Origin of the sequence: Mangrovactinospora gilvigrisea, assembly GCF_001879105.1 — a bacterium.
Classification (GTDB): domain Bacteria; phylum Actinomycetota; class Actinomycetes; order Streptomycetales; family Streptomycetaceae; genus Mangrovactinospora; species Mangrovactinospora gilvigrisea.
Map to the genome: position 1 here is coordinate 1 of NZ_MLCF01000043.1, position 57,671 is coordinate 57,671.

The 57,671-nt window shown below is 73.9% G+C and carries 46 protein-coding genes and 2 tRNA genes (1 of these 48 running past the window's edge); 30 read left to right on the plus strand and 18 right to left on the minus strand.

The genetic code is table 11. The features are described from left to right. Positions 1 to 56 precede the first annotated feature (56 nt). The 3 genes from gcl to BIV57_RS09145 are packed head-to-tail and all read right to left on the minus strand — an operon-like array spanning position 57 to position 3,521. Positions 57 to 1,775, minus strand: a complete 1,719-nt coding sequence (gcl, locus tag BIV57_RS09135) for a glyoxylate carboligase (protein ID WP_217651714.1) — start codon at positions 1,773 to 1,775, stop codon at positions 57 to 59. Further along, a complete protein-coding gene (locus BIV57_RS09140) occupies positions 1,775 to 2,680 on the minus strand; it encodes a 2-hydroxy-3-oxopropionate reductase (RefSeq protein ID WP_071656196.1) in 906 nt (301 codons plus the stop codon). The genes gcl and BIV57_RS09140 overlap by 1 nt, the downstream gene beginning before the upstream one ends. A 16-nt stretch (positions 2,681 to 2,696) precedes the next feature. Continuing rightward, complete coding sequence (locus BIV57_RS09145) at positions 2,697 to 3,521, minus strand: TIM barrel protein (RefSeq protein WP_071656197.1); 825 nt, start codon at positions 3,519 to 3,521, stop codon at positions 2,697 to 2,699. Positions 3,522 to 3,618: 97 nt separating this feature from the next. Here BIV57_RS09145 and BIV57_RS09150 point away from each other — a divergent pair, with 97 nt between their 5' ends. The 5 genes from BIV57_RS09150 to BIV57_RS09175 all read left to right on the plus strand — a co-directional run bounded on the left by BIV57_RS09150 (position 3,619) and on the right by BIV57_RS09175 (position 7,687). After that, on the plus strand, positions 3,619 to 3,885 hold the full coding sequence (locus tag BIV57_RS09150; protein ID WP_071656198.1) for a hypothetical protein: 267 nt from the start codon (positions 3,619 to 3,621) through the stop codon (positions 3,883 to 3,885). Continuing rightward, the gene (locus BIV57_RS09155; protein ID WP_071656199.1) at positions 3,882 to 4,259 is read left to right on the plus strand and encodes a helix-turn-helix domain-containing protein; all 378 of its coding nucleotides are present in this window, start codon (positions 3,882 to 3,884) and stop codon (positions 4,257 to 4,259) included. The genes BIV57_RS09150 and BIV57_RS09155 overlap by 4 nt, the downstream gene beginning before the upstream one ends. Before the next feature lie 94 nt (positions 4,260 to 4,353). Continuing rightward, entirely contained in the window at positions 4,354 to 5,214 is an 861-nt protein-coding gene (uraH, locus tag BIV57_RS23470; RefSeq protein WP_079170170.1) for a hydroxyisourate hydrolase, read from the plus strand. Positions 5,215 to 5,220: 6 nt separating this feature from the next. After that, positions 5,221 to 6,123: a factor-independent urate hydroxylase gene (gene pucL / locus BIV57_RS09170; RefSeq protein WP_071656200.1), complete on the plus strand. Its 903-nt coding sequence runs from the start codon at positions 5,221 to 5,223 to the stop codon at positions 6,121 to 6,123. A gap of 169 nt (positions 6,124 to 6,292) precedes the next feature. Further along, the gene (locus BIV57_RS09175) at positions 6,293 to 7,687 is read left to right on the plus strand and encodes a nucleobase:cation symporter-2 family protein (protein WP_071656201.1); all 1,395 of its coding nucleotides are present in this window, start codon (positions 6,293 to 6,295) and stop codon (positions 7,685 to 7,687) included. 105 nt (positions 7,688 to 7,792) lie between these two features. Here the strand turns inward: BIV57_RS09175 and BIV57_RS09180 are convergent, their stop codons facing one another. From BIV57_RS09180 to BIV57_RS09190, 3 genes are all read right to left on the minus strand, one after another. Then, complete coding sequence (locus BIV57_RS09180) at positions 7,793 to 9,427, minus strand: trypsin-like serine peptidase (RefSeq protein WP_175548708.1); 1,635 nt, start codon at positions 9,425 to 9,427, stop codon at positions 7,793 to 7,795. A 337-nt stretch (positions 9,428 to 9,764) separates the two neighbouring features. Then, on the minus strand, positions 9,765 to 11,144 hold the full coding sequence (locus tag BIV57_RS09185; protein WP_071656203.1) for an NAD-dependent malic enzyme: 1,380 nt from the start codon (positions 11,142 to 11,144) through the stop codon (positions 9,765 to 9,767). 299 nt (positions 11,145 to 11,443) lie between these two features. Next, positions 11,444 to 12,478, minus strand: coding sequence for a mechanosensitive ion channel family protein (locus BIV57_RS09190; protein WP_079170187.1), 1,035 nt, complete (start codon positions 12,476 to 12,478; stop codon positions 11,444 to 11,446). Between the two features lie 276 nt (positions 12,479 to 12,754). Between BIV57_RS09190 and BIV57_RS09195 the strand changes: the two genes are divergently transcribed. Further along, positions 12,755 to 13,330, plus strand: a complete 576-nt coding sequence (locus tag BIV57_RS09195; protein WP_071656205.1) for an HNH endonuclease — start codon at positions 12,755 to 12,757, stop codon at positions 13,328 to 13,330. Between the two features lie 103 nt (positions 13,331 to 13,433). On the opposite strand, the gene BIV57_RS26385 is transcribed toward BIV57_RS09195, so the two are convergent. Beyond that, entirely contained in the window at positions 13,434 to 17,003 is a 3,570-nt protein-coding gene (locus BIV57_RS26385) for a glycoside hydrolase family 84 protein (RefSeq protein ID WP_071656206.1), read from the minus strand. Positions 17,004 to 17,208: 205 nt separating this feature from the next. On the opposite strand from BIV57_RS26385, the gene BIV57_RS09205 reads away from it, so the two are divergent. The 3 genes from BIV57_RS09205 (at position 17,209) to BIV57_RS09215 (ending at position 21,161) form a co-directional block, all read left to right on the plus strand. After that, positions 17,209 to 18,639: an amidase gene (locus BIV57_RS09205; RefSeq protein ID WP_107409525.1), complete on the plus strand. Its 1,431-nt coding sequence runs from the start codon at positions 17,209 to 17,211 to the stop codon at positions 18,637 to 18,639. Positions 18,640 to 18,747: 108 nt separating this feature from the next. Beyond that, positions 18,748 to 20,826: a 4-alpha-glucanotransferase gene (gene malQ, locus BIV57_RS09210; protein ID WP_071656208.1), complete on the plus strand. Its 2,079-nt coding sequence runs from the start codon at positions 18,748 to 18,750 to the stop codon at positions 20,824 to 20,826. A 50-nt stretch (positions 20,827 to 20,876) separates the two neighbouring features. Next, positions 20,877 to 21,161, plus strand: a complete 285-nt coding sequence (locus tag BIV57_RS09215; protein ID WP_419185697.1) for a hypothetical protein — start codon at positions 20,877 to 20,879, stop codon at positions 21,159 to 21,161. 82 nt (positions 21,162 to 21,243) lie between these two features. Here the strand turns inward: BIV57_RS09215 and pepN (BIV57_RS09220) are convergent, their stop codons facing one another. Continuing rightward, a complete protein-coding gene (gene pepN, locus BIV57_RS09220; protein ID WP_071656209.1) occupies positions 21,244 to 23,841 on the minus strand; it encodes an aminopeptidase N in 2,598 nt (865 codons plus the stop codon). A 193-nt stretch (positions 23,842 to 24,034) separates the two neighbouring features. Here pepN (BIV57_RS09220) and BIV57_RS09225 point away from each other — a divergent pair, with 193 nt between their 5' ends. Together BIV57_RS09225 and BIV57_RS09230 are read left to right on the plus strand one after the other, a co-directional pair. Beyond that, positions 24,035 to 25,159 (plus strand): hypothetical protein, encoded by a 1,125-nt coding sequence (locus tag BIV57_RS09225; protein WP_071656210.1) that lies wholly within the window; start codon positions 24,035 to 24,037, stop codon positions 25,157 to 25,159. Positions 25,160 to 25,270: 111 nt separating this feature from the next. Continuing rightward, on the plus strand, positions 25,271 to 26,845 hold the full coding sequence (locus tag BIV57_RS09230) for a S53 family peptidase (RefSeq protein WP_071656211.1): 1,575 nt from the start codon (positions 25,271 to 25,273) through the stop codon (positions 26,843 to 26,845). Positions 26,846 to 26,927: 82 nt separating this feature from the next. Here BIV57_RS09230 and pepN (BIV57_RS09235) read toward each other — a convergent pair whose 3' ends face one another. Continuing rightward, complete coding sequence (gene pepN / locus BIV57_RS09235) at positions 26,928 to 29,519, minus strand: aminopeptidase N (protein WP_071656212.1); 2,592 nt, start codon at positions 29,517 to 29,519, stop codon at positions 26,928 to 26,930. A gap of 118 nt (positions 29,520 to 29,637) precedes the next feature. On the opposite strand from pepN (BIV57_RS09235), the gene BIV57_RS09240 reads away from it, so the two are divergent. The 4 genes from BIV57_RS09240 to BIV57_RS09255 all read left to right on the plus strand — a co-directional run bounded on the left by BIV57_RS09240 (position 29,638) and on the right by BIV57_RS09255 (position 32,490). Beyond that, a complete protein-coding gene (locus BIV57_RS09240; protein WP_071656213.1) occupies positions 29,638 to 30,297 on the plus strand; it encodes a mycothiol-dependent nitroreductase Rv2466c family protein in 660 nt (219 codons plus the stop codon). A gap of 167 nt (positions 30,298 to 30,464) precedes the next feature. Beyond that, complete coding sequence (locus BIV57_RS09245; protein ID WP_071656214.1) at positions 30,465 to 31,088, plus strand: biotin transporter BioY; 624 nt, start codon at positions 30,465 to 30,467, stop codon at positions 31,086 to 31,088. Between the two features lie 110 nt (positions 31,089 to 31,198). Then, entirely contained in the window at positions 31,199 to 31,672 is a 474-nt protein-coding gene (locus BIV57_RS09250; protein ID WP_071656215.1) for a ribose-5-phosphate isomerase, read from the plus strand. A 14-nt stretch (positions 31,673 to 31,686) separates the two neighbouring features. Beyond that, positions 31,687 to 32,490: an Fpg/Nei family DNA glycosylase gene (locus tag BIV57_RS09255; protein ID WP_071656216.1), complete on the plus strand. Its 804-nt coding sequence runs from the start codon at positions 31,687 to 31,689 to the stop codon at positions 32,488 to 32,490. Between the two features lie 43 nt (positions 32,491 to 32,533). Here BIV57_RS09255 and BIV57_RS09260 read toward each other — a convergent pair whose 3' ends face one another. After that, entirely contained in the window at positions 32,534 to 33,877 is a 1,344-nt protein-coding gene (locus tag BIV57_RS09260) for a GNAT family N-acetyltransferase (protein WP_079170171.1), read from the minus strand. Positions 33,878 to 34,097: 220 nt separating this feature from the next. Between BIV57_RS09260 and BIV57_RS09265 the strand changes: the two genes are divergently transcribed. Further along, positions 34,098 to 35,231, plus strand: coding sequence for a PP2C family protein-serine/threonine phosphatase (locus BIV57_RS09265; protein WP_071656217.1), 1,134 nt, complete (start codon positions 34,098 to 34,100; stop codon positions 35,229 to 35,231). 97 nt (positions 35,232 to 35,328) lie between these two features. Here BIV57_RS09265 and BIV57_RS09270 read toward each other — a convergent pair whose 3' ends face one another. Further along, on the minus strand, positions 35,329 to 36,414 hold the full coding sequence (locus BIV57_RS09270) for an acyltransferase family protein (RefSeq protein ID WP_245797496.1): 1,086 nt from the start codon (positions 36,412 to 36,414) through the stop codon (positions 35,329 to 35,331). A 270-nt stretch (positions 36,415 to 36,684) separates the two neighbouring features. On the opposite strand from BIV57_RS09270, the gene BIV57_RS09275 reads away from it, so the two are divergent. Both BIV57_RS09275 and BIV57_RS09280 read left to right on the plus strand, forming a co-directional pair. Then, complete coding sequence (locus BIV57_RS09275; protein WP_071656219.1) at positions 36,685 to 36,879, plus strand: hypothetical protein; 195 nt, start codon at positions 36,685 to 36,687, stop codon at positions 36,877 to 36,879. 127 nt (positions 36,880 to 37,006) lie between these two features. After that, positions 37,007 to 37,813, plus strand: coding sequence for an Fpg/Nei family DNA glycosylase (locus BIV57_RS09280; RefSeq protein WP_071656220.1), 807 nt, complete (start codon positions 37,007 to 37,009; stop codon positions 37,811 to 37,813). 16 nt (positions 37,814 to 37,829) lie between these two features. On the opposite strand, the gene BIV57_RS09285 is transcribed toward BIV57_RS09280, so the two are convergent. After that, the gene (locus tag BIV57_RS09285; protein WP_071656221.1) at positions 37,830 to 39,191 is read right to left on the minus strand and encodes an MFS transporter; all 1,362 of its coding nucleotides are present in this window, start codon (positions 39,189 to 39,191) and stop codon (positions 37,830 to 37,832) included. A 207-nt stretch (positions 39,192 to 39,398) separates the two neighbouring features. Between BIV57_RS09285 and BIV57_RS09290 the strand changes: the two genes are divergently transcribed. Continuing rightward, complete coding sequence (locus tag BIV57_RS09290) at positions 39,399 to 40,355, plus strand: helix-turn-helix transcriptional regulator (protein WP_071656222.1); 957 nt, start codon at positions 39,399 to 39,401, stop codon at positions 40,353 to 40,355. 17 nt (positions 40,356 to 40,372) lie between these two features. On the opposite strand, the gene BIV57_RS09295 is transcribed toward BIV57_RS09290, so the two are convergent. Beyond that, entirely contained in the window at positions 40,373 to 41,845 is a 1,473-nt protein-coding gene (locus tag BIV57_RS09295; protein WP_071656223.1) for a hypothetical protein, read from the minus strand. A 169-nt stretch (positions 41,846 to 42,014) separates the two neighbouring features. On the opposite strand from BIV57_RS09295, the gene BIV57_RS09300 reads away from it, so the two are divergent. Further along, positions 42,015 to 42,923: an ADP-ribosylglycohydrolase family protein gene (locus BIV57_RS09300; protein WP_071656224.1), complete on the plus strand. Its 909-nt coding sequence runs from the start codon at positions 42,015 to 42,017 to the stop codon at positions 42,921 to 42,923. A gap of 16 nt (positions 42,924 to 42,939) precedes the next feature. Continuing rightward, complete coding sequence (locus BIV57_RS09305; protein ID WP_071656225.1) at positions 42,940 to 43,791, plus strand: tyrosine-protein phosphatase; 852 nt, start codon at positions 42,940 to 42,942, stop codon at positions 43,789 to 43,791. 26 nt (positions 43,792 to 43,817) lie between these two features. Here BIV57_RS09305 and BIV57_RS09310 read toward each other — a convergent pair. Then, a tRNA-Gly gene (locus BIV57_RS09310) sits at positions 43,818 to 43,888 on the minus strand. A gap of 145 nt (positions 43,889 to 44,033) precedes the next feature. Here BIV57_RS09310 and BIV57_RS09315 point away from each other — a divergent pair. From BIV57_RS09315 to BIV57_RS09340, 6 genes are all read left to right on the plus strand, one after another. Continuing rightward, positions 44,034 to 44,110 (plus strand) — tRNA-Pro (locus BIV57_RS09315). Between the two features lie 323 nt (positions 44,111 to 44,433). After that, positions 44,434 to 45,861, plus strand: coding sequence for a trigger factor (gene tig, locus BIV57_RS09320; protein WP_071656226.1), 1,428 nt, complete (start codon positions 44,434 to 44,436; stop codon positions 45,859 to 45,861). Between the two features lie 229 nt (positions 45,862 to 46,090). Next, positions 46,091 to 46,696 carry an ATP-dependent Clp protease proteolytic subunit gene (locus tag BIV57_RS09325; RefSeq protein WP_071656227.1) on the plus strand — a complete coding sequence of 202 codons (606 nt, stop codon included), beginning with the start codon at positions 46,091 to 46,093 and terminating at the stop codon, positions 46,694 to 46,696. A gap of 47 nt (positions 46,697 to 46,743) precedes the next feature. Continuing rightward, positions 46,744 to 47,412 carry an ATP-dependent Clp protease proteolytic subunit gene (locus tag BIV57_RS09330; protein WP_071656228.1) on the plus strand — a complete coding sequence of 223 codons (669 nt, stop codon included), beginning with the start codon at positions 46,744 to 46,746 and terminating at the stop codon, positions 47,410 to 47,412. Between the two features lie 266 nt (positions 47,413 to 47,678). Continuing rightward, a complete protein-coding gene (gene clpX, locus BIV57_RS09335; protein ID WP_071656229.1) occupies positions 47,679 to 48,959 on the plus strand; it encodes an ATP-dependent Clp protease ATP-binding subunit ClpX in 1,281 nt (426 codons plus the stop codon). A 58-nt stretch (positions 48,960 to 49,017) separates the two neighbouring features. Beyond that, positions 49,018 to 51,660 carry a valine--tRNA ligase gene (locus tag BIV57_RS09340; protein WP_071656230.1) on the plus strand — a complete coding sequence of 881 codons (2,643 nt, stop codon included), beginning with the start codon at positions 49,018 to 49,020 and terminating at the stop codon, positions 51,658 to 51,660. Between the two features lie 75 nt (positions 51,661 to 51,735). On the opposite strand, the gene BIV57_RS25060 is transcribed toward BIV57_RS09340, so the two are convergent. From BIV57_RS25060 to BIV57_RS09355, 4 genes are all read right to left on the minus strand, one after another. Further along, entirely contained in the window at positions 51,736 to 51,897 is a 162-nt protein-coding gene (locus BIV57_RS25060; RefSeq protein WP_175548710.1) for a hypothetical protein, read from the minus strand. A gap of 21 nt (positions 51,898 to 51,918) precedes the next feature. Further along, positions 51,919 to 53,040 carry a glycosyltransferase family 2 protein gene (locus BIV57_RS09345; RefSeq protein ID WP_071656231.1) on the minus strand — a complete coding sequence of 374 codons (1,122 nt, stop codon included), beginning with the start codon at positions 53,038 to 53,040 and terminating at the stop codon, positions 51,919 to 51,921. Between the two features lie 188 nt (positions 53,041 to 53,228). Beyond that, positions 53,229 to 53,930, minus strand: a complete 702-nt coding sequence (locus BIV57_RS09350; protein WP_071656232.1) for a response regulator transcription factor — start codon at positions 53,928 to 53,930, stop codon at positions 53,229 to 53,231. Continuing rightward, the gene (locus tag BIV57_RS09355; protein WP_071656233.1) at positions 53,927 to 55,423 is read right to left on the minus strand and encodes a sensor histidine kinase; all 1,497 of its coding nucleotides are present in this window, start codon (positions 55,421 to 55,423) and stop codon (positions 53,927 to 53,929) included. The genes BIV57_RS09350 and BIV57_RS09355 overlap by 4 nt, the downstream gene beginning before the upstream one ends. 133 nt (positions 55,424 to 55,556) lie before the next feature. Between BIV57_RS09355 and folC the strand changes: the two genes are divergently transcribed. The 3 genes in view from folC to ndk are tightly spaced (at most 18 nt apart) and all read left to right on the plus strand, a layout consistent with a single transcriptional unit that may run on beyond the window. After that, positions 55,557 to 56,921, plus strand: a complete 1,365-nt coding sequence (folC, locus tag BIV57_RS09360) for a bifunctional tetrahydrofolate synthase/dihydrofolate synthase (protein WP_245797498.1) — start codon at positions 55,557 to 55,559, stop codon at positions 56,919 to 56,921. 5 nt (positions 56,922 to 56,926) lie between these two features. Further along, entirely contained in the window at positions 56,927 to 57,259 is a 333-nt protein-coding gene (locus BIV57_RS09365; protein WP_071656234.1) for a DUF4233 domain-containing protein, read from the plus strand. A gap of 18 nt (positions 57,260 to 57,277) precedes the next feature. Further along, positions 57,278 to 57,671: the 5' portion of a nucleoside-diphosphate kinase gene (gene ndk, locus BIV57_RS09370; RefSeq protein ID WP_071656235.1), read on the plus strand. It continues 17 nt past the right edge of the window; 394 of the gene's 411 nt are visible here — the first part of the coding sequence; the start codon lies at positions 57,278 to 57,280; its stop codon lies beyond the right edge, outside the window.

Below are 57,671 nucleotides of genomic sequence, written 5' to 3' on the forward strand. Positions count from 1 at the left end.
GTGCCGGGGCGGAGGGGCGGCGAACAGGGGGCCGCGGCGGGGCGGCGGACAGGGGGCTAAGGGACCGGTTCGAACTCGCGGACCGCGTCAATCGCCGGTCCGTGCGGCGTATTCGCCTCCCGCTCGATCATCACCTCCACCAGCACCGGCCGCCGCGTCGCCGCCGCCTCCTTCCGCGCCCACGCCAGCGTCCCCGCGATCTCCCCCGGCTCGAAGACCCGCCGCCCGGCGCACCCGTACGCCTCCATGATCTTCACGTTGTCCGAGCCGTACTCGTCGTAGTGCAGGTCCACCTGGTAGTTGATCCCGTAAGGGATCTCCGCCTGGCGGATCAGCCCCAGATACTCGTTGTTGAGCATCACCAGCACGAACGGCACCCGGTACTGCGCCGCCACCGCCAGCTCCTCCACCATGTACTGGAACCCGTAGTCGCCGACCACGCCCAGCACCTCCGCATCACCCCGCCCCGCGGAGTCCAGCGCCTTGCGGACCCCGATCGCCGCGGGGATCTCCCAGCCCAGCGGGCCCGCCTGTCCGCACACCTGGTAGTGCCGCGGCCGGTAGGCGAGTTGATGCTGTCCGCCCCAGATCTGGTAGAGCCCGATCGCCGTCACCACGTGCGTGGACTCCCCGAACGCCGCGTTCAGCTCCTTGTAGACGCGCGGCGCCTTGATCGGGACGTCGTCGAAGTCCTCCCGCCGCGTCAGCGTTGCCCGCAGCTCCCGGACCCGCTCCACCCACGCGCCGTCCTCGCGCACGACGCCCCGCGCCCGCGCCGCCTCCGCCAGCGCCCGCAGGAACAGCCGGGCGTCCGAGACGATCCCCAGGTCGGGCGGGAAGACCTTCCCCAACTGCGTCGGCTCGATGTCCACATGGACGAACTTCCGCTCGCCGCGGTAGACGTCCAGCGTCCCGGTGTGCCGGTCGCCGAACCGCGCGCCGACCGCCAGCACCGCGTCCGACTCCAGGAAGGACCGGTTGCCGTAGCGCTGCGAGGTCTGCACCCCGGTCATCCCGGCGTACAGCTCGTGGTCCTCGCGGATCGCGCCCTTGCCCATCAGCGTCACCTGGACGGGTATCCGCAGGCACTCCGCGACCTCGCGCAGCTCCTCGGCGGCGTCGGCGCCGATCACCCCGCCGCCGGCCAGCAGCAGCGGCCGCTCCGCCGCCAGCAGCAGGTCCAGCGCGGCCTCGACGCGCGGCAGATGGGGCCGCACCTCCTCCACCGGCAGCGGGACGTCGATGTCCGGGTCGTAGGCGATGCTCTGCTGGGCGACGTCGATCGGGATGTCGACGAGCACCGGGCCGGGCCGCCCCGACCGGGCGATCCGGAACGCCTCCCGGAAGATCCACGGCGCCTGCGCGGCCTCCTTGATCTGCACCGCCCACTTGGTGACCGGGCGGGCGATCTCCACGATGTCGACGGCCTGGAACGCCTCCTGGTGCAGCTTGCTGGAGGCCGCCTGGCCGGTGATGCACAGGATCGGCACCGAGTCGGCGTGCGCGGTGTAGAGGCCGGTGATCATGTTGGTGCCGGCCGGGCCGGAGGTGCCGATCGCCACGCCCACCTTGCCGTTGGTGCGCGACCAGCCGTCGGCCATGTGGGTGGCGCCCTCCTCGTGGCGCACCGTCAGATGCTCGATGCCGCCCACCTGCTCGAGCGCCTTGTAGAGCGGCAGGATCGCCGCGCCGGGGCAGCCGAAGGCGACGTCGACGCCCTCGGAGCGGAGCACATGGACCACGGCCTCCATGGCCGGCATGGTGCGGACGGCCATCAGGCCACATCCTCTCGTTCGGTGGGGGAGACCACGGCGCCGTTGAGCCGCTGCACGCCCCGCAGCAGCGCCGAGTGGTCCAGCCCGCCGTCGCCGTTGGCGCAGGCGGAGGCGACGAGTTGGGCGGCGAGCGAACCCGCGGGCAGCGCCAGGCCGAGCTCCCGGGCGGCGTCCATGACGATGCCCAGGTCCTTGCGGTGCAGGTCGAGGCGGAAGCCGGGCGCGTACTGCTCGCCGAGCACATTGCCCTGCTTGCGCTGGAGCACGGTCGAGCCGGCGAGCCCGCCGCCGAGCACCCGCAGCGCCGCCTCCAGGTCGGCGCCGGAGGCCTTGAGGAAGACCGCGGCCTCGGCGAGCGCCTCGATGTGGACGGCGACCATCAGCTGGTTGGCGGCCTTCACGGTCTGCCCGGCGCCGGCCGGGCCGACGTGGACGACGGTGGTGCCCAGCGCGTCGAGGAGCGGGCGGGCGGCGTCCAGATGGGCGGCCTCGCCGCCCACCATGATGGAGAGCACGCCCTCCACCGCGCCGGCCTCGCCGCCCGAGACGGGGGCGTCCAGCACCCGCAGGCCCCGCTCGGCGCCGTCCGCGGCGAGCTTCGCCGAGGTCGCCGGGGTGACGGTCGACATGTCGATGAGCAGCGCGCCCTGCGGGGCGTGCGCCAGGATCCCGTCATCGCCGTACGCCACCTCGGTGACCTGCGGGTCGGCCGGGAGCATGGTGATGATCGCCTCGGCGTCCCGCACCGCCTCGGCGACCGAGCCGGCGGCCCGTCCGCCCGCCTCGACCAGGCGGTCCACGGCCGGGCGGGAGCGGTTGTGCCCGAGGACGTCGTGCCCGGCCCGCACCAGGTTGGCGGCCATGGGCCCGCCCATGATCCCCAGTCCGATGAACGCGACCTTCATGCGGTGATCAGCTCCTTCACTTGGTGAGCCAGCCGAAGCTGGTGTCCGTCGCGCCGGTCGACGGCTTGTACTCGGCGCCGACCCGGCCGGTGTAGCCGCTCCGCTCCAGCGCGCCGAGCAGCGCGGCGAAGTCGAGGGTCCCAGTGCCGGGTTCGCCGCGTCCGGGGTGGTCGGCGATCTGGACGTGGCCGACGTCGGCGCCGTGCGCGGAGATCACCGCGGCGACGTCCTCCTCGCCGGTGCGCGCCAGGTGGTAGACGTCCAGCAGGAACCGCGCATTGCCCAGCCCGGTGGCCGCGTTGATCCGCTCCACCACCGCCAGCGCCTCGGCCGAGGTGATCAGCGGATAGTCCGGCGCCTCGGGGCGGTTGAGCGCCTCGACGAGCAGCACCGCGTCGGCGGCGGCCGCGGCCTCGGCGGCGTAGGCGAGGTTCCGCAGCGCGAGCGCGTCCTGCTCCTCGGCCGGCACGCCCGCAACGCGGTTGCCGTACAGCGCGTTGAGCGCCCCGCAGCCGACCCGCCGGGCGAACTCGGCGGCGACCGGGACGTTGGCCCGGAAGGCGTCGGAGAGCGCGGGGACGGAGGCGGCGCCCTTGTCGGGGCCGGGCAGCTCGCCGGCGTAGAAGTTGAGGCCGACGAGCTGGGTGCCGGCGTCCTCCAGCGCCCGCCGCAGGGCGTCGAGTTGGTGCGGCGCGGGCACCGGCGCGTCGACCCAGGGCCACCACAGCTCGACGGCGTCGAACCCGGCCTTGGCGGCGGCCGCGGGCCGGTCCAGCAGGGGGAGTTCGGTGAAGAGGATGGAGAGATTGGCGTCGAACCGCAGCGACGTCCCGAAGGCCATCGGCAAGCTCCTTCCACAATGCGGAATACAAGTTCTGCTACATGAAAAGTGTGGCACGGTCCCGAGGTCTGTCAAGTCCCCCGGTTAAGGTGGCGGCGTGCGCCTCAAGGTGGAGTTCTCGACGGAGCCCTTCGACATGGACGGGCCGCCCGACCATGCGCTCGCCGCCCGCGAGGTGGTCGCCGGGCTGGAGAAGGTGGACATCGGCCCGTTCGGCAACACCGCCGAGGGCCCGGACGGCGCCGTCCTGGACGCCGTCGCCGCGCTGTACCGGCGCGCGCTCGCGGCCGGCGCCGACCGCGTCACCGTCCAGCTCACCGTCGTCCCCGACGCCGGGAGCGCCGACGGCGGTGCCCGGGCATGAGCCACCCGCTGGAGAAGGCGATCGCCCCGCTGCTGGAGGCGACCGGCGCCGAGGCCGTCCCGCTCGCCGAGGCCGAGGACGGCGTCGACGACGTGCTGGTGCTGCACTGGGAGGGCGAGCCGGCCGTCGCCGTCCGGCTGCCGCACCTCGGCGACCTGCCCGTCCGCCTCCTCGCCGAGCAGCGGCGCAGGCACGGTCCGCTGGACGAACTCGACCGGCACGCCAAGCAGCTGGTGGTGGCCGCCCTCGAGGAGCGCGGCGCCTTCCAGATCCGGCACGGCGTGGAGAAGGTCGCCGCCGCGCTCGGGGTCTCCCGGTTCACGATCTACAACTACCTCAACCGCGAGCAGGCATCCCGCCAGGACGCCGACTGATCCGCACCGGCCGGCGCGCGCCGCCGCCCGGTTTCGGAAACCAAATTTCAACAAACTGTTGACGCGCGGCTGCCGCGGTTCTACCTTTCCCGGCATGCCGCAGCCGTCAACCGACCGCCTGCGCGGCCTCCTTGCCGAGGTCTGCACGGCCACCCACTGGATCTCCGCGGTCGCCGCCGGAGCCCCCTACCCCACCCCCGACGCGCTCTACGCCGCCTCCGACTCCGCCGTCCGCGCCCTCACCGGCGCCGGCGTCGCTGAGGCCATCGCCGGCCACGCCGTCATCGGGAAGCCCCGCGCCGACGCCCAGTCGCGGCGCGAGCAGTCCCGGGTCAGCGCCGCCGGCGACACCGTCAAGGACGAACTCGCCGCCGCCAACGAGGAGTACCGGGCCCGCTTCGGCCAGGTCTTCCTCATCTGCGCCGCCGGACGCGGCCCCGAGGAGATCCTCGCCGAGCTCCGCCGCCGCCTCGGCAACACGCCCGAGGCCGAGCGCGCGGAGGTCCGCGAGGAGCTCCGCGGCATCAACCGGGTGCGGCTGGAGCGGGCCGTGCAACCCGGCGCCGACGGCCGCGCGCTGCTCGTCGCCGCGGCCGCGCCGCCCACCGTCTCCACCCACATCCTCGACACCAGCACCGGCAGCCCCGCCCCCGCCGTGCCCGTCGAACTCGCCGCCGCCGACAAGCCCGAGGGCCCCTGGCGGACCCTCGGCGGCTCGGCCACCGACGAGGACGGCCGCTGCCGCGACCTGCCCGCACCGCCGGCCGGCGCCGACGGCAGCGGCACCACCGTGCTGCTCCGGCTGCGCTTCGACACCGGCGCCTACCACCGGCGCCGCGGCACCGAGGCCTTCTTCCCCGAGGTCGCCGTCACCTTCGCCGCCGAGCCCGGCCAGCACTACCACGTCCCCCTGCTGCTCAACCCGTTCGGCTACAGCGTCTACCGAGGGAGCTAGCACCGCATGCCCGCAATCCTGGGCCAGAACCAGTACGGCAAGGCCGAAGTGCGCATCGTCCGGCTCGACCGGGCGACCCCGACCCACCGGGTCAAGGACCTCAACGTCTCCGTCGCCCTCCGCGGCGACCTCGCCGACACCCATCTGACCGGCGACAACAGCAAGGTCCTCACCACCGACGCCACCAAGAACACCGTCTACGCCCTCGCCAAGAAGCACGGCATCGACTCCACCGAGGCCTTCGGGCTGCTGCTGGCCCGGCACTTCGTCGACGACGTGCCCCAGGTGCGCGAGGCCCGCATCCGGCTGGAGGAGTACCACTGGGACCGGATACCCCGCAACGCCTCCCGCTCGCGGTTCGTCGGCGCCGACGAGATCGCCCACTCCTTCGTCCGCAACGGCACCGAGACCCGCACCGCCCAGATCACCTACAACGCCGAGCAGGGCGCCGAGGTGCTCTCCGGGATCCAGGACCTCGTCGTGATGAACTCCACCGACTCGGAGTTCTGGGGCTTCTACCGCGACGAGTACACCACCCTCAAGGAGACCCGGGACCGCATCCTCGCGACCCAGGTGACGGCCCGCTGGCGCCACAACCGCGACGACCTCGCGGACTGGGACCGCGCCTACGCCGACACCCGCCGCCACCTGCTGGAGGCCTTCTCCGAGACCTACAGCTACGCCCTGCAGCAGACGCTCTACCAGATGGGCGCCCGGGTCATCGAGCACCGGCCCGACATCGACGAGGTGCGGCTCTCGCTGCCCAACAAGCACCACTTCGAGGTCGACCTCGAACCGTTCGGCATGAAGAACGGCAACGAGGTCTTCTACGCCGCGGACCGGCCCTACGGCCTCATCGAGGGAACGATCCTGAGGGACGGGGCCGAGCCCCGCATCCCCGTCGACTGACGCCCCAACACCTCCGACCGAACTTCCCGAACCATCGCGCAAGTCCCGCCATGAGCAGCAGGAACTCCGGTCGAGGGGGTGTCGCGACCCATCCTCGCCCACGGGCCGTCGTCCCCCTAGACATGGCCCGTGCCCTCGACCGGCGATCCCTGACCGGAAGAGGAACCCGATGGAGAACAACACCGCGACCGAGACGCCGGGGCAGGGGACGGTCAATCCGCCGGCGTCCGACAGCCACCGGCAACCGCCCGCCGTCCACCCCGTCGACGAGGTCCTGCCCGTCGGACGCACGGTGCTCGCCGGCATCCAGCACGTCGCCGCCATGTACGCCGGCGTCGTCGCCCCGCCGATCATCATCGCGGCGGCCCTCAGGTTCGACCTCGCGCAGAGCGCCTTCCTCGTCGGCGCCTGCTTGTTCACCGCCGGGCTCGCCACCCTGCTGCAGACCCTCGGGCCCTGGAAGTTCGGCGCCCGGCTGCCCTTCGTCAACGGCGTCTCCTTCGCCACCGTCACCCCGATGACCGCGATCCTCGCCGGGCACGGCGGACGCGGCGGGCTCCCCGTGATCTACGGCGCCACCATCGTCTCCGGGCTGGTGTGCGTGGTGGCGGCGCCCTGGTTCTGCCGGTTCGTCAAGTACTTCCCGCCGATCGTCAGCGGCTCCGTCATCACCCTCATCGGGGTCTCGCTGCTGCCGGTGGCCGTCGGCTGGGTGCGCAGCACCGCGGCCGACACCGACCGGGTGCCCGGCAAGAACCTGGCGCTGGCCGGGTTCACGCTCGCCGTGATCCTCGCGCTGCGCCGGCTCACCCGGGGCTTCCTGCAGCAGGTCGCCATCCTCGTCGGCCTGCTGGTCGGCACCCTCGCCGCGATCCCGATGGGCATGGCGCACTTCTCCGGCCTCGCCCACGAGGCGGTCTTCGGCTTCCCGACGCCCTTCCACTTCGGCGCGCCGCGCTTCGACGCCGCCGCGATCGTCTCGATGCTCGTGGTGATGCTGGTGTGCATGACGGAGTCCACCGCCGACATGATCGCCCTCGGCGAGGTGGTGGACCGCCCCTCCGACGAGACGGTCATCGCCCGCGGGCTCCGCGCGGACGGCCTCGGCAGCGCGCTCTCCGCGGTCTTCAACGGGTTCATGTGCAGCGCGTTCGCCCAGAACATCGGCCTGGTGGCGCTGACCCGGATGCGCAGCCGCTTCATCGTCGCCTTCGGCGGGGTGGTGCTCGTGGCGCTCGGCGTGATGCCGATCCTCTCCGGCGCGGTGGCGCTGATCCCGCAGCCGGTGCTGGGCGGCGCCGGGCTGGTGCTCTTCGGGACGGTGGCCGTCGCGGGCGTGAAGATGCTGGGCACGGCCGACCTCGGCAAGGACTCCAACCTGCTGATCGCGGCGACGGCGCTGGGGCTGGGCATCATCCCGGTGGTCGGCGGCAACATCTACGCCGGCCTGCCGAGCTGGCTCACCACCATCCTCGGCAGCGGCATCTCCACCGGCTGCGTGGCGGCCGTCGTCCTCAACCTCCTCTTCCACCACATAGCCCCCCGCCGCCACCCCGAGCCATAGGGCCCGCCCCGCAAACCGCCCCGGCCCCCACCTCGGTTCGCGCGAAGCGCGGTCCGGGTGGGGGCCGGGGCGGAGGGGCGGCGACGGCAACCACCCCGACCGTGGCTAGAAGTCCGGCTTCGCGGGCGCCACCAGCTGGAACTCCCTCACGAACCCCCGCAGGTTCGAGTTCTGATGCATCACCAGCGCTCCGTTGTCCCACAGCATCGCCACATCGTCGCGGATGTGCCCACCGGGCGCCAGCCCGATCCACGTCCCCCCGGCCAGCGACCGCAGGTGGCTCTTCTCCCTGCCCGGCGTCGCCAGCACCGCGTCCGGCGTCAGCACGTCCGTCCCGCGGTACATGTCGATCTCGCCGTTGCGGAACGCCGCCATCACGCCCTGCCCGATGTGCTTCTTCGCCGAGCCGTTCGCCGTCACCTCCGCGGTCGTCAGGTCCTTCACCGCCGCCCACTTCGCGCTCGGCCCGGCCAGCGGCACGCCCGTGTGCAGCGCCGCCGCCCCGTTCCGCGTCCCGATGCCGGTGTACTGGGTGACGGAGCCGTCCGGACCCACCACCACCAGCTGGTCCATCGCGTGCGACGGACCGGACGTGCCGAACGCCCCGGCGGTCATCGCCCGGGCCTGCGCCCACGTCCGGTTGGGGCCCTGCAGCTGCACCGGCCGACCGAGGCCGTGCGCCGCGGTGACGTTCCGGTAGACCAGCAGCCGGCCGTCGCGGGTGAGCAGCAGCACGTCGTTGTGGTTGCCCCGGCCGCCGAAGTCGCCGACCGTGACGTCCTTGGCCTGCGCCCACGTCCGGTTCGCCGTCTGCACGGTGACGCCGGGTCGGATCCCGCCGCCCCAGCCGTAGGGCTTCTCGCGGTTGCCGGCGTAGATCCTCACCGAGCCGTCGGCGTACCGCGCCAGCAGGTCGTCGCTGCGCTCGCGCCGGCCGCCGAAGAAGTCGCCGGTGTCGATGCTGCGGGCCTTGCTCCACTCCGCGCCGGTGCCGAGGCCGGGCACCGACTTCTGCGGGACGTTGTACTGCGCGTCGTGGTAGAGCTTCTCCAGCTCGGGGGTGAAGCGGGTGCCGTACTCCAGGTCGTTGGAGGTGCCGCCGCGCATGTAGCCGCCGAGGACGCCGATCAGCCTGCCGGTGTCGGTCTTGGCGTTCCAGTCGGTGAACCAGGGGGCGCCGCTGGTGCCGCCGGTGTAGCCGTTGCAGGCGATCTGCTGGTACTTCTCGAACGCCGGCGACGACTTGGCCTCGCAGTGCAGCGGGTACTTCAGCCGCGCCGGGTAGCCGATCATCACGGTGTCGTTGCTGGGCGGGGCGCTGAAGTCGATCGGGTCGGCGCCGCCGACCGCGTCCTGCACGTTCTGGCCCTTGGCGTTCCTGCCGACCTGGATGAAGACCGCGTCCAGGTCCCAGCGCTCCTTGGTGTAGCCGCTGCGCCCGCGGATGTAGTCCGTCGGTGCCCAGGTGCGCCCGGGGATCAGCGGAAAGGAGCCGTAGGGCTCCTTGCCGTCGTGCCACATCGGCACGAACCGCATGCCGTGCGCGCCGTCGTAGCTGGCGAGGCAGTGCGCGGCGGTGACCACCAGGTTGTGCTGCGGGCTGGGCACCACCGTGGCGTTGCAGGACCGGCCCCGCCAGCCGTCGGTCTGCTGGGTGATGAAGGTGCCGACGGTGGGCACCCCGTCGTACGTCTGGCTCTTCACCGCGCTGGGGTTGAACGGCGACTGTCCGTGCAGCATGCGGTTGATCGAGTCGAACCGGTCGGCGTGTCCGCGTCCCCACAACAGGAACGCCCCGACACCCAACACGGCAACGAGCACGGCGACCAGCAAAGTGGCAGCGGCCCGTTTCGGTGCTGCGCCGGTCGACGACCCGGCGGCTGAGGTTTGACGGCTCACGCCTAGATTGACACTCTCCGGGGGGCGTGGGTTCACGGCAAAACGGTCACAGAACCGTCCCAGTCACCCGATCGTGTGGTTACAGTCGCCCCTTTAGGGGCGCGGGGACCGGCGCGAGCGCGGGCGAACACCCCGCCGGCCGGCCGGTCCGCCGCACCCCCGGCACCCGCGCGCGCCCCTACTCCGCGGCCTCCCGCACGGCCGCCGCGATCGCCGGGGCGACCGACTCGTCGAAGACGCTGGGCACGATGTACCCCGGGTTCAGCTGCTCCGGGGCGACGCGTCCGGCGATCGCCTCGGCCGCCGCGCGCAGCAGGTCGTCGGAGATGCCGTTGACCCCCGCGTCCAGCAGCCCGCGGAAGAGGCCGGGGAAGGCCAGCACGTTGTTGATCTGGTTGGGGAAGTCGCTGCGCCCGGTCGCCACCACCGCCGCGTGCCGCCCCGCGGTGTGCGGGTCGACCTCCGGGTCGGGGTTGGCCAGCGCGAAGACGATCGCGTCGTCGGCCATCGCGGCGATGTCGTCGCCGTCCAGCAGGTCGGGCGCCGAGACCCCGATGAAGATGTCGGCGCCGACGACCGCCTCCTTGAGGCTGCCGGAGAAGTCGTCCCTGTTGGTGTGGTCGGCGACCCACTGGCGGTCGGCGTCGAGGCCGGTCTGGCCGCGGTGGACGGCGCCGGTGCGGCCGCAGGCGACGATGTCGGCGAAGCCGAGCGGGAGCAGCAGCCGGATGATGGCGTTGCCGGCCGCGCCGACGCCGCTGAGCACCAGCTTGCAGTCGGCCGGCTGCTTGCCGACCACCTTGAGGGCGTTGTGCAGCGCGGCGAGCACCACGATCGCGGTGCCGTGCTGGTCGTCGTGGAAGACCGGGATGTCGAGGCTCTCGCGCAGCCGCCGCTCGATCTCGAAGCAGCGCGGCGCGGCGATGTCCTCCAGGTTGATGCCGCCGTAGACCGGGGCGAGCGCCTGCACGATCTCGATGATCTTCTCGGTGTCCTGGGTGTCCAGGCAGACCGGCCAGGCGTCGACGTTGGCGAACCGCTTGAAGAGCGCGGCCTTGCCCTCCATCACCGGCAGCGCGGCCTTGGGGCCGATGTTGCCCAGGCCGAGGACGGCGGAGCCGTCGGTGACCACGGCGACGGTGTTGCGCTTGATGGTGAGGCGGCGGGCGTCCTCGGGGTTGGCGGCGATGGCCTGGCAGACCCGGGCGACGCCGGGGGTGTAGGCGCGGGAGAGGTCGTCGCGGTGGCGCAGCTCGACCTTCGGGGTGACCTCCAGCTTGCCGCCGAGGTGCATCAGGAAGGTGCGGTCGCTCGCCTTGCGGACGGCGACGCCCTCCAGCGACTCGAGGTTCTTGGCGACCGTCTCGGCGTGGGCGTTGTCGATGCAGTCGCAGGTGAGGTCGACGACGATGCGGTCGTTGCTGGACTCGCGGACGTCGAGCGCGGTGACCACCGCGCCGGACTCGCCGGCGCAGGTGGTCAGCCGGCCGGCGGCCTCGGCGGAGACCGGGGCCTCGACGCGCAGGGTGATGGAACAGCCGGGACTGGGTGCCGCCATGAGGGTTTCCTCTCGGAGACTGCGCGGAGGAGGGTGCTCCGCGGAATGGATACACGATTCTGCATCGCGGAAAGAGGGATCGCAATGATGCCCGTGCGTCCAAGGAGTGAAGACTCGGAGGACGCCTCGGGCAACGCCGGGAAGGCGCAGGTGGAGGCAGGTGTGGACCGCAGGGGAGGGGAGTGCGGGGGTTGGGGCGCTCCCGGAGTGCACGGAACGGGATGGAACGAGGGTGTGCCGCACTGTACCCGACGCGTCGCGCACCGTGGCGCCGCGTCGTCACCGCACCGGACGGACCGTCACTTCTCCAGCGGGACGGACGCCTTGTACTGCGGCGACGTCGGGTTGGCGAGCGCCGAGGGCGGCGCCGCGTCCACCGGCTGCGCCGGGATCGCCGGGTCCGACTCCGACTCCAGCCCGGTGATGGGTATCCCGGCCTCCCGGAAGGCCGTCCGCACCCTGGCCCGCAGCTCCCGCTCCACCGAGGCCTGCCGGCCCGGCGCGGTCTGCGCGGTGAGGTCGAGCGTCAGCGAGTCGGCGGTCACCTCGGAGACGCCGAGCACCTCGACGGGCTGCCACAGGTACTCGTCCCAGGGCTGCTCCTTGGCCATCTCCTCGGCCGCGCCGACGATGACGTCCCGCACCCGCTCCAGGTCCGCCCCGGCGGCGACCTGCACCCCGACGGTCGCGGTGGCCCAGCCCTGGCTCATGTTGCCGATCCGCTTGATCTCGCCGTTGCGGACGTACCAGATCTCGCCGTTGGCGCCGCGCAGCTTCGTCACCCGCAGGCCGACCTCGACCACCTCGCCGGTGGCCACGCCCGCGTCGATGACGTCGCCGACGCCGTACTGGTCCTCCAGGATCATGAAGACGCCGGAGAGGAAGTCCGTCACCAGGTTGCGCGCCCCGAAGCCGACGGCGACGCCCGCGACCCCGGCGCTGGCCAGCAGCGGCGCGAGGTTGATCTTCAGCACCGAGAGCACGGAGAGGGCGCAGGTGCCCATGATCACGAAGGAGGCGACGCTGCGCAGCACCGAGCCGATCGCCTCGGCGCGCTGCCGGCGCCGCTCGCTGCTTGCCAGCAGGGCGTTGGCCAGCGCCAGGCCCGTCCCGCGGTTGCCGGCCGCCGCCCCGGCGGCGGCGCTGCCCGACGTCTGGGAGGACGACCGGGCGCCGCGGACGGCGCCCCGCACCACCTTGGCGATCAGCCGCCGCACCAGGGCGCGCAGCACCAGGGCGATCACCATGATGACCACGATCCGGAGCGCGCTCTCGGCCCAGCCCATCCAGCTGCGGCTCAGCCAGGACGCCGCCTCGCTGGTGTTCTGCTGCATCTGCTCGGTGTTGAGCGGGTTCGGCGTGGCGCCGGCGGCGAGGGTGGCGAGCACGTGCAAGGGGAATCGTCCTTCCGAACGTCCGTGCGGGGCGGGCGTGTTGGCACCCTACACACCTTCGGAGGGCGCTCCGGCCGCCTGTTCGACTCTGATCGTGTGGGCCGCCTCACGAACCGCCTTTGACCGGGGATGGTGGCGCACGGCCCCTCCGCCGGACACACTGGAGGAGATCGTCCCGGCGCGAGCCACGCGCCGCCGACGCACAAGGAGGCCCCGGTGCCGCATGTCTTGGTCCTCAACGCGTCCTACGAACCGCTCGGCGTAGTGCCACTGCGCCGGGCGGTCATTCTGGTGCTCAACCGCAAGGCGGTGTGCATCGAGGAATCGGGCGCGTTCATCCATACCGTCTCGGCCGCCGTACCGGCGCCGAGCGTCGTTCGACTGACCCGCTTCGTGCGGGTCCCTTTTCGTTCCGGGCCCATTCCGCTCACCCGCCGCGCGCTCTTCGCCCGCGACGGCGGGCGCTGCGTCTACTGCGGGTCGGTTGCCACCAGCATCGACCACGTGGTGCCGCGGAGCCGGGGCGGACAGCACGCCTGGGAGAACGTGGTGGCCTCCTGCCGCCGCTGCAACCACGTCAAGGCCGACCGCCCGCTGCGCGAGCTCGGCTGGCGGATGTCCCGCGCGCCCTCCCAGCCCAGCGGCCCGGCCTGGCGCATCATCGGCACCGGGCACCGCGATCCGTCGTGGCTGCCGTACCTCGTCCCCTACGGCGGCGCCGACCTCCTCGCCCGCACCGCCCTCAACACCGGCGCCCCCAAACCCCCGGACCCCCTGCCCACCCCGGCGTAGGCGCCCGCGCGGGGCGCATTCGGGGTGCGCGGGGAACGGCGCGAGCGAGCCACGCGGACCGCAAACCGGATCGGAGCCGTGCGTGGACGGACCCGATCCGCCGTCAGCCGTTCCCCCGCGCAACGCCGTACACCGACAACGACCAGAGCGAGTACCCGTAGCCGGTTCCCCGTTCCGCCATGCGGATTCGCACAAACCGAACACCGCGCTCGTCCATCCGGACCGCCTCCACGCCGCCGGCGCCGTCGTCGACCGCTGCCGCGTTCCGCCAGGAACGCCCGTCCGCGGAGACCTCCACCCGATAGCGCGCGGCGAACGCGTCCTCCCAGTGCAGGACCACCCTGCCCACCTCCGCCGGGCGGGCCAGCTCCACCTGCGCCCACGCCGCGTCCCCGCCCTGCGGCGAGGACCAGCGCGTCGCCGCGTCCCCGTCCGTCAGCGCCGACGCCGGGAACGCCGCCGACTCCTCGCCCGACGCCCGCGCCGCCGCGCCCCGCGCCAGGTCCCGGCCGTCCGTCCGCGGGAAGACCCGGACGTCCAGCGTCTGCCGGACGGTCCGCCCCGCCACCGTGAACGCCACCGGTACCCGGTACGTCCCCGGCTTCAGCCCGCGCGCCGCCGACACCCGCAGCGGCACCGCCACCGTCCGCCCCCGCGGCACCGGGATCGCCGACGGCGCCTGCACCGCCAGCCCCTTCGGCGCGGCCACCGTCAGCTGGGTGTCCGCCGCGCGGCCGCCCGCCGACTCCGCGTCCGCCGTCACCCGCGCCGCGGCCCCGCCCGCCTCCACGTCCACCGCGCCGGACGGCAGCCGCAGCGCGACCGCCGGATCCGCGGTGAACCACGGGACGATCTCGTCCACCACCGGCCTGCCCGAACCCGGCAGCCACTCCAGGCGGATCGCGTCCGCCTCCCGCCCCGACGCCGGCAGCTCGCTCCAGCCGCCCGCGGCGAGCGTGCCCAGCTGCCGCCAGCGGCCGTCCCGCTGACGCACCGCCACCCGCGCCCTCGTCCCCGAGCCCGGGTCGGTGAGCACCGTCACCTTGTCCAGGCGCCGGAATCCGCCGAGTCCGACCACCAGGTCCTGCGAACCGCCCACCCGTCGCCCGCCACCGCCCTTCCGAGGAGGCGCTTCGCGCGCCCCCTTGCTGACGGCCGGCGCGTCCGCCGCGCGGTACGCCGACTGCGGGTCCCCGTCGATCACCCGGGACACCGGCGAGCCGGCCACCGCCGGCGGACCGCCGCGCACCGTGCGGCCCGCCTGGTCCGGGGCCGCCACCGCGAACTCGTCGACGACCACCGCGGTGTCCTGCCCGTCCAGCGCCCGCAGCCGCACCCAGCGGGCCCGCGCGCCCCCCGGCAGCCGGGCGGTGATCGTCCGGGACCCGGCGAAGACCCCGGCCCGGTGCCAGCCGGCCGCGCCGGGCCGGTCCGCCGAGGAGTACTCCAGCACCGCGCGCCGCAGGTTCTCCCCGCCGCCGCCCATCGACACCCGCACGGTGCCCACCGGCTGCGCCGAGCCCAGGTCGACGCCGAACCAGTCGCCCTCCTCCGGGGGCCGCTCGCTGCGGTAGAAGGTGTCGGAGCTGCCGTCCGCCATGTCCCCGGCCTCGTGGCCGTCCGCCGCCGGGACGGACGACTCCGGCACGGCCGACACCCCGGGGGAGCGGCCCGCCCAGGCGTCTCCCGTCGCCAGCGCCTGCCGCAGGAACGGCGTCAGCACGCCGTCGCCGACCTCCTGGCGGCCCATCCGCACCGCCGTGAGCAGCACCCTCAGCCGCACCTCGTGGCGCCACGCGGCGGCGCCGTTGCCGGCGCGCTGCGCGCTCAGCATGTCCACGGCGTTCTCGCCGGCCTCCCCGTAGCGGGCCAGCTGCGCCAGCCACGGCGCCGCCTCCGAGGCGACCGCGGTGCCGCGCAGTTGCGCCGGGGCGGTCCGCATCGCGGTGAACGCGGCCCGCAGCCGCCGCGCCGCGTCGGCGTAGGTCGCGGACGGCTCCGCGCGGTGCCGGCCGCCGCCCGAGCGCGGCGACGGCACCCGCGGCTCCACCGTCGACCAGAACTCCCGCAGCAGCGGCGCCAGATAGCCCGACTCGCGGTCGTCCAGCGGGGACGACGACTCGTTGCCGGCCAGCACCCGCAGCGCGGCGGCGCGCGCGGCCGCGCCCGGCGCCGCACCGCCGGCGAGCGCGGTGAGCGCGTGCGACCAGGAGCGGGAGGGGTCGTAGCCGTCCGGGTTCCAGGCGAAGTCGCCGGCCGTGGAGAGCGCGATCCGCGAGGCGGCGGGCTGCAGCATGGCGTTGGAGAGCACCCCGGCGCCGGTGTTCGCCACCTCGGCGGCGCGTCCCACGCTGGGGCCGAGGTAGAGGCGGTCCGGGGCGTCGTCGTTGACCGGGTAGTTGTCCATGGTCAGCAGCGGCCGCCGGTAGACGGACGCGGTGCGCCCGGCCTCGCCCGCGGTGATGGTGCGGGGGACGGCGCTGCCGCCCGTCCAGCCGACGCCGACCGCGGCGTCCAGGTCGCGGCCCAGCTCGGTGCGGTAGGGGCTGGCGCCGTCCTGGTAGTACTCGGTCGGAAGGACCGTCAGCAGCGGGTCGGGGGCGTCGGGGTGGGCCTCGTGCAGGCGCTGGGCCAGCTCGTTGGCGACGTCCGCCTGGGCGCGGGCGGCGGCCTGCGGGCCCTGGCCGTAGCGGCTGGAGTCGCCGGAGCAGTGCCACTCGGTGTAGCTGACATCCTGGAACTGCAGCTGGAAGCCGCGGAAGCCGAGGTCCCACATGGCGTCGAGCTTGCCGAAGAGGGCGTCGCGGTCGGTGTGCGAGCTGTAGCAGAGGTTCTGGCCCGGGGAGAGGGCCCACTGCAGCCGGACATGGTTGTCGGCGGCGCGCGCGGCGAGGCGGCGGAAGCCTTCCGCCTGCTGCGCGGGGTAGGGCGATCGCCAGTCGGCCTGGCGGTAGTTGTCGTCGCCGGGGGCGTAGAGGTAGGTGTTCTGCTTGGCGCTGCCGAGGAAGTCGAGCTGGGCGAGGCGCTGCTCGGTGCTCCACTCGGCGCCGTAGAACCCCTCGACGAGGCCGCGCTGCGGCGCGGCGGGCCAGTCGCGGACGGTGGCGGCGGCGAGGGCGGGGCGGCCCTTGGCGTCGACGAGGAGCTGACGGAGCGTCTGCGCGGCGTAGAACGTCCCGGCGGCGTCGCGCCCGACGAGCGCGGCGGAGCGGGCGCCGACGGCGAGCGCGTAGCCCCCGGAGGGGAGGCCGTCGGGGGCCCGCCCGCCGAGCCGCGCGAGCTCGGCGCGGGCCCGGGCGCCGTCCACGTAGACCGTCAACGCGGCGTCGCCGTCCACGAGTTGCGCCCCGGCGGCGGTGAGCGTCGCCCGGACGGCGCGCACGGCGGACGCGTCGGCGCCGCCCCCGGCCACGACGTCCACCGTCCGCGGCAGCACGGTGGCCTTCCTGCCCCCGCGCACCTCCCGCGGCGCGGGGAACACCGCGGGCACGCCCTCGGCGGCGTCGGGCAGCGCGGCAACGTCGAGGCTTCCGGCGGAGGTTGACGCCACGTCCGGCGCGGCGACGGCCGGCGGCGCGTCCGCCACCGCGGACGGCGCGGCCCCCACCGCGCCCCCCAGCAGCGCGACGGATGCGGCGAGCACAGTACGGACATTGCGGCGCTCGTGCGGCATCTCGCCTCGACCTCGAACAGACTCGGGAACCACAGAGTTTGTCCCTTCCCCCCACCAAAGTCCAGCCACCCACGCCGACGCCCGCGACCGCCATCACCCCCACGCGCGGCACCTGGCCGCCGGCGGCGCCGGTGCCGCGCTCACGCCGGGTGGGGTGCCGGGGCTTTGGGGCGGCGGACGCGGCGCACCGGCTACCGTGGCCGGCATGCACCACCTGAGCCTCAGGGACCTCGGCGACGCGCTCCGCGGGAACGCGCTGACGCCGACGGAGCTCACCGAGCACTACCTCGCCCGCATCGACCGCCTCGACGAGGCGGTCGGCGCGTTCCTCACCGTCACCCCCACCGCCGCCCGTGCCGCGGCGAAGGCCGCGGAGGAGCGGCTGGCGAGGACCGCCGACCCGCACCCCCTGCTGGGCATCCCCGTCGCCGTCAAGGACCTCACCCCCGTCGCCGGCCACCGCCACACCTCCGGGTCCGCCGCCTTCGCCGACCGCACCGCGACGACCACCGCCCACGTCGCCGCGCTCCTCCTGGACCGCGCCGGCATGCCCCTGCTCGGCAAGACCTCCGCCCCCGAGTTCGGCTGCCCCGCCTACACCGAGCCCGGCTTCGCCCCGCCCGCGCGCAGCCCCTTCGACCCCACCCGCTCCGCCGGAGGCTCCAGCGGGGGCGCCGCCGCGGCCGTCGCCGCCGGCCTGGTGCCGGCCGCGCACGGCAGCGACGGCGGCGGCAGCCTCCGCATCCCGGCCGCAGCCTGCGGAATCGTCGGGTTCAAGCCCAGCCGCGGACGCGTCAGCCCCGCGCCCGGCGGCGACCCCACCGGCCTCACCGTCGCCGGCCCGCTGGCCCGCTCCGTCCGCGACGCCGCGCTGCTGCTGGACGCGATGGCCGTCCCCGCGCCCGGCGACCCGTACGCCGCCCCGCCCCTCCCGCCCGGCGCGACCTTCGCCGCCCTCACCGAGCGCGCCCCCGCGCACCTGCGGATCGCCGCCTGGACGGACACCGGCCTGCCCGGCGTCGCCCCCGCCCCGGAGGTCCTCGCCGCGCACCGCGGCACCGTCGCGCTGCTGCGCGACCTGGGCCACACCGTCGAGGAGCTTCCCCGCGCCCCGCTCACCGCCGCCGACCGGGACGGCTTCGCCGCGCTCTGGGGCGCACTCGCCGCTTCCGTGCCGGTGCCGGACGGCGCCGAGGAGCTGCTGATGCCGCTCACCCGCTGGCTGCGGCAGCGCGGACGGGCCGTCAGCGGCACCGACTGGATCGCCGCGTTGGACGCCATGCAGACGACCGCCCGCACCATCGTGCGCGCCGTCGACGGCTACGACGCGGTCCTCACCCCGGCGCTCGCCGCGCTCCCCGCGAAGGTCGGCGCGCTGCGCAACGACGACGACCCGGCCGCCGACTTCGACGCGCAGACGGCGTACACGCCGTACACCGCGCCGTGGAACTGGACGGGCTGGCCGGCCGTGGCGCTCCCGCTGCACTGGACGGACCCGACCCCGACGGCGCCGTCCGGCCTGCCCGTCGCGGCGCAACTCGCCGCCCCGCACGGCGCGGACGCGCGGCTGCTGGCGCTGGCGGCGCAGCTGGAGGAGGCCCGGCCGTGGGCGGCCAGGCGCCCGGTCGTGCACTGACGCCCCCGCGCGATCCGACCGCCCGTCAGAACCCCCGCGGCGCCCCGCGCCGCCGCCCGCGGCGATTCGCCCCTACCCCGGGACCTCCGCGGCGGTCACACTGACCGCGTGGTCGAACCCCATTTCGCGCCCGTTCCCGAGGACCTGGCCGCCCTCGCGGCCGAACACGGCGTCGCCACCGCGTACCGCGCCGCGGGCGACCGGCACACGCACGTCTCCGCGACGGCCGTCCGCCACGCGCTCGCCGCGCTCGGCGTCGACCCCGACGCCCCGCCCGCGCGCCGCAGACGGCGCCGCCCCGACCCCGGCGCGCTGCCCGCGTGCCTCGCCGGCCGCGCCGGCCGGGCCGTCCCCCTCCCCGACGGCAGCACCGCGCCGCTGCGGCTCCGCCTGGAGGACGGCACCGTCCGCGACCTCCCCGCCGGGACCACCGCGCTGCCCCCGGACCTGCCGCCCGGCTACCACGCCCTCGCCACCCCCGTCGACGAGGCGCCGCTGATCGTCGCCCCCGCGCGCCTCGCGCCGCCGCCCCGCGCCTGGGGATGGCTCGCGCAGCTCTACTCCGTCCTGTCGCACCGCTCCTGGGGCATGGGCGACCTCGCCGACCTCGCCGAGCTGGCGTCCTGGGCCGGCGCCGCCGGCGCCGGCTTCGTCCAGATCAACCCGCTGCACGCCGCGCCTCCCACCCCGTCGGCCGACCCGTCCCCGTACCGGCCGGCCACCCGCGCCTTCCCCGACCCCGTCTACCTCGCCGTCGACCGCATCCCCGAGGCCGACGCCCTGCCGCCCGCGCACCGCGCCCGCCTGGACCAGCTCGCCGAGCAGGCCGCCGCCTACCGGCACGCCGTGCTGCTCCCCAACGACCTCGGCGACACCCAGCAGCTGATCAACCGCGACGCGGTCTGGCGGATCAAGCGCGAGGCCCTCACCCTGCTGCACGCCGCCCCCCGCGGCGACGCCCGCGAGGCCGCCTACCGCGCCTACCTGGACGAGGCCGGCCCCCGCCTCACCGACCACGCCACCTGGTGCGCGCTCACCGAGGCGCACGGCCCCGACTTCCGCGCGTGGCCCGCCGGCCTGCGCGAACCCGGCTCCACCGACACCGTCCGGTTCCGCACCGCGCACCCCGTCTCCGTCGATTTCCACCGCTGGCTCGCCTGGCTGACGGACACCCAGCTCGCCGAGGCGCAGCACGCCGCACGCGCCGCCGGCATGCCGCTCGGCGTCGTCCACGACCTCGCCGTCGGCGCCCACCCGGACGGCTCCGACGCCTGGGCGCTCGGCGGGCCCGGCGGGGTGATCGCGGAGCGGACCTCGATCGGCTCGCCGCCGGACGCCTTCAACCCGCACGGCCAGAACTGGGGCCTGCCGCCGTGGCGGCCGGACGCGCTCGCCCGCACCGGCTACGCGCCGTTCCGCGACCTGATCCGCCGCGCGCTGCGGCACGCCGGCGGGCTGCGCGTCGACCATGTGATGGGGCTCTTCCGGCTGTGGTGGATCCCCGACGGCGAGCCGCCCACCCACGGCACCTACGTCCACTACGACCACGACGCGCTGCTCGGCGTGCTGGCGATCGAGGCGGAGCGCGCCGGCGCGGCCGTCATCGGCGAGGACCTCGGCACCGTCGAGCCGGCCGTCCGCCGCGAGCTCGCCGACCGGGGGATCCTCGGCACCGGCGTGCTCTGGTTCGAACGCGCCTACGAGACGGACGGGCATCCCAAGCGCCCCGAGGAGTGGCGCGAGCTGTGCCTCGCCACCCTGACGACCCATGACCTGCCCAGCACCGCCGCCCGCCTGACGGGCGACCACCTGGCGCTCCGCCACCGCCTCGGCCTGCTCCCCGGCGACCTGTCCGCCGAGCGCGCCGAGGACGCCGCCGACCGCGAGGAGTGGCTCGACCTGCTGCGCGAGCTGGGGCTGCTCGACAAGCGGGAGACGGGGGAGGAGGAGCAGGTCCTCGCCCTGCACCGGTTCCTGCGCCGGACGCCGGCCCGGCTCACCGGGGCCTGGCTCCCGGACGCGACCGGCGACCGCCGCCCGCAGAACCTGCCGGGGACGGTGGACGAGTACCCCAACTGGCGGCTGCCGATGGCCGATCCCCGGGGGCGTCCCGTCACCCTGGACGAACTGCGCCTCTCGCCGCGGGCGTCCCGCCTCGTCGAGGCCCTCAACAGGGACGCGCCCTGAATGGGGGACCCGACGGGCCGGGTCGCGGGCCGGTTCGCTACGGTATTGCTGTGATCAAGAGGAATGCTGCGGCCGCCCGCTCCGCCGAAGACCGGGCCGGCACCGCGACCAGCCGGAGGACGGCGCTGCGCGCCGGAGCGGTCGCGGCCGGTACCACCATCGCGATGGCTCTCTCCTCCCCCGCCTTCGCGCTGATCCACGACGACGGCGAGGACCCGGGCCCCGGCCTGGGCGTCGGCGCCACGCTGGGGCTCTTCGTGGGCCTCCCGCTGGTCATCTTCCTGTTCATCGCCGGCCTGGTGATGCTCTTCTCCAAGAAGCCCGGCAAGAACTGACCCCGCACCAACCCCGAGCACCCCACCGCGGCCAGGCGCAGCCTGGCGGGTGGGGTGCTCGGGGTTCGGGGCGGCACACCTGTCACCCCGCGGCGCGGTCACGCTCCTGCGCCCGCAGCGCACGGGCGACACCGTCCCGCGACTCCGAGACCAGGCGCCGCAGCGCCGCGGGCGCCTCGGCCGCCGTCTCCGCCAGCCACGCATCCGTCCGCGCCAGCGTCTCCGCCCGCACCTGCATCGACGGGTACAGCCCGATCACGATCTGCTGCGCCATGTCGTTGCCCCGCGTCCGCCACACGTCCAGCAGCGACGCGAAGTACCGCTCGGTGAACCGCTCCAGCAGCTCCCGCTGGTCCGGCTGGACGAAGCCCATGATGACGGCCTCCTGCAGCGCGTTCGGCAGCTCGTTGCCGTCCACCACCGACGCCCAGGCCTCCTCCTTCGCCTCCGCGGTCGGACGCGCCGCCAGACAGCCCGCCGCATGCCGCTCGCCGGCCGCCGTCGCGTCCCGGGCCAGCTCCGCGTCGACCGCGTCGCCGTCCAGGACGCCGGTGGCCACCAGCCGCTCCAGCAGCTCCCAGCGCAGCTCGGTGTCGATCTCCAGGCCGTCCACCGAGGCGGTGCCGTCCAGCAGGCCGCGCAGCAGCGCCAGCTGATCGTCCGTCCGGGCCACCGCGGAGAACGCCCGCGCCCAGGCCAGCTGGTGGTCGCTGCCCGCCGGCGCCGACCGCAGCAGCCCCAGCGCCGCATCCGCCCACTCCGCCAGGCCCTCCGGCCGGTACGCCGGGTCGGCGTACAGCTCCAGGGCGAGCTTGGTGTTGCGCTGCAGCGACTGCACCACGCCGATGTCGGACTCCGAGCCGACCCCCGACAGCACCAGCCGCAGGTAGTCGCGGGCGGCCAGCTCGCCGTCCCGCGTCATGTCCCACGCCGCCGACCAGCACAGCGCGCGCGGCAGCGGGTCCTCGAAGGCGCCCAGCGCGGCGGTGACCACGGCCAGCGACCGCTCGTCGAGCCGCACCTTGGCGTACGTCAGGTCGTCGTCGTTGAGCAGGATCACGTCCGGCCGCAGGCCCTTGCCGGCCACCGGCACCTCGGTGCGCGGCCCGTCGATGTCCAGCTCGACGCGGTCGGCGCGGCGCAGCCGGCCGTCCTCCTCGCGGCGGTAGAAGCCGACGGCGACGCGGTGCGGGCGCAGCACCGACTGGCCCTTGGCGCCCTGCGGGAGCGGCGGCGCCTCCTGGAGGACCGCCAGCGAGGCGAGCGAGCCGTCCTCGGCCCACACCGGCTCCGGGCGCAGCACATTGATGCCGGCCGTCTCCAGCCACGCCTTGGACCAGGCCTTCAGATCGCGGCCGGAGGTCTCCTCCAGCGCGGAGAGCAGGTCGACGAGGCGGGTGTTGGCCCAGGCGTGGCGCTTGAAGTAGCGGCGCACGCCGGCGAAGAACTCCTCCTGCCCGACGTAGGCCACCAGCTGCTTGAGGACGGAGGCGCCCTTGGCATAGGTGATGCCGTCGAAGTTGACCAGGACGTCGTCCAGGTCGCGGATCTCCGCCATGATCGGGTGGGTGGAGGGCAGCTGGTCCTGCCGGTAGGCCCACGCCTTCTCCTGGTTGGCGAAGGTCGTCCAGGCGCCCGGCCACAGGCCCGGCGCCTCGGAGAGCGCCAGCACGCTGGTGTAGGTGGCGAACGACTCGTTGAGCCAGAGGTCGTTCCACCACTCCATGGTCACCAGGTCGCCGAACCACATGTGGGCCAGCTCGTGCAGGATCGTCTCGGCGCGGCCCTCGTAGGCGGCGTCCGTCACCCGGGAGCGGAAGACGTACTGGTCGCGGATGGTGACCGCGCCCGCGTTCTCCATCGCGCCGGCGTTGAACTCCGGCACGAACAGCTGGTCGTACTTGGCGAACGGGTACGGGTGGTCGAATTTCTCCTGGAAGTGGTCGAACCCGGTCCTGGTGACGCGGAAGACCTCCTCGGCGTCGAGGAACTCCGCCAGCGAGGGCCGGCAGTAGACGCCCAGCGGCACCTCCACCGGGGTGCCGTCGGCGGCCGTGCCCCGGTAGACGTCCCGCGCCACGTGGTACGGCCCGGCGATCAGCGCGGTGATGTAGGTGGAGATCCGCGGCGTCGGCTCGAAGACCCAGGTGCGCGTCCCGTCCTTGGCGACGGGCTCCGGCGCGGGGGAGTTGCTGACGACCTGCCAGCCGGCCGGGGCCGTCACCGTGAAGGCGAAGACGGCCTTGAGGTCGGGCTGCTCGAAGGAGGCGAAGACCCGGCGGGCGTCCGGCACCTCGAACTGCGTGTAGAGGTAGGTCTGCTTGTCGACCGGGTCGACGAAGCGGTGCAGGCCCTCGCCGGTGTTGGTGTAGGCGCAGTCGGCGACCACCCGCAGGGTGTTCTCGGCGGCCAGCCCGTCCAGCGCGATCCGGCTGTCGGCGAAGGCCTCGGCCGCGTCCAGCGCCCGGCCGTTGAGGACCACCTCGCGGACGGCCGGCGCCACCAGGTCGATGAAGGTGGCGGCGCCCGGCTCGGCGCAGCGGAACCGCACCTCGGTCACCGAGCGGAAGGTGCCGCCCTCCTCGGCGCCGGAGATGTCCAGCTCCACGTCGTAGGAGTCGACCTCCAGCAGGCGGGCCCGCTCCCGGGCCTCCTCGCGGGTCAGATTCGTGCCGGGCACGGGTCTCCCTTCCCGATCATGCGATCGTCGTCATCGGCCCGGCCATCCTCGCATCAGCCGGCTTCCGGGCGCGCGCCGGTTCCGGGAGGTGCGGGGTCCGATTGGGGAGAAGCGCGCGGGCCCCTGTCGCGGCGGACGACCGCCGGGCATGCTGGGACCGACGTGACCATCCGTCATCATTCCGGGGGGAATCATGACTGCCTTCACCAGGCGATCCCTGCTGTCCACGGCCGCCGCGGCGGGCGGCGCGGCACTGCTCGGCGCCACGGCCCGCCCGGCGGCGGCGGCGCCGAGCGCGGTGGCGCGGCCGATCGCCGTCCTCAAGTTGCCCCAGTACGCCCGCAGCTGCCTGTTCTCGCGGGACGGGCGGGTGCTGACCTTCGGCGTCAGCTACGAGAGCCGCCTGCTGGTCCCGTACGACGTGCGCCGCCGCACCCGGCCCCGGCGGCTGGCCGAGATCCCGATGCCGACGCTGTACGGGTTGGAGTCCCCGCTGCGGACCGGCCGCGGCTCCACCGTGCTCTACGGCCACGACGGGGGCGCCGCGGTGGTCGACCTGCGCCGCCCGCTGCACCCGGCCGTGCTGAGCAGCATCAGCGCCTTCAGCCGGCCCACCTACGCGGTGCGGGCGGACGGCCGGCAGGCCGCCTTCCTGTTGCACCAGCAGGGCGCCGCCGGCCATCTGGCCGTCTGGGACCTGTCCCGCCCTGCGGCGCCGCGCTCCCTCGGCGGGATCGGCTACGGGGACGGGATCCCGGAGGAGGCCGCCTACCTGGACGACCGCACCCTCGCCGTCCCGGTTGCCGCCCGGGTCGGCACCGACTACCTCGACCTCGTCGACCTGTCCGACCCGGCGAAGCCCGCCTCGCTGGACCGGCTGGACGTCTCCGCGTGGGCGCTGGCCTTCGAGCCGCGCAGCCGCGTGCTGGCCCTCTCCCGGCCGAACACGGCCAACGAGTCGGTCACCGGGCTGTATCGGGTGGTGCCCGCCCGCGGCGCGTCCCGCTACCGCCTCGTGCACCTCGCCGACCTCGGGAGCGGCCCGAGCGACTCCACCTCCACCCCGGTCTTCTCGCCGGACCGGCGGCTGCTGGCGGTCCCCACCGGGATGGGCCAGGTCTGGCTCTACGCGCCCCGGCCCGGCCACCGCTGGGGCCAGGGCGTCCCCGAGCTGCGCGGCGTCCTCGGCGGGCTGGCCGACGTCGACAGCGGCGCCGCCTACGCATACCCGAAGATCGACTTCTCGCCGGACGGCCGCACCCTGTCCTCACTCGTCGAGGAGACCGCCGGCCTCTACGCCCTGGACCGCTACCGCTGAATCCGGCGCTCCGGGTGTCGACTTGACGAGTATTTGACCGTACGAGCCCCTGGAGACCGGTGGGGCGGCGCCTACACTCTGCGGCGACCTGATGACTGGGAGGTCCTCATCGTGCTGTCGACGCCCCGCGCCTTAGCGCGCGGACCCCGCCGGACCACCGCCCGGCTCGGGGTCCTCGCCCTGGCCCTCGCGGCCGCCGCCGGACCGGCGCTCGCCGCCTCCGGCGGCGCCCCGCCCACCGGAGGCCGCATCACCCTCACGGCGACCCCGGCCTACCCCGAACTCCGCCCGTCGGACTCCGACTACACCCAGCTCTCCGCCGGCACCACGCCGCCGACGCAGGCGCAGTGCGCCTCGGTGAAGCGGCGCTGCTTCACGCCCGCCTCCACCCGCGCCGCCTACAACACCGCCCCGCTGCTGAACGCGGGGACGGACGGCCGCGGCCAGACCATCGCGATCTTCGACTCGTACGGCAGCGACACCGTCGCCCACGACCTGCACGTCTACGACCAGGCGTTCGGCGTCGCCCCGCTGTGCGGCGAGGAGGGCGTCACCTGCGCCTCCGGGATGCCGACCTTCAACCGCCTCGCGCTGCAGGGCGACCCGGCCACCAAGGCACCGCCGCCCACCAGCAAGGGCCCGGGCCAGGAGGACAAGGCGGCCTGGGACCTGGAGGTGTCGCTGGACGTCGAGACGGCCCACGCGATGGCGCCCGGCGCCAACATCCTCCTGGTCACCACCCCGACCGCCGAGACCACCGGCGTGCAGGGCTTCCCCCAGATGATGGCCGCCGAGCGGTATGTGATCGAGCATCACCTGGCCACCGTCGTCTCGCAGTCGTTCGGCGCCGCCGAGGAGTCCTTCAACGGCGGCGGCGCGCTGGACAAGCTGCGCTCCACCTACAGCGAGGCGGCGGCCGCGGGCATCACCGTGCTGGCCTCCTCGGGCGACGGCGGCTCGGCGAACTCCGCCAAGGCGCCGGTGGGCAAGGGCGGCTCCACCATCCCCTACCCGACGGTGGGCTGGCCGGCGTCCGACCCGCTGGTGACCGGCGTCGGCGGCACCGACCTGTGCACCGACCCGAACGCGGCGGCGGGCGCCGGGCGCGTGGTGGACAGCGCCGACCAGCCGGCGGTCTGCGGCGCCAACGCGGGCCAGGGCGAGGTCGCCTGGACCGGCTCGGGCGGCGGCTACAGCCACCTGTTCGGCGCGCCGGCCTACCAGACGGGGACGCTCCCGGCGGGCAGCACCGCGGTGGGGGCGCAGCGCGGGGTGCCGGACGTGGCGCTGCAGGCGTCGCCGTCCACCGGTGCGCTGATCTACGTCTCGCTGCCCCCCGACGGGCAGTCCGGCCTGAAGTGCGGCAGTGCGCCGTGCAGCACCGGGTGGTATGACATCGGCGGGACGTCGCTGGCGTGCCCGCAGTGGGCGGCGCTGGTCGCTCTCGCGGACCAGCTGAACGGCGGCAAGGGCCTGGGCCTCATCAACCCGGCGCTGTACCGGCTGTCCTCGAACGCGGCGACGTACCAGGCGGACTTCTACGACGTCACCGCGGGCAACAACCAGACCGACGCGTCCATCCCCGGCTACGGCGCGACACCCGGCTGGGACCCGGTCACGGGCTTGGGCTCGCCCAACGCGGCCAAGCTCCTCCCGGACCTGGTCCAGGCGGTCAACGCCGGCTGACCCCCCGGTTCACCGCCCCTCCGCCCCCGCGCCCCGTGGGGGCGGAGGGGCGGCGAACAAGTGCCGGCGGCGGCCGTGGCCGTCAGAGCGACGCGTCCGCCCGACGGGCGGTCAGCGCCCGCGCCAGGTCGTCGCGGGCCTCGACCACCAACCGCCGCAGCGCGGCGGGCGCCCCCGGATGACCCTCCAGCCAGCGATCCGTCAGCTCCAGCGTCGGCTGCGACACCAGGTACCGCGGGTACAGCCCCCGCACCACCCGCATCGCCATCTCGATCGACCGGTCCCCCCACACCCGCTCCAGCGCCTCGAAGTACGGCTCCGCGTACTCCGCCGTCAGCGCCACCTGCGAGGCCCGGTTGAACCCGTCGATGATCTCGCCGGCGATCGCGTTCGTCAGCGCGTCGTCGTCGACCACCGACGCCCACGCCTCCCGCTTGACGTCCGCATCGGGCCGCGTGGCCAGCAGACGGGCGCGGTGCCGCGCCCCGCTCGCCGTCGCGTCGCGGCGCGCCTCCGCCTCGACGTCCTCCGCCGAGCCCCCCTCGACGCCCGCGGAGACCAGCGGCTCCAGCAGCGTCCAGCGCAGCTCGGTGTCGACCTCCAGGCCCTCCACCGCCTCACTGCCGTCCCGCAGCGCCCGCAGCGTCGCGAACTCGTCCTCGCGGTCGGCCACCGCCGCGAAGAACCGCGCCCACGCCAGCTGGTGCCCGCTGCCCGGCTCGGCCGCCCGCAGCGCGGCCCGCGCCGCCGCGGCCAGCGCGTGCCGCGCGTCCGCGACGCCCGACGGGTCGGCGTACAGCTCCAGCGCCGTCACCGCCTGCGCGTGCACCTGCTGCAGCACGCCGATCTCGGTCTCCCGGCCGGCGAAGCGCTGCACGATGTCGAGGAACTCGCGGGCCGGCAGCACCCCGTCCCGCGTCATGTTCCACAGCGCCGACCAGGCGAGCGCCCGGGCCAGCCGGTCCTCGATGTCGCCGAGCGAGGAGCGCAGGGTGGCCAGCGAGTCCTCGTCGAAGCGCACCTTGGCGAAGGTGAGGTCCTCGTCGTTGAGCAGCACCAGGTCCGGGCGGGGCCGGCCGACCAGCTCCGGAACGGCCGTCACCGGGCCGTCCACGTCCAGCTCGTGACGGGCCGTCCGCACCAGGCGGCCGTCCCGGCCCGCCTCGTAGACGCCGACCACGATCCGGTGCGGCCGCAGCGCCGGCAGCGCCTCGACGGCCGCGTCCTGCACCACCTCGAAGGAGGCGACGGTGTCGTCCTCCGCATAGCTCACCCGCGGGGTGAGCACGTTGACGCCGGCCGTCTGCAGCCATGCCTTGGACCAGGAGGCGAGGTCGCGGCCCGAGGTCTCCTCCAGCGCGGAGAGCAGGTCGCCCAGCCGGGTGTTGCCGTAGGCGTGGCGCTTGAAGTAGCGGCGCGCGCCCTCCAGGAACTCCTCCTGGCCGACGTAGGCCACCAGCTGCTTGAGCACCGACGCGCCCTTGGCGTAGGTGATCCCGTCGAAGTTGAGCTTCGCCGCCTCCAGGTCCGGGATGTCGGCGGTGATCGGGTGCGTGGAGGGCAGCTGGTCGGCCCGGTAGGCCCACGCCTTGCGGCGGTTGGCGAACGTCACCCACGCGGAGCCGTGCCAGCGGGTCGCGCCGTCCAGCGCGAAGGCGCCCATGAAGTCGGCGAACGACTCCTTGAGCCACAGGTCGTCCCACCACTCCATGGTGACCAGGTCGCCGAACCACATGTGGGCCATCTCGTGGAGGATCGTGTTGGCCCGGCCCTGGTGCGCGGAGTCGGTGGTCCGCCCGCGGAAGACGTACTCCTCGGTGAAGGTGACGCAGCCCGGGTTCTCCATCGCGCCGAGGTTGTACTCGGGGACGAACACCTGGTCGTACTTGCCGAACGGGTACGGGAAGTCGAAGCGCTCGTGGAAGAAGTCCAGGCCCTGCTTGGTGACCGTGAAGACCTCGTCGGCGTCGAAGTGCGGGGCGAGCGCCTTCCGGCAGAACGCGCCGAGCGGGATCTCCAGCTCGGTGCCGTCCTCGAAGGTGCGCGTGTAGTGGTCGCCGGCCCGGTGGTAGGGGCCGGCGATGATCGCCGTGATGTAGGTGGAGATCCGCTCGGTGGGCGGGAACGTCCAGGTCGCCGTCGTCCCCGTGGTCGCCGATGGCTCCGCGGCGGCGGTGTTGGAGAGCACCGTCCAGCCGGCCGGGGCCGTCACCGTGAAGGCGAACGAGGCCTTCAGGTCGGGCTGCTCGAAGTTGGCGAAGACGCGCCGCGCGTCGGCCGGCTCGTACTGGGTGTAGAGGTAGGTCTCGCCGTCCTCCGGGTCGGCGAACCGGTGCAGGCCCTCGCCGCTGCGGCTGTAGGCGCACTGCGCCGTCACCGTGACGGTGTTCTCCGCCGCCAGGCCCTCCAGCCGCACCCGGGTGCCGTCGAAGACCTCGGCCGGGTCGAGTGCGCGGCCGTTGAGGACGACCGACTCCACCTCGGGGGCGAGCAGGTCGAGGAAGGTTTCGGCACCGGGCCGCGAGCACCGGAAGCGGATCGTGCTGACGGAGCGATAGGCGGGGCGCTCCGGATCCGGTGCTCCCGACAGGTCGAGGTCGACCTCGTAGCGGTCGACGTCCAGCATGGCGGCCCGCTCCTGGGCCTCCTCGCGTGCGAGGTTCGCTCCCGGCACCTTGCCTGCTCCTTCACCCATTCGTGGCCGCTGCTTCGCGATTCTCCGCCATCCTTTCATGTCGGAATGGATGCGCGGCCGTGCCGGTTGTGCGGTTCGACGAGAGGAGACACCCGGAATGAGCGACGTCGCGGAGAAGAAGACGGTCGATTTCTGGTTCGACCCGCTGTGCCCGTGGGCCTGGATGACCTCCCGCTGGATGCTCGAGGTGGAGAAGGTCCGCCCCGTCGAGCTGCGGTGGAACATCATGAGCCTGTCCGTGCTCAACGAGGACAAGGAGGACATCTCCGATGACTACAAGGAGATGATCGCCCGCGGCTGGGGGCCCGTCCGGGTCTGCGCCGCGATCGAGGAGAAGTTCGGCAAGGAGGCGATGGGCCGCTTCTACACCGCGGTCGGCATCCGCAACCACAACCGCGGCGAGGGCCTCGGCCCGGACTCCATCGCCGGCGCGCTCGCCGACGTCGGCCTGCCGGCCGAGCTGGCCGCGGCCGCCGACTCCACCGAGTACGACGCGGCGGTGCGCGCCTCGCACGGCCGCGGCATCGGCCTCGTCGGCCAGGAGGTCGGCACCCCGGTGATCGCCGTGGACGGCGCGGACGGCGACCGCGTCGCCTTCTTCGGCCCCGTCGTCACCCCGGCGCCCGAGGGAGAGCAGGCCGCGCGGCTGTGGGACGGCGCGGTGGCGATGGCCTCCGTCCCCGGCTTCTTCGAGCTGAAGCGCACCCGCACCAAGGGCCCCGACTTCGCCAACCTCCCCACCGAGTACCAGGGCTGAAGCCCCGCACCGCCCGCTCGTCGCGCCCGGCCCCGGCTGCTGTCAGAACCCCACCAACAGCCGGGGCCGGGTTTTGTGATCTCGGGGAGGCCGGGGGTCCGCGCCCCGCCGTTAGAGTCCTAAGGGTCCCGCCCACGGTCCCGAGTCCCTGACGAAGGGGGAACCCCATGAGCCTCGCCGCGGCCACCGCCCGCCCCGGCCACGTCCTCGCCGACGTCCTCTCCGACGCCGTCGGACGGCGCACCCGCGCGGCGGTCCCCGCCCTGGTGCGCGACGCCGCCCTGGTCGCCGGGGGAGCGGCCCTCACCGGGGCCGCCGCCCAGCTCTCCGTGCACCTCCCCGGCACCCCCGTCCCCGTCACCGGGCAGACCTTCGCCGTGCTGCTGGTCGGCACCTCCCTCGGCGCCCGCCGCGGCTTCGCCTCCCTCGCGCTGTACGTGCTGCTCGGCATGGCCGGGCTGCCCTGGTTCGCCGGCGGGTCGTCCGGCTCGGCGGGCGCCAGCTTCGGCTACCTGCTCGCCTACCCCTTCGCCGCCGCCCTGGTCGGCGCGCTGGCCCGGCGCGGCGGCGACCGCACGGTGCTGCGCACCGCCGGCGTGATGGCGCTCGGCAGCCTCGCGATCTACGCCGTCGGCGTGCCGTGGCTGATGGCCTCCGTGCACGTCGGCCTCGCCAAGGGCCTGGCGCTCGGCGCCGTCCCCTTCCTGATCGGCGACGCGGTGAAGCTGGTGCTCGCCGCCGGGCTGCTGCCGACGGCCTGGAAGCTGGTCGGCCGCGGCGAGCGCGGCTGACCCCCCACCACCCGCCGCACCACCCGCCGGCACCGACCCGTCGCACCTCAGGGGCGTACTGACAGGCCGTCAGTGCGCCCCTGCGGCGTCCGCCGTGCCACACTCTGTCCATGCGTGTCTACCTGGGCTCCGACCACGCGGGCTACGAACTCAAGCAGCACCTGGTGCAGTGGCTCACCGAGCACGGCCACGAGCCGATCGACTGCGGTCCGGACGTCTACGACGGCGAGGACGACTACCCCCCGTTCGTGCTCCGCGCCGCCGAGCGCACCGCCGCCGACCCGGCCGCGCTGGGGGTCGTCATCGGCGGCTCCGGCAACGGCGAGGCGATCGCCGCCAACAAGGTCGAGGGCGTCCGCTGCGCGCTCGCCTGGTCCAACGAGACGGCCCGCCTCGGCCGCGAGCACAACAACGCCAACGTGGTGAGCGTCGGCGCCCGGATGCACGAGCTGGACGAGGCGACCGCGTTCGTCGAGGTCTTCCTCGCCACCCCGTACTCGCACGAGCCGCGGCACAGCCGGCGCATCGACATGCTCTCCACCTACGAGCGCAAGGGCGAACTGCCGCCCCTGCCCGGGCAGTAGGGGGACGCCCCGCCGTGCCCGAGGGCCACACCCTGCACCGCCTCGCCGCCGACCTCGGGACCCGGTTCGGCGGCGATGCCGTCTCCGTCGGCAGCCCGCAGGGGCGCTTCGCCTCCTCGGCGGCGCTGCTGGACGGATCCGTGCTGGAGGGCGCCGAGGCGCACGGCAAGCACCTCTTCATCGGCTTCGGCGCGGGCCGCTGGATCCACATCCACCTCGGCCTCATCGGCACCGTCCGCTTCGACGGCGACACCGGCGGCCAGGTCCGCCTCCGCATCACCGGTCCGGGCGGGCGCGCGGACCTGCGGGGGCCGCAGCTCTGCGCCCTCGTCACCGACGCCGAGAAGGCCCGCGTCCACGCCCGGCTGGGACCCGACCCGCTGCGGGCCTCCGACCGCGCCGACGGCGCGGCGACCGCCTGGCGGCGGATCGGCCGCAGCGGCCGGCCGATCGCGGCGCTCCTGATGGACCAGCAGGTCCTCGCCGGCGTCGGCAACGTCTACCGGGCGGAGGTGCTCTTCCGCCACGGCGTCGACCCCTTCACCCCCGGACGCGAGCTGGGCGGGGAGCGGTGGCGCGAACTCTGGGACGACCTGGTCGGGTTGATGGCGGAGGGCGTCCGCCGCAACCGCATCGACACGGTCCGCCCCGAGCACGAGCCGGCCGCGATGGGCCGGCCCCCGCGCGTCGACGACCACGGCGGCGAGGTCTACGTCTACCGCCGCGCCGGCGACACGTGCCACATCTGCGGCACCCCCATCGCCACCCGCCCCCTGGACTCCCGCAACCTCTTCTGGTGCCCCACCTGCCAACCCTGACAGGAGGAGGGACGGCCAACAGGGCACCGCCGCGACCGTGACGTCAGAACCCGTGCGGCATCCACGGCTCGCGCTCCGAGGCGAACGCCGCGCTCAGCGCGGCGACCGCACCCGGCGTCACCTCCACCACCCGCCCCGCGTCCGCAAGCCCCCGCAGCGACGCGAACCCCGACCCCAGGTACGCCGCCCCCAGCTCCCGCACGGACAGCACCACGTCCGCCGCATCATCCGTCCGCGCGCACGCCGCCCCCTGCGGCCCGCCCCGCAACCGCCACCGCCCCGCATTCCACCCGCAGAACGCGTCCGCCACCTCCAGGACGACGTCCACCTCCCGCGCGTACCGCCGCGCGGCCAACGCCGCCCCCACGTCCACCAGCCGCACATACAGGTCGTCCCGCAGCACCGACCGCGCCAGCCGCACATCCGACAGCAGCGCGAACAGCGGATCGTCCGACGGCCGCCGCGTCTCCACGTCCCGGACCAGGTCCATCGCCAGCAGATGCCGCCACAGCGCCGCATACGCCGCCGGCTCCACCGCCTCGACGTCCTTCACCTTCAGCGTGCCCTCGGCGTTGCCGCCCTCGTCCACGCCCATCTTCCCGGAGTACCGCGCGTACCCGACGACCTCGCCGTCCGAGGCCCGCTCGGCCAGCACCGTGCGCAGCGGCACCGCCCCGTGCCGCGCGCCCGGCGCGTCCAGCACCGCCAGCCGCTCCCACCGCTCGCCGCGCACCGGCATCCCCGGACGCGTCGGCACCACCCGCGCATGCACCCGCTCGCACTGCGGCAGCGACTCCTCGGTGTCCGCGCGCCGCAGCCGGTAGTCGTCGATGCCCGGCACCTCCAGCACCGAGGCGCGGCGCCGCTGCACCGTCGCCTGCACCGAGCGCGAGGCGAGCCCGTAGCCGAACCGCCCGTAGATGGAGCCCTCGGAGGCCATCAGCACGGCGAGCGGCTCGCCCGCGGCCCGCACGTCGTCCAGTTGACGGCGCATCATCGAGCGCAGCAGGCCGCGCCGCCGGTACTCGGCGCCGACCGTGACCATGGTCACGCCCGCCGCGGCGACCGGGTCGCCGCCGCCCGGGACGGTGAGCCGGAACGCGAAGGAGCCCGCGGTGGAGGCGATCCGCTTGCCGTCGAACGCCGCGTAGGTGCGCGCCGGTTCGAAGAGCGCGTTCCAGACGTCGCGCTCCTCCGGCTCCTCCTCCTCGAGGAACGACTCCAGCGCCCGGTCGACCGCCGACTGCAGCTCATCCGCAGAAAGGGTGCGGATCGGAAGGTCCGGGAGGGAACCGGCGGATGCCCCTGACGCGTTGGACGGTGCGGGGGACGGAGTCGTCCCGGAGGGTGCGCCGGTGCTGCCGGATGCGCTGGTCGGTGTCGTCATGTCCCCCTTCGTAGCAGTCCCGGGGACGGGGGTCGAACGCCTTTTCGCCGCGGCTGCGGACCGGAAGGAGCGGGGACGAGGGTGAGTCGAGGGTGAGTCCAGCGTGAACCGCAGCACAGTCGCACCGGAGACCGACCGGGACGAGGTCCTGCGCATCGACGCAGGCCCACCCCAGTCGGTAGGGTCACCGGTGGTGGAACGCGCGCCGGGCGGATTCGCGATGGCGGTGGCCCGGACCCGACGCCTGGTCCGCAAGGGCCATCGTCGGCTGCGTCGTGTCCTCGTCGACTACTTCCGCGGCAGCGCCTCCGACACCGGGGCGCTGCTCTCGTTGATCGCCGCGGTCCCCGTCCTCACCTGCCTCACCGTGCTGTTCCCCGGCTGGTGCCCGCCCACCGCCCTCGTCCTGCCGCTGATCGCCGGTGCGCTGCTGCTCCGCCCGGTCAGCCTGGGCGCCGTCTACCTCGCCGCGGTCGCGGGGATGTGCGCGGAGGCGGTGCTGCTGGACCGGATGGGAAGCGGCCGCGCGCACCTGGTCTTCCCGGGCAGCGTGCTGGTGGTGGCCGCGGTGGCGGCGGCCGGCCTGGTGCTCGCCCAGTTCCGCAACCGGGTGGGCGTGCCGTGGCGGCGCGGCAGCTCGATGCTCTTCGACCTGCGCGAGCGGCTGCGCGTGCAGAGCCGCATCCCGGAGCTGCCGTCCGGCTGGGAGTCGGACATCGCGCTGCGCCCGGCGGGCGGGCAGTCCTTCTCCGGCGACTTCGTGGTGGCCTCCCGGACGGGCGGCGGCCGCCTGCTGGAGGCCGTGCTCACGGACGTCTCCGGCAAGGGCATGGACGCCGGCTCGCGGGCGCTGCTGATGTCCGGCGCGTTCGGCGGGCTGGTGGGCTCGCTGCCGCCGCACGACTTCCTGCCGGCGGCCAACGGCTACATCCTGCGGCAGGACTGGGACGAGGGCTTCGCCACCGCCGTCCACCTGGTGCTGGACCTGCACAACGGCGACTTCGAGCTGCTGTCGGCGGGGCACCTGCCGGGCCTGCACCGGAGCGGCGGCTCGGGGCAGTGGACGCAGGTGGAGGCAGAGGGGCCGCTGCTGGGCGTCTACGGGGAGGCCAAGTTCGTCGGCTCCCGCGGGCGGCTGGAGCCGGGCGATTCGCTGCTGCTCTACACCGACGGCATGGTGGAGGCGCCGGGGCGCGACCTCAGCGAGGGCATCGACCGCCTCACCGGCGCCGCCGACGTCCTGCTCTCCGCCGGCCCGGCCCTCAACGGAGCCGCCTGGCGCCTGATGGACGCGGTCGCCAAGGACGTCAACGACGACCGGGCCGTCCTCCTCCTCCGCCGCTCCGCCGCCTGACGGCGGCACCGAGCGGCGGGGCCCCGGCCGCGGCCGGAACGCCTGACGGCGACCGGCAACGCCGACGCCGCACCCACCCGGGCCACGGCGCCCACCGCTACCTGAACGCCCACTCCAGCCGGGGCTCCATCACCCAGCGGAAGCATTTCCGCACCGGAACGGTCGTCAGCGCCACCGCCACCCCCGCGGCGACCACCGTCACCGCGGCAATGCCCAGCGGCTTGTGCACGAACGCCATGTCGTACAGCCCCGCGTACGCGGCCAGCTTCACCAGGAAGCCGTGCAGCAGGTAGGTGTACATCGTCCCCTCGCCCAGCCGCGTGTACCACGTCCGCCGCTCCGGCACGAGGGCCAGCACCGCCGCCGTCGCCACCGCCGCGCACCCCAGGCACGCCACCCGCAGCACCGCCCAGTGGGCGAAGCCCATCTCGGGGAACCCGGGCCGCCCCGTCCGCCAGAAGAAGAACTCCATGACGTCGTACGGCGCCGCCAGGTACGCCATCCCGGCCGCGCCCGCGAGCACCGCCACCGCGGCGATCCGCACCCCGCGCCGATGCAGCCAGCTGAAGTGCTCGCGCCGCAGCACCATGCCGGCGACGAAGAACGGCAGCAGCTCCAGTGTCCGGTACAGCTCCAGCGCGTCCGGCAGCTGCGTCAGGCTGGAGAGCAGCGAGATCACCACGGCCACCGCCAGCGGCCAGCGGACGACCCGCCAGATCGGCGCCAGCAGCCGCCAGATGAACAGGGCCAGCAGGAACCAGGTGAGCCACAGCGGGTCGTAGAGGCTGAGCGGGTGGTCCCCGCCCTCCGTCGCGTTGATGACGAGCGTGTAGGCCGTCTCGAAGACCACGTACGGGACGGCGATCCCGGTGATCAGCTTCTTGATCCGCCGCGGCTGGGAGTCGAAGTTCTTCGCCATGTAGCCGGCGGCGACGATCATCACCGGCATGTGGAACGAGTAGACGAAGAGATAGAGCGCCTTGAGCGTGTGCGAGGCGTCGCGCAGGGGCTCCCAGGTGTGGCCCATCACGACCAGGACGATCACGACGAACTTGGCGTTGTCGAAGAAGGCGTCCCGCTCGCGCGGGGCCGGGGCTGCTGCGGCGGGACGGGCCGCAGCGTCGGTCGGGGCGCCGACCGGGGCGCCGTCCGGCGCGGGCGCGGCCGGAACGGTAGGGGACACGGATTGATCACGGGCGAGACTCGAGGACATCGCGGCAGACCGTAGTGGCGGATGTGGCGGCGGGTAAAGCCGACTCGACGGAATCCGCCGAATGTCTACTTTGCGTCAACTGTGCGATCTAAGGACCCGCGTTCGTGAACGTCCTATATCGGCCTGCATGTTGATCCCCCGTCAGTGGTAGAACAGGGGCAGCTCTAGGCTTGTCCCAGTGTGCGGTGTCACCTCCGGTCCCGTCACCGCGTCGACTTCGCATGAGGAAGTGAAGTACTCGTGGCCGTTTCACTCTCCCTGGTGCTGTTGACTGCCGTCATATTGGTGGTGATGATCCGCGCCAAGTCCATCAAGCTCGGACCTGCGCTCATCGCGGCACTCTTCGGCTTCTTCCTGGCGTCCACCGGCGTCGCCCCCGGTATCCGCACCTTCATCTCCCAGATCGCCAGAATGATCAACGGGATCAGCCTCTGACGCGTCGTCGCCCTCCGGCGCCCCGCGGCCGGCCTGCTCGAACAGGCAGGTGAACCTCGGGTGCACGCTCGGCGGCAGGCTGGTGACGGGACCGCCGAACGATGCTCCGTCCCGGCATGATGGGGTCATGCCCGAAGGCGACACCGTCTGGTTGACCGCCCGGCGATTGCGCGAGGCGCTCGCCGGGCGGCGTCTCGTCGTGGCCGACCTGCGCGTGCCGCAGCTGGCCACCGCCGACCTCACCGGCCGTGAGGTGCGGGACGTCACCTCCCGGGGCAAGCACCTGCTGACGCGGCTTCAGGGCGGCTGGACGCTCCACACGCATCTGCGGATGGACGGCGCGTGGCGCGTCTTCCGCACCGGCCAGCGCTGGTACGGCGGGCCGATAAGCGACGTCCGCGCGGTGCTCGCCACCGAGGACCGCATCGCGGTCGGCTACCGGCTGCCCGTGGTCGAACTCCTGCACACCGTGGAGGAGGAGACGGCGCTCGGCCGGCTCGGCCCCGACCTGCTCGCCCCGGACTGGGGCGGGCCGGCGCAGGACGAGGCGGTGCGCCGGCTCTCGGCGGAGCCGGCGCGGCAGATCGGCGAGGCGCTCCTGGACCAGGAGAACCTCGCCGGGGTCGGCAATGTCTACAAATGCGAGCTGTGCTTCCTGCGGGGCGTCAGCCCGTTCACCCCGGTGGGGGAGGTGGAGCGGCTCGACCGGATGGTCGGGCTGGCGCACCGGCTGCTGGACGCCAACAAGGCCCGCAGCGGCCACGTCACCACCGGCGACACCCGCCCGGGGCGCCGCCACTGGGTCTACGGCCGCGGGGGACGCCCCTGCCTGCGCTGCGGCACCCTCGTCGCCGCCGCCCACCAGGGCGCCCCGCCACGCGACCGCATCACCTACTGGTGCCCCACCTGCCAACCCGACCCCCCACCCCCCTGACGCACACCGCACCGCGTCAACCGCGAGCGGCAAGCCGGCGCAACCGCAGCCCCGCCGTCACCCCGATCACCGCGAGCCCGGCACCGGCGGCAAGCATCGTGACGAACACCGCATGCCCGCCCGCGCCGAGATTCAGGTAGAGCGTCCCGAACACCGCCACCCCCAGCAGCAGCCCCAGCTGATTCGCCGTCACCAGCATCCCGCTCGCGTCCGCCGCGTCCTGCGGCCGCACCCGCCCCAGCGCCACCGTCAGCAGCGGCGAGAACGCCGCCCCCACGCCGATCCCCGTCACCGCCAGCGCCGCGAACAGCCACGCGCCCCCGTCCCAGCCGTTCCGCAGCAGCCCCCCGTCCACCGCGAACGCGGGCCCGGCCACCGCGAACCCGAGCGGTACCAGCCACCCCCGCATCCGCGCCGGCAGCCGCTTCCAGCCCAGCCCGACCACCCCGAAGAGCAGCGCCTGCGGCAGGAACGTCAGCCCCGCGTGCAGCGCCGACTCGCCGAGCACGCCCTGCAGCTGCAGCTGCACCGCGAACGTCAGCCCGGCGGTCCCGGCCATCGCCACCATCAGCGCGCCCACCGCCCAGCCGATCCCCGGCGTCCGCAGCACCCGCCCGGACACCAGCGGCGCCTCGCCGCGCCGCGTCGCGCGCGCCTCCACCAGCCCGAAGAGCAGCCCCGCCGGCACCACGCCGGCCAGGCACAGCACGCACCACAGCGGCCAGCCCTGCTGCTGCCCCAGCACCAGCGGCACCACCAGCAGCGTCACGGCCAGCGCCAGCGTCACCAGCCCGCCGAGGTCCAACGGGCCCGGCCGCTCCGGCCGTTCGTGCGCCGGCAGCACCCGCGCGCCGCAGATCAGCAGCACCACGCCGATCGGCACGTTCACCAGGAAGACCGGACGCCAGCTCAGCCCGAGGACGTCCGCCGTCACCAGTACCCCGCCGATCACCTGGCCGGCCGCCGCGCCCACCGCGATCACCGCGGAGTACGCGTTCAGCGCCCGCGTCCGCCGCTCCGGCTCGGTGTACGTCCGCTGGATCATCGTCAGCACCTGGGGGATGGCCAGCGCCGACCCCGCCCCCTGCACCAGCCGGTAGGCGATCAGCTCGCCGCTGCCGGTGGCCACCCCGCAGGCCAGCGAGGCCGCGGTGAAGAGCGCGATGCCGATCAGGAACATCCGCCGGTGCCCGACCCGCGCGCCCAGCCGGGCACCGGTGATCAGCAGCACCGCGTAGGTGATGGTGTAGCCGGAGATGATCAGCTGCAGCGCCGCGCCGGACGCGTGCAGTTCCGTCCTGATGTCGGGGGCCGCCACATTGACGATGAAGGCGTCCAGGAGCGCCATGAACTGGCCCACCAGTACGGTGGCCAGCACCGCTCCCGGACGCGTCCGTCGTCGCTGCCGCACCGGGAGCGGCCGGCCGGCCGTCGCTGCCCCGTTCCCTTGGGTCGTTGTCGTGTTCGTCGCCATGGCACGAGCGTGCGGCCGTTCCCATACGGGTAGTTAGAGCCTGCGGACACGGGTATCCGCAGCACCCCCTTCAGCCGCCCGGCCGCGCGCCCCGTGGCGCACAATCGTCGTGTGGACAGCACCGACCGCCGCCCCCGCGCCCCCGGCGCCGCGCGCCCCGACCGCCCGGACCGGCGCGGCGAGCTGGCCCGCTTCCTGCGCAGCCGCCGCGCCCGGATCACCCCGGCGGACGTCGGCCTGCCGCCCGGCCCGCGCCGCCGCACCCCCGGCCTGCGCCGCGAGGAGGTCGCGCAGCTCGCCGGCGTCGGCATCACCTGGTACACGTGGCTGGAGCAGGGCCGCCCCATCAACGCCAGCCCCCAGGTGCTGGACGCGGTGTGCCGCACCCTGCGGATGGACGCCGCCGAGCGCGCCCACCTCTACCGCCTCGCCGGCGTCCCCGTCCCGGCCGCCTGCGGCACCGACCCGGACGCCACCCTGCCGCCCGAGGTCGCCGGCATCCTGCGCGCGCTCGACCCGCTGCCCGCCTGCGTCTACGACGCGCGGATGGATCTGCACGACTGGAACGAGGGGTACCTCGCGCTCTTCCCCGGCGTCGCCCTGCTCGACCCGGGCCGCCCCGACCGCCGCCGCAACATCGTCTGGCGCTCCTTCGTCACCCCGTCCTGCTGCCACAGCTACGGCGAGCGCGAGCCCGAGCTGCGGCACCTCGCCGCCTCGCTGCGCGGCGCCTACGGCCGGCACGTGGGGGAGCCGCACTGGGAGGAGTTCCTCGTCGAACTGCGCCTCGCCAGCGCCGAGTTCGCTGAGATGTGGGAGCGGCAGGACGTCGCCGAGGGGGCCGCGCACGTCAAGCGGGTCCGGCACCCCGCCGAGGGCGTCATCCCGGTCACCGCCACCTCGATGGACATCCGCGGGGTGCCGGAGAAGCGGCTGGTGGTCTACAGCCCCGAGGACGAGGCCGCCGAGGGCTGCCTGCGCCGGGCGCGGGCCATGGAGGACCCGATCATCGGCTGCCCGCTGCACGCCCGCCGGCTCTCGGAGATCCTCGCGGCCCGCGTCTCCTGAGGGCCCCGCCGGACCGCTCAGCCCTCGAACTCCCGCAGCCGCGGCCGCAGTCCGACCGGCACCAGCACCGCCGCCAGCAGCGCGGCCCCCGCGACCGCCGGGGCCAGCGCGGTCGCCGCGGACGCCCCGTGCGCCGCCGTCGACTCGAACACCCCCCGGTTGATGGCGAGATCGGCCCGCAGGGCACCGTCCAGCCGGGCGAACGCCCAGTTGGAGCCGCCGGAGCCCCAGTCGGTGCAGAAGGCGACGGCCTGCCGCACCTTCCCGGCCCGCTCCAACTGCCGGATCCGCAGGTCGTCGTCGATGTAGACCTGGTAGCTGTTGAGGATCCCGACCGCGGCGCGCTGCTCCCCGGGAAAGGTGATGTTGTCCACCTCGCGGCGCAGGTCCCCGCCGAAGAGCCGGTTGCCGTGGTCGGTCAGATAGGCCGCCCGATCGCCGCTGTAGTCGCCCCGGTAGTCGTCCACCGACGGCACCCGCCCCACCGACGCCAGCCGCTGCTCCTTCGCCAGGTACGACGCCTCGTACTCCGCCCGCCGCCCCCGGTCCAGCAGATAGCGGCTCTCGTCCGCGTTGGCGTCGTGCGCGGTGGCCCGCGCGCTGCTCAGCGCCACCACCGAGTCGAACGCGTCGTGGCGCATCCGGTGCAGGTCGCCGCGCGTCCACGAGGCCCAGGCGATGCCGCCGGCGAGCACGAAGAGCACCGCCGCGGTGGCCGCGGCCAGCGCCGGGTTGAGGATCCGGCCGAAGCTCCGCGCCAGGTGCACCTGGAGGGCGAGCAGCGCCAGCAGCGCCGCCCCGCCCAGGCCCGCGGTCCAGCCGGCGGCCGCCCCCAGCGCGGCGTGCCGGGCGTCGTAATCGGCCAGCATCGCCCGGTTGTTGGCGTCGATCAGCGCCTGCGCCGAGGCGAGCAGCCCGTCGGGCCCGCGCAGCATGTCGGTGGCCGTCCGGTACTGGGCGACCGCCGCGGCGGGCGGGGCGCCGGCCGGGGCGTGCGCCGCGTCGTCCAGCTGCAGCGCCCGCGCCGCGGCCGCCTGGTAGTCGCCCGAGCCGTCCAGCACCCGCACCACCGCCCGCGCCGCGGCGGTGTTGCCGCCGCCGTGGTCGGCGGCCTGCTGGAGATCGCTGTCGAGCACCGAGCGGGCCGCCCGGTAGCGGCGCTGGTCGTCCGCCCGCTCGGCGGCGAAGGTCCGATCGGCGCCCAGCATCAGCATGTTGGCGACCTGCGCGTCCATGTCGTTGATCGCCAGATAGATGCCCGCGGCCTCCTCGACCTGCGGGCCGTCCGTGCCGCCCATCCGGTTCACGTCCGCGCGGGTGTGCAGCGCGTCCACCGCCAGCACCGCCCCGGCGGCCACCGCCAGCGCCGCGCAGCCCGTGCCCGCGCGCACCAGCAGCGCCGGCAGGGTGCGCGGCCGGCGCAGCAGCCCCGCCAGTCCGCGCAGCCGGCGCCGGCGCTGCCGTCCGCCCGTGGTGATGTGACCGGCCATGGCCCCCGTCGCCCCCTGACCCGGGATCCCAACGATCCCCCGAGCGCCGATGATCCGCCTGACGACCCGTCCGATCCCGGTTCTTGATGCCTCCTTGACGCGCCCCCGTGCGGAATTCGCTGCTCCTTGACGCGCCTTCGCGCACCACCGGCGTGACACCATGGCAACCATGGAGCGCAACGACCACCGCGTCCCGGCGTCGGGCCCGGCCCGCGCCCTGTCCTCCGCCCTCGCCTCCCTGCACGGACTGGCCTGCGGCGACGCATTCGGCCAGCAGTGGTTCCACGCCCCGCCGGAGGACTTCCACCGGCGCGTGCTGCAACCCGGCCCCTGGTACTGGACGGACGACACCGCGATGGCCGTCGTCCTCGTCCGGGAGCTGAGCGCCGGCCGGGGCGTGGTCGACCAGGACCGGCTCGCCGCCGCCTTCGCCGCCGAGTACCGCGCCGACGACCACCGCGGCTACGGCGCCTCCATGCACGACGTGCTGCGCCGGATCGGCGCCGGCGAGGACTGGCGGACGGTCACCCGCGAGCAGTTCGAGGGCCAGGGCTCCTTCGGCAACGGGGCGGCGATGCGGGTGGCACCGCTCGGCGCCTGGTGGACGGGGCGCCCCGAGCGCGCCGCCGAGGAGGCCGCCCGGCAGGCCGAGGTGACCCACAGCCACCCCGAGGCGGTGGCCGGGGCGGTCGCCGTCGCGGTGGCCGCGGCGCTGGTCGGCGCCACCGACGCGGCCGGCGGGCAGCTGCTCGCGGAGATCGCCGACCGCACCCCGGACGGCGAGGTCCGCTCCGGCCTGGAGATCGCCTCCCGCTTCCGGGACGGCACCTCGCCGGTGCACGCCGCCACCGTGCTCGGCAACGGCACGCGGATCAGCGCGCCCGACACCGTCCCCTTCTCCCTGTGGGTCGCCGCCCACCACCGCGACGACTTCACCGAGGCCCTGTGGACGGGCGCCTCCACCGGCGGCGACCTCGACACCGTGGACGCCATCGTCGGCGGCGTCCTCGCCGCGGGCCGGCCCCAGCCCCTCCCCGAGGACTGGCAGAAGGCCCTCGAACCGCTCCCCGCGCCGTGACCCCTACCCTCTCCCCATGACCGCCGCCGACGCCCCGGACGCCTCCGACCCCCAGGCGCTCCCCGCGCCCACCGTCGTCAACCTCCGCACCCTGGGCGGCCTGCCGCTGGCCGGCGGCGCCCGCGTCCGGCCGGGCACCCTCTACCGCTCCGGCGACCTCGGACGCCTCGACGCGGAGCGCGACCCGGTGGCGGCCGGCCTGCGCGTCTCCACCGTCGTCGACCTGCGCACGGAGGCCGAGCGCGAATACGCCCCGGACCGCGTCCCGGCGGGCGCCCGCCGGATCGTCGCGGACGTCATCGGCGACACCGCCGCCGCGGCGGCCCGCTCCGCGGACACCCCGGTCCGCCTCGACCTGCTGCTCGCCGACCCGCTGCGCGCCAACGAGGTGCTGGGCGGCGGCAAGGCGGAGCGGCTCTTCGTCGACACCTACCGCAACTTCGTCACCTCGGCGCCGGCCCGCGCCGCCTACGCCACCCTGCTCCGCGCCGCCGCCGCCGACTCCGACGGCGGACTCCTCTTCCACTGCACGGCCGGCAAGGACCGCACCGGCTGGGGCGCGAGCCTGCTGCTCCTGCTCCTCGGCGCCGACGAGGCGACCACCGTCCGCACCGAGTTCCTCGCGGTCAACCCGGCCGTCCGGGCGGCCTTCGCCCCGCTCACCGACCCCTTCACCGCCGGCGGCGGCGACCCCGACATCGCCCAGGCCCTGATCGGTGTCCGCCCCGCCTACCTCGACGCCGCCCTCGACGCCCTCACCACCACCTGGCGCGACCCCGAGACCTACGCCCGCCGCGCCCTCGGCCTGTCCGAGGAGACCCTGGAAGCCCTCCGCACCCGCCACACGGAAACGGCCCCAACCCCCTGACGGGGGCTGAGGCCGAGTCACATCGGAGCGGACGACGGGAATCGAACCCGCGTATCCAGTTTGGAAGACTGGGGCTCTACCATTGAGCTACGTCCGCAGCGCTGCCCCCAACATACACAAGCCGTGCGGCCCGGCTGCCGGTGGAGCGGGGCTCAGCCTAGCGGCTACCCCGACTTCCGCGCACACTCCTTTATTGCGGGCGCGGCGGCCCGCCGGGCATGTACGCTACGTGCTGGTCCCGACGGGGTGTGGCGCAGCTTGGTAGCGCGTCCGCTTTGGGAGCGGAAGGCCGTCGGTTCAAATCCGGCCACCCCGACCAGCGAGAACGCCGCCGATTCCGGCGTGCGGCAGGTACTTCAGGCACATCCGCGACGGTCGAAGGGCCCGGCCCTTCCGGTGCCGGGGTCCTCTTTCCGGCCCGTGTTTCGCGCGGCCCTCCGAGCGGCGGGTACGATGCAAGGCGCGCCTACTGAAAGCGGGGCGACGAGGGCCGCCGGATTGACCATCTGCACTCCGTCCCCATCCACGTCTCGCCGGCTGTCGGCCGGGCACGCGCGCGCTTCCCGCGCCCTGCGCGTCCGCCCGTTCCGGCTGTTGGCGCGCTTGGACAACACACCCGAAAAGCCCCAAGGAGACCCAACCGTGAAGAGCGCCGTGGAGACTCTGAACCCCACCCGGGTTCGACTCACCGTCGAGGTGCCCTTCGAGGAGCTCAAGCCCAGCCTCGACGCGGCGTACAAGGAGATCAACAAGCAGGTCTCGGTTCCGGGCTTCCGGAAGGGCAAGATCCCCGCCCGCATCATCGACCAGCGCTTCGGTCGTGCGGCGGTGCTGCAGGAGGCCGTCAACCAGGCCCTGCCCGAGTTCTACGGCAAGGCCGTCGACGAGTCGGAGCTGAACGTCCTCGGCCAGCCCGAGGTCGACATCACCGAGCTCAACGACAACGAGGAGCTGAAGTTCACCGCCGAGGTGGACATCCGCCCCGAGCTCGAGCTCCCCGACTACGAGGGCATCGAGGTCACCGTCGACGCCGTCGCCGTGAGCGACGAGGACATCGACGGCTCGATCACCCAGCTGCGCGACCGCTTCGCCTCGGTGAAGCCGGTCGAGCGGGCCGCCGCCGAGGGCGACGTGCTCGTCCTCGACCTCGAGGCGAGCGTGGACGGCGAGGTCCTCGAGGACGGCGTCGCCAAGGGCGTCTCCTACACCATCGGCAGCGGCGAGCTGCTGGACGGCATCGACGAGGCCGTCACCGGCATCGAGGCCGGCGGCACCGCCACCTTCGAGAGCGAGCTGAAGGGCGGCTCCGCCGCCGGCCGGACCGCCTCCATCAAGGTCGAGGTCAGCAAGGTGCAGGAGCGCGAGCTCCCCGAGCTGGACGACGACTTCGCCCAGCTCGCCTCCGAGTTCGACACCCTGGAGGAGCTGCGCGCCGACGCCCGCACCCGCCTGGAGAGCTCCAAGAAGTACGAGCAGGCCACCGACGCCCAGCAGAAGGTGCTGGAGGCGTACCTCGAGAAGGTCGAGGTCCCGATCCCCGAGAAGCTCCTCGCGGACGAGATCGGCACCCGCAAGCACAACCTGGAGCACCACCAGCTGGAGCCCATGGGCATGACGCTGGAGCAGTACCTCAAGGTCCAGGGCCAGACCGAGGAGGAGTACACCGCCGAGCTGGAGGAGCAGTCCCGCAAGGGCATCAAGACCCAGTTCGTGCTGGACGAGATCGTCGCCAAGGAGCAGCTCAACGTCAGCCAGGACGAGCTGACCGAGCACCTGCTGCAGCGCGCCGCCGGCTCCGGCATGTCCCCCGACCAGTTCGCCCAGCAGATCGTGCAGGGCGGCCAGGTGCCGATGCTGGTGGGCGAGGTCGCCCGCGGCAAGGCGCTCCAGGTGGTCGTGGAGCAGGCCAAGGTGACGGACTCCGAGGGCAACGCCGTCGACCTCTCGGACGACGACGACACCGATGGTGACGCCGCCGCCGAGGCGACCGAGGCCGCCGCCGACGAGACCGACACGGCCGACACGGCCGACGAGGCTTCCGACGCCGCCGAGGAGAAGACCGAGGCCTGACGGCCGGAGTCAGTCCGACCGAGCACGGGCCCGGCCGGGGCGCACATGCTGCCGCCCCGGCCGGGCCCGTGCCGTATTCCCGCTCCCTTCCCGGTCAGCGGGGGTTGCGCCGCCAGCGAACAGCCTCGGCCCTCCTCCCCGCCGTGCCGGACCCTGGGGTTAGGGTCCATCAGTAACGCCAATGGCGAGCCGATGGGCCCGAGGCCCTACTCAACTCTCAGGTGGATACATGACGACTCCGCAGATGGCCGAACCGTCGGGTGTCGGTCTCGGTGACCACATCTACAACCGGCTGCTGAACGAGCGGATCATCTTCCTCGGCTCGCAGGTCGAGGAGAAGAACGCCAACGAGATCTGCGCGCAGCTGCTGCTGCTCGCCGCCGATCCCGACAAGGACATCTACCTCTACATCAACTCGCCCGGCGGCTCCGTCTACGCCGGCATGGCGATCTACGACACGATGCAGTACATCAAGAACGACATCGTGACGATCGCGATGGGCTTCGCCGCGTCGATGGGCCAGTTCCTGCTCACCGCGGGCACCACGGGCAAGCGGTTCGCGCTGCCCAACGCCCGCATCCTGATGCACCAGCCGCTCGGCGGCCTCGGCGGCCAGGCCACCGACATCAAGATCCTCGCCAATGAGCTGGTGAAGACGAAGCAGCACATGGCGGAGCTGCAGTCGCACCACACCGGCCAGCCCGTCGAGAAGATCATCGCCGACGGCGACCGCGACAAGTGGTTCACCGCCCAGGAGGCCGTCGACTACGGCCTGATCGACGGGATCATGTCCCGCGCCTCCGACGCCCCGGGCGGCGGCGGCACCGGCGCCTGAGCCCCGCCATCCCTCAAGCCGGCAGTAAGGACACGAGGACTTAAGCCATGAACTTCGACCCGCACCGCCTCCGTGCCGAGGCGCCCGACCTGATGCCGCAGGGGCACTACGTGCTGCCCCGCTTCGAGGAGCGCACCTCCCAGGGCTGGAAGCAGTACGACCCGTACTCCAAGCTCTACGAGGAGCGCATCGTCTTCCTCGGCGTGCCGATCGACGACGGCGTGGCCAACGACGTCATGGCGCAGCTGCTGTGCCTGGAGTCGATGGACCCGGACCGCGACATCTCGCTCTACATCAACTCGCCCGGGGGCAGCTTCTCGGCCACCTCGGCGATCTACGACACCATGCAGTTCGTCAACCCGGACGTGCAGACGGTCTGCCTCGGCATGGCCGCCTCCGGTGCGGCGGTGCTGCTGGCCGGCGGCACCAAGGGCAAGCGGATGGCCCTGCCGAACGCCAAGGTGATGATCCACCAGCCGGCGCTCTCGGGTTCGATGTACGGCCAGGCCTCCGACATGGAGATCCAGGCCCAGGAGATGCTCCGGGTGCGCCGCCAGCTGGAGCAGATGCTGGCCGACGACACCAAGAAGGACGTCGACGAGGTCAGCAAGGACATCGAGCGCGACAAGTACCTCACGGCGAAGGAGGCCCTGGAGTACGGCCTCATCGACGTGATCACCGAGCCGCGCAAGGTGGCGTCCGGCGTCGCGTCCTGAGTCCCTCCGCGCCGGGCGCGAGTCCGGGCGAGAGGTGAGACATCCGTCGCAGCCGCTGTGACGGGCCCGCGGAGGGCGGTATTTTACCCGGAAGCTCGTTCGATCGTGGGACGTCGGTCCGCACGGTCGCGACGAGCCCGATCGAAGCAAGAAGCCTCGGCCGAAACGGGTGGATACCGCGCTCCGCGGGAGTACCGTCGGCTGTGAGAAGGTACAAGGCCCCGCCCGCCCCCTCCGGTGGGACCGACCCGAAGGAGACGCACCCCGTGGCACGCATCGGTGACGGCGGCGACCTGCTGAAGTGCTCGTTCTGCGGCAAGAGCCAGAAGCAGGTGAAGAAGCTCATCGCAGGTCCCGGCGTGTACATCTGCGACGAGTGCATCGATCTCTGCAACGAGATCATCGAGGAGGAGCTCTCGGAGACCTCCGAGGTGCGTTTCGAGGAGCTCCCCAAGCCGCGGGAGATCTTCGAGTTCCTGGAGAGCTACGTGGTGGGGCAGGAGCACGCCAAGAAGGCGCTCTCCGTGGCCGTCTACAACCACTACAAGCGGGTCCAGGCCGGCGAGAACGGCGTCGGCGGGGACGACGGCATCGAACTGGCCAAGTCCAACATCCTGCTGCTCGGCCCGACGGGCTCCGGCAAGACGCTGCTCGCCCAGACGCTCGCCCGGATGCTCAACGTCCCCTTCGCCATCGCGGACGCCACCGCGCTGACCGAGGCCGGCTATGTCGGCGAGGACGTCGAGAACATCCTGCTGAAGCTGATCCAGGCGGCCGACTACGACGTCAAGAAGGCCGAGACGGGGATCATCTACATCGACGAGATCGACAAGGTCGCCCGCAAGAGCGAGAACCCGTCGATCACCCGGGACGTCTCCGGCGAGGGCGTGCAGCAGGCCCTGCTGAAGATCCTGGAGGGCACCACCGCCTCGGTGCCGCCGCAGGGCGGGCGGAAGCACCCGCACCAGGAGTTCATCCAGATCGACACCACGAACGTGCTCTTCATCGTGGGCGGCGCGTTCGCCGGCCTGGAGAAGATCATCGAGTCGCGGTCCGGCGCCAAGGGCATGGGCTTCGGCTCCGCGATCCGCCCCAAGCGCCAGCTGGGCATGTCCGACCTGTTCCAGGACGTCATGCCGGAGGACCTGGTGAAGTTCGGGATGATCCCCGAGTTCATCGGCCGCCTCCCCGTCATCACCACCGTCCACAACCTCGACCGCGAGGCGCTGCTGCAGATCCTCACCGAGCCGCGCAACGCGCTGGTGAAGCAGTACCAGCGGCTTTTCGAGCTGGACGGCGTCGAGCTGGTCTTCGAGACCGAGGCCCTGCACGCCATCGCCGACCAGGCGATCCTGCGCGGCACCGGCGCCCGCGGGCTGCGCGCCATCCTGGAGGAGGTCCTCCAGTCGGTGATGTACGAGGTGCCGTCCCGCAAGGACGTCGCGCGCGTGGTCATCACCGAGGACGTGGTGGGCGAGAACGTCAACCCGACGCTGGTCCCGCGGGACATCGCCTCCGCGCGGCAGCGCCGCGAGAAGTCGGCGTAGTCGGCCCCGCGGCCGACCGGGGGCGGAGCCGGGTGTTCCGCCCCCTAGACTTGTCGGCGTGACCGAGACGAACCAGCGCACCGCGGTCGGCGCCCCCGCCGACGAGAAGACCCTGCCCCCTCAGTACACGCCGGCCGAGGTAGAGGCCCCGCTGTACGAGCGCTGGGTATCCGCTGGTTACTTCGAGGCCGACGAGAGCAGCGACAAGCCCCCGTACGCCATCGTCATCCCGCCCCCGAACGTCACCGGCAGCCTGCACCTGGGCCACGCCTTCGAGCACACCCTCATCGACTCCCTCACCCGCCGCAAGCGGATGCAGGGCTACGAGGCGCTGTGGCAGCCGGGCATGGACCACGCCGGCATCGCCACCCAGAACGTGGTGGAGCGGGAGCTCGCCAAGGAGGGCAAGTCCCGCCACGACCTGGGCCGCGAGGCCTTCGTCGAGCGGGTCTGGAAGTGGAAGGCCGAGTCCGGCGGCCAGATTTCCGGGCAGATGCGCCGCCTCGGCGACGGCGTCGCCTGGTCCCGCGAGCGCTTCACCATGGACGAGGGCCTCTCCCAGGCCGTCCAGACCATCTTCAAGCGGCTCTACGACGACGAGCTGATCTACCGCGCCGAGCGCATCATCAACTGGTGCCCGCGCTGCCTCACCGCGATCTCCGACATCGAGGTGGAGTACCAGGACGACGAGGGCGAGCTGGTCTCCATCCGCTACGGCGAGGGCGAGACCGCCATCGTGGTGGCCACCACCCGCGCCGAGACGATGCTCGGCGACACCGCGGTGGCCGTCCACCCCGACGACGAGCGGTACCGGCACCTGGTCGGCACCGAGATCGAGCTGCCGCTGACGGGCCGTCGGATCCCGGTCGTCGCCGACGCGCACGTCGACCCCGAGTTCGGCACCGGCGCCGTCAAGGTGACGCCCGCGCACGACCCCAACGACTTCGAGATCGGCCGTCGGCACGACCTGCCGAGCCTCGCCGTCCTCGACGAGCACGGCGTCATCACCGCGCACGGCCCGTTCCTGGGCCTGGACCGCTTCGAGGCGCGCAGCGCCATCGTCGCGGCGCTGCGCGTGGACGGCCGGATCGTCGCCGAGAAGCGCCCCTATGTGCACTCCGTGGGGCACTGCTCGCGCTGCAAGACCACCATCGAGCCGCGGCTGTCCATGCAGTGGTGGGTGCGGACGGGCCCGCTCGCCGAGGCCGCCTCCAAGGCGGTGCGGGACGGCGAGGTCGCCATCCACCCCAAGGAGATGGAGTCCCGCTACTTCGCGTGGGTCGACAACCTGCACGACTGGTGCATCTCCCGGCAGCTGTGGTGGGGCCACCGCATCCCGGTCTGGTACGGGCCGGACGGCGAGATGGTGTGCGTCGGCCCGGGCGAGGAGCCGCCGTCCGGCGAGGGCTGGCACCAGGAGACGGACGTCCTCGACACCTGGTTCTCCTCCGGCCTGTGGCCCTTCTCCACGATGGGCTGGCCAAAGGAGACGCCGTCGCTGGAGAAGTTCTATCCGAACGCGGTGCTGGTCACCGGCTACGACATCCTCTTCTTCTGGGTCGTCCGGATGATGATGTTCGGGCTCTACGCGATGGACGGCACCCCGCCGTTCCGCACCGTCGCCCTGCACGGCATGGTCCGCGACCAGTTCGGCAAGAAGATGTCGAAGTCCTTCGGCAACGCGGTCAACCCGCTGGACTGGATGGACGCCTACGGCTCCGACGCGGTGCGCTTCACCCTGGCGCGCGGCGCCAACCCGGGCGTGGACGTGCCGATCGGCGAGGACTGGGTGCAGGGCTCCCGGAACTTCTGCAACAAGATCTGGAACGCCACCCGGTTCGCGCTGATGAACGGCGCCACCGTGGAGGGCCCGCTGCCCGAGGCCGCCGAGCTGTCGCCGACGGACCGCTGGATCCTCTCCCGGCTGCAGGCCACCGTCGCCGAGGTGGACGCGCTCTACGAGGACTACCAGTTCGCCAAGCTCTCGGACGCGCTCTTCCACTTCGCCTGGGACGAGGTCTTCGACTGGTACGTCGAGCTCTCCAAGACCACCCTCAACGAGGGCGGCGCGGCGGCCGACGCCACCCGCCGGGTGCTGGGCGAGGTCCTCGACGTCACGCTGCGGCTGCTGCACCCCGTCGTCCCCTTCGTCACCGAGGCGCTGTGGACGCACCTGACGGGCCGTGAGTCGATCGTGATCGCCGAGTGGCCCACCGACAGCGGCTTCCGCGACGCCGCCGCCGAGCAGGAGATCGCGGTGCTCCAGCAGGTGGTCACCGAGGTCCGCCGGTTCCGCTCCGACCAGGGCCTGAAGCCGGGTCAGAAGGTGCCGGCCCGGCTGGCGCTGGAGGGCACCCCGCTGGCCGCCCACGAGCCGGCGCTGCGCTCCCTCACCCGCCTGCAGCCGGAAGGTCACCATGGCACAGCCTTCGCGGCCACCGCGTCCCTGCCGGTGGCCGGCGCCGTGGTGGAGCTGGACCTCTCCGGCGCCATCGACGTCGCCGCCGAGCGCAAGCGCCTGCAGAAGGACCTCGACGCGGCCGAGAAGGAGCTGAAGCAGACCACCGCCAAGCTCGGCAACGAGGGCTTCCTCGCCAAGGCCCCGGAGCCGGTGGTGGAGAAGATCCGGGCCCGCCGCGCCGCGGCCGAGTCCGACATCGCGCGCATCACGGCGCAGCTGGCGGGCCTCCCCCAGGCCTGACGCGCGGCCCCGTCGCACAGGCGGGCGGGCCCCCACTCCTTCGAGTGGGGGCCCGCCCGCTGTGCCGAGGGGACGTCAGCCGCGGCGGCGCGGCACGATCCGCGCGATGGCGGTGCCCACCGCGACCAGCGCGAACGCGGCCAGGATCCACCAGAACACCGAGGCTCCGGTGGCGGCCAGCGCGCCGCCCGAGGCGGCGGCTCCGGCCCCGGCTCCCGAGGTGATGTTGTTGTACATGCGGTCCCTCCTCTCCGGGGTTCACCAGTTCTTCTTGCGGCGCAGCAGGGCGTCCGCATAGGCCTTGCCGTGGCACGCCTGGAGGAAGAAGTCCAGGACGAGTTCGTACATCGAGGCGGCGAGGAGCATCTGGCGCCAGCCGCGCAGCCGCACGGTCACCACCCGCTCCACCACGAACACCCCCGTGACGCCGAGCCAGAACGGGGCGATGACCAGCCCGCCGGCGACCGCCACGGCCCAGACGATGCTGCCCAGGTACATCACGGTCACCACCACGCCGGCCAGGGTGAGCAGCTGCCGGCCCCAGTAGCGCCAGGTCACCCGGGTCAGCCCGTACTGGAAGCAGTTCTCCACCGCGCCGCGCTTCCAGCGCAGCCGCTGCCGCCACAGCGAACGCCAGTCGGGCATCACCTCGGTGGCGAGGGTGCAGTCGGCGGGCGAGATCACCTCGTGGCCGCGGTGCTTGAGCGCGAAGGTCAGCTCGTTGTCCTCGGTGAGGACGGTGGTGTCGTAGACGCCGCCGCGGCCGTCGCCGGCCGGCAGCTCGCCGGCCAGCCGGGCCGCGGAGACCTCCCGCAGCACCCGCACCGGGAACATCGCCGCGGTGCCGGTGATCACCAGGCACTTGCCGCGCAGCCGGGAGACGTCCCGGGCGTAGCGGGCGTACTCGTTGCGCTGCAGATGGCCGACGAAGCCGCCGCCGGGGTCGCCGCGGAAGACGCCGCCGACGCCGCCGTAGCCCTCGTCGACGCGGGTCAGCGCGTTGCGGACGAAGTCCGGGTCGAGGGCGCAGTCGGCGTCGGTGACCAGCACGGCGTCGTCGTCGCCGAGTTCGGGCAGCAGCGCGGCGAGCGCCTGGTTGAGGCCGCCGGCCTTCTTGTGCCGGTTGCCGATGGTCTCGAAGACGCGGGCGCCGTGCGCGCGGGCGAGCTCGGGGGTGGCGTCGGTGCAGTTGTCGGCGACGACGGTGAGGCGCAGCGCGGTCGACGGGTCGTCCCGGGCGGTCTGGGCGCGGAGCGCGTCGAGGCAGCGGCCGATGACGTCCTGCTCGTTGTGCGCGGGCACCAGGACGAGGACGGTCCGCGGCCGCTCGGGCGCGGGGGCCGGGGCGGGGGCGGGGAGTGTCGTCGTCGCGGTGGGCATGACCCCACGGTCGGGCGGCCGTGGTGCGCGTCCGGTTCGGCTCGGTTGCGCGACGGTTGCGCACCGCCCGCCCGCGCCGGTCGAGGGCGTTGGTCCCGGGCCCTGCGACCCGCCCGGCGCGGCCCGGTTGACGCGGCGTCAGGGGCGCCAGCGACGTCGGCGGCGTCGGGAGCGGCGCCCGGAGGGGCTCAGGGCCCGTCGGGGCGGTAGCGGTAGCCGATGCCGCGCACCGCGGCGAGGACGTCCTCCGGCAGCGGCCCGTCGGCCGCCTCCTGGAGGGCGCGCCGCAACCGGCCGACCGCGAACCGCACCTTGTGCGGGTCGCCGCGGCCGGCCGGCTCCCCCCACACCTCCTCCAGCAGCCGCGCGGTCGGCACCACCTGCCCCCGGTTGCGGGCCAGCACCTGCAGCAGCCGGAACTGCAGGGCGCTGAGCCGGACGGGGCGGCCGGTCCAGGTGGCGGCGCGGGTGCCGGGGTCGAGGTGGAGCCGGCCGTCGTCGTAGCCGTCGCCGGTCCACGAGGCGCGGGCCGGGGCGCGCCGCAGCAGCGCCTCGATGCGGGCCACCAGCTCGGCGTTGGAGAACGGTTTGGTGAGGTAGTCGTCGGCGCCGCCGCGCAGCCCGCGGACCCGCTCGGCCTCGGTGCCGTGCGCGGTGAGCACCAGCACGGGCACGTCGGTCAGGTCGCGGGTGCGCTCCAGCACCTGCCAGCCGTCGAGGCCGGGCAGCCCGATGTCGAGGAGCATCAGATCGGGCCGGTGGCGGTGCAGCAGCCGGAGCGCGGTGCGGCCGTCGCCGGCCTCCAGCAGCTCCCAGCCGCGGCCGCGGAGCAGGATGCCCAGGGCGAGGCGGATGTCGGCGTCGTCCTCGGCGAGCAGCAGGGTGGTCACGGGGCCTCGTTGCGGGGGGAGTCGGGGCCGGCCAGCGGCAGGGCGACGGTGACGGTGGTGCCGGCGCCCTCGGTGCTGTCCACGGCGAGGATGCCGCCGTGCGCCTCGGTGATGCGCCGGGCGATGGCGAGCCCGAGGCCGGTGCCGAGGATGCCGCGGGTGTTTCCGGCGCGCTGGAAGCCGTCGAGGACGCGGTCCAGGTCCTCGGCGGGGATGCCGATGCCGTGGTCGGCGACGGTGAGCACGGCGAAGTCCTCGCGGGTCTCCAGGGCGACGCGGACGATGCTCTCGGCGGGCGCGTACTTGAAGGCGTTGTCGAGCAGGTTGTCGAGCACCTGGTGGACGCGGAGCGGGTCGGCGCGGGCGGCGAGCCCCGGGGGGATGTCGACGACGAGGAAGGGGGCGGGCCCGCTGCCCATCCCGATCAGGTCCAGCGCGGTGCCGGCGACGGTCGCGGCGAGGTCGAGGGGGATGGGGCTGGTCGGCACCGGCCGCTCCGCGCGGGCGACCAGGATCAGGTCGGTGAGCAGCGAGTCGAGCCGCACCGCGGTGCGCGCGACGGCCTCGGCGAGCTGCCGCTGCGGCCCGTTGAGCGGCCCGGTGGCCGGGTCCTCCAGCAGTTCGGCGGCGCTGATCAGCCCCGTGAGCGGGGTGCGCAGGTCGTGGGAGACGGCGGCGAGGAACTCGGTGTGCTCGCGGATCCGGCTGGCGTCGGCGGCATGCTGCTCGGCGAGCGCCCGCTGCCGGGCGCGCTGCTCGGTGATGTCCTGGACGACCCAGACGGAGGCGGCCTCGCCGGTGGTGAGCCGGTAGGGGTAGCGCAGCAGCCGATGGTCCCGTCCGTCCGCGGTGCGCGACTCCAGGACGGCCCGGCGGTGCACCGCGGCCATCGTGACGATGCGCTCCCGGTAGTCGGGCGGCTCGACGGTGACGGCGGCGAGGGCGTCGAGCACCGGGACGGCGTCGCTGCCGGGCAGCAGCGGGGCGAGCGCGCGGATCGGGGGCAGTTCGCGGAAGGCCGGGTTGCTGCCCTCGACGGTCCAGGTGCTGCGGGTGAGCAGGACGGGGAGGGGCAGCGCGTCGAGGAGTTGGAGGAGGTTGCGGCGGGAGGCGGCCATCCGGTCGTAGGCGGCGGTGAGGTCGAGGGTGGCGGCGTACCCGGGGGAGTCGGGGAGATCGCCGTGCGGGCGCACCAGGGCGAGGTGCAGCCGCAGCACCTTGCCGCTGGGCATCCGGGGGTGCAGGGCGAGCCGGTAGGTTCCGGCGCCGCCCTCGCGACGGAACCGCTCCTGGAGGCGGACGGCGGCCCGGCGCTCCTCCGCGGGCAGCCGCACCGGCCGGGAGGCGGGCAGTCCGGCGGCCGTGAGCAGCTCGGCGACCAGGTCGGCGGCGGGCCTCGGCGGGGCCGGGGGAGCGGGCAGCCGGACGAGCGCGACGCTTCCCGAGGCGTCCTCGGTCGCCGCCGGCTCGGGCGTCTCGGAGCCGTCGGTCATGGGCGCTCCTCGCTGGATCGGCAACAGACTGAGTGCACCATATGCCGGAAATGCGCCCTCGGTTGGGCGGCGCGGGACGTTCGCGGCGCGGCCGGTCGCGGTCGCCGCACCCGGGCTCCGTAGACTTGCCCCCGTGAACGAGGAGCTGCAGGCGGTCGAGGCGGAGCTGCTGGCCCGCCTGCCGGAGACGAAGATCGACCCGACGCTGGAGCGCGAGCAGGCGCTGATGGACCTGCTGGGCGAGCCGCAGCGGTCGTACCAGTCCGTCCACATCACCGGCACCAACGGCAAGACCAGCACCGCACGCATGATCGACCAGCTGCTGGGCGCCTTCGAGCTGCGCACCGGCCGGCTGACCAGCCCGCACCTCGCCTCGGTCACCGAGCGGATCACCCTCGACGGGGAGCCGATCTCCGCCGAGCGGTTCGTGGAGGTCTACCGCGATATCAAGCCCTACATGGAGATGGTCGACTCCGGGGTGGGCGTGCCGGAGCGCGAGGGCGGCCCGCTGCCGCTCTCCTTCTTCGAGGCCGTCACCGGCCTCGGCTACGCCGCCTTCGCCGACGCCCCGGTGGACGTCGCCGTCGTCGAGGTCGGCATGGGCGGCACCTGGGACTCCACCAACGTCATCGACGCGGCCGTCTCGGTGGTCACCCCCATCGACCTGGACCACACCGACAAGCTGGGCGGCACCCCCGGCGAGATCGCCGTGGAGAAGTCCGGGATCATCAAGCCCGGCGGCATCGCCGTCCTCGCCCAGCAGCCGGTGGACGCCGCCCAGGTGCTGCTGAAGCACGCCGTCGAGGTGGACGCCACGGTCGCCCGGGAGGGCATGGAGTTCGGCGTCCTCTCCCGCCAGGTCGCCGTCGGCGGCCAGCTGCTGACGCTGCGCGGGCTGGGCGGCGAGTACCCCGACGTCTTCCTGCCGCTGCACGGCGAGCACCAGGCGCACAACGCGGCCGTGGCGCTCGCCGCCGCCGAGGCGTTCTTCGGGGTCGGCGCGGCCCAGAACGAGCCGCTCAACATCGAGAAGGTGCGGGCCGCCTTCGCCTCGGTGCGCTCCCCGGGGCGCATGGAGGTGGTGCGGCGCTCGCCGACGGTGCTGCTGGACGCGGCGCACAACCCCGCCGGCGCGCGGGCGACGGCCGCCGCCGTCCAGGAGGCGTTCGGCTTCACCCGGCTCGTCGGGGTGCTCGCCGTCGCCAAGGACAAGGACGTGCGCGGTGTGCTGGAGGCGTTCGAGCCGGTGCTGGCGGAGGTCGTGGTGACCCGCAACAGCCTGCCGCGCAGCATGCCGCCGGACGAGCTGGCGGCGCTCGCCGTCGAGGTCTTCGGCCCGGACCGGGTGCAGGTGGAGACCCGGCTGGACGACGCCATCGACGCGGCCGTGGCGCTCGCCGAGGAGGAGGGCGACCTGGGCGGCGCGGGTGTCCTGGTCACCGGATCCGTGATCACCGCGGGCGAGGCCCGGGTGCTGCTCGGGACCCTGGAGGGTTAGCGACGATGCGTCAACTGTGCTCCTTCACGCTTCTGATGGAGGCCTTCGTCATCTGCTTCGCGGCGCTGGTCGCGATGCGGCTCGGCCATGTGCCGTCCGGGCAGCTGTGGGCGGTGGCCGGCAGCGGGGCGGTGCTGTGCGTGCTGCTCTGCGGGATGCTGGGGGAGCGGCGCCGCAGGACGGGCGTTGCCGTCGGCTGGGCGCTGCAGGCCGCACTGATCGTCAGCGGGCTGGTGGTGCCGGTGATGTACGGGCTGGGGGCGGCGTTCGCGCTGATCTGGTTCGCGTCGCTGCGGGTGGGCCGCAAGGTCGACGCGGCCAAGGCTGCCAGGGCTTGACAGGTTAGGGTTCGCCTCATGACTGAGCGCACCCTCGTCCTCGCCAAGCCCGACGCAGTCCGCCGGGGCCTGCTCGGGGAGATCCTGACCCGGATCACCCGCAAGGGCTGGACCCTTGCCGCACTCGAGCTCCGCACCCTCGACCGGGCCACCCTCGCCGAGCACTACGCCGAGCACCAGGGCAAGCCGTTCTACGAGTCGCTGGTGGAGTTCATGGCCGCCGGCCCGACCGCCGCGATGGTGGTGGAAGGCGAACGCGTGATCGAGGGCTTCCGGGCGCTGGCCGGCACGACCGACCCGATCGCGGCCGCCCCCGGCACCATCCGGGGCGACTTCGGCACGGTCACGCGCGAGAACCTCGTGCACGGTTCCGATTCCCCGGAGTCGGCCGCGCGGGAGATCAAAATCTTCT

Coding starts and splice junctions, on each gene's coding strand:
- BIV57_RS09345 (WP_071656231.1), bottom strand. CDS start 53,040: ATGCCCACCGCGACGACGACACTCCCCGCCCCCGCCCCGGCCCCCGCG.
- BIV57_RS09145 (WP_071656197.1), bottom strand. CDS start 3,521: ATGGCCTTCGGGACGTCGCTGCGGTTCGACGCCAATCTCTCCATCCTC.
- BIV57_RS09250 (WP_071656215.1), top strand. CDS start 31,199: ATGCGTGTCTACCTGGGCTCCGACCACGCGGGCTACGAACTCAAGCAG.
- pucL (WP_071656200.1), top strand. CDS start 5,221: ATGCCCGCAATCCTGGGCCAGAACCAGTACGGCAAGGCCGAAGTGCGC.
- BIV57_RS09295 (WP_071656223.1), bottom strand. CDS start 41,845: ATGGCCGGTCACATCACCACGGGCGGACGGCAGCGCCGGCGCCGGCTG.
- BIV57_RS09180 (WP_175548708.1), bottom strand. CDS start 9,427: ATGCTGCACGGACAGTCGCCGTTCAACCCCAGCGCGGTGAAGAGCCAG.
- BIV57_RS09245 (WP_071656214.1), top strand. CDS start 30,465: ATGAGCCTCGCCGCGGCCACCGCCCGCCCCGGCCACGTCCTCGCCGAC.
- BIV57_RS09265 (WP_071656217.1), top strand. CDS start 34,098: ATGGCGGTGGCCCGGACCCGACGCCTGGTCCGCAAGGGCCATCGTCGG.
- BIV57_RS09140 (WP_071656196.1), bottom strand. CDS start 2,680: ATGAAGGTCGCGTTCATCGGACTGGGGATCATGGGCGGGCCCATGGCC.
- BIV57_RS09280 (WP_071656220.1), top strand. CDS start 37,007: ATGCCCGAAGGCGACACCGTCTGGTTGACCGCCCGGCGATTGCGCGAG.
- BIV57_RS09305 (WP_071656225.1), top strand. CDS start 42,940: ATGACCGCCGCCGACGCCCCGGACGCCTCCGACCCCCAGGCGCTCCCC.
- BIV57_RS09325 (WP_071656227.1), top strand. CDS start 46,091: ATGACGACTCCGCAGATGGCCGAACCGTCGGGTGTCGGTCTCGGTGAC.
- BIV57_RS25060 (WP_175548710.1), bottom strand. CDS start 51,897: ATGTACAACAACATCACCTCGGGAGCCGGGGCCGGAGCCGCCGCCTCG.
- BIV57_RS09225 (WP_071656210.1), top strand. CDS start 24,035: ATGACTGCCTTCACCAGGCGATCCCTGCTGTCCACGGCCGCCGCGGCG.
- uraH (WP_079170170.1), top strand. CDS start 4,354: ATGCCGCAGCCGTCAACCGACCGCCTGCGCGGCCTCCTTGCCGAGGTC.
- BIV57_RS09365 (WP_071656234.1), top strand. CDS start 56,927: ATGCGTCAACTGTGCTCCTTCACGCTTCTGATGGAGGCCTTCGTCATC.
- BIV57_RS09240 (WP_071656213.1), top strand. CDS start 29,638: ATGAGCGACGTCGCGGAGAAGAAGACGGTCGATTTCTGGTTCGACCCG.
- BIV57_RS09355 (WP_071656233.1), bottom strand. CDS start 55,423: ATGACCGACGGCTCCGAGACGCCCGAGCCGGCGGCGACCGAGGACGCC.
- gcl (WP_217651714.1), bottom strand. CDS start 1,775: ATGGCCGTCCGCACCATGCCGGCCATGGAGGCCGTGGTCCATGTGCTC.
- BIV57_RS09260 (WP_079170171.1), bottom strand. CDS start 33,877: ATGACGACACCGACCAGCGCATCCGGCAGCACCGGCGCACCCTCCGGG.
- BIV57_RS09190 (WP_079170187.1), bottom strand. CDS start 12,478: ATGCAGCAGAACACCAGCGAGGCGGCGTCCTGGCTGAGCCGCAGCTGG.
- BIV57_RS26385 (WP_071656206.1), bottom strand. CDS start 17,003: ATGCCGCACGAGCGCCGCAATGTCCGTACTGTGCTCGCCGCATCCGTC.
- BIV57_RS09175 (WP_071656201.1), top strand. CDS start 6,293: ATGGAGAACAACACCGCGACCGAGACGCCGGGGCAGGGGACGGTCAAT.
- BIV57_RS09205 (WP_107409525.1), top strand. CDS start 17,209: ATGCACCACCTGAGCCTCAGGGACCTCGGCGACGCGCTCCGCGGGAAC.
- BIV57_RS09300 (WP_071656224.1), top strand. CDS start 42,015: ATGGAGCGCAACGACCACCGCGTCCCGGCGTCGGGCCCGGCCCGCGCC.
- BIV57_RS09185 (WP_071656203.1), bottom strand. CDS start 11,144: ATGGCGGCACCCAGTCCCGGCTGTTCCATCACCCTGCGCGTCGAGGCC.
- BIV57_RS09155 (WP_071656199.1), top strand. CDS start 3,882: ATGAGCCACCCGCTGGAGAAGGCGATCGCCCCGCTGCTGGAGGCGACC.
- BIV57_RS09330 (WP_071656228.1), top strand. CDS start 46,744: ATGAACTTCGACCCGCACCGCCTCCGTGCCGAGGCGCCCGACCTGATG.